A 55,818-nucleotide genomic window follows, 5' to 3' on the forward strand; every position below is an offset into this window, starting at 1 on the left:
TGTGGAATTGCGTGTCGCGGTTGTCGAGCCGCAGGTTGATGATGTTCGCCTTGTGCTGCCCGATGATCGTGGCGAGCATTCCGAGCGCGCCGGGCTGGTTGCGCACCTCGACCGAGATGCGCGCGGTCGCCCCCTCGGTGGCGTGGCCCCATTGCACGTCGATCCAGTCGGTTTCGTCCTCGCTGCGCTCCGCCAGATCGGCGAGCACGCGGCAGTCGATCGCGTGAACCTCGATCGAAGCGTCCGGGCGGCGCAAGCCGACGATGCGGTCGCCCGGCACCGGATGGCAGCAGTCGGCGAGTTCATAGGCGACGCCCGGCGCGAGCCCCTCGATCGAGATCGCGCTCGATTGCGGCGGCGCATGGGCGACATCGGCGCCCGCCGAGCCCGGCATCAGCGCCTCCATCACCTCACCGTCGGTGAACGTACGCCGCGCGATCGCCTGCATCAGCGCGGCCTCGTCGGCGAGCTTCAACCGCTTCAGCGCCTCGTCGATCGCGTGATCGGCAAGCGTCGTGGGCAGCCGCTGGACGATGTCGTCGTACAGCTTGCGGCCCAGCGCGATCGTCTGTTCGCGCTCCTCGTTGCGCAGGTGGCGGCGAATCGCGGCAAGCGCCTTGGCGGTGATCGCGACCTTCAGCCACGCCGGCTGCGGCACCTGCGCCTTGGAACGCAGCACCTGCACTTGATCGCCGTTCTCCAGCACGGTCGACAACGGTACGACGCGTCCATTGACCTTCGCACCGACCGCCTGGTCGCCGAGATCAGTGTGGACCGCATAAGCGAAGTCGATCGGCGTCGCGCCCTTCGGTAGCTGGATCAGCTCGCCTTTCGGCGTGAAGGCGAAGATGCGATCCTGATACATCGCAATACGGGTGTGTTCGAGCAGCTCCTCGGGCGTCTCGGCGGTATCGAGGATTTCGACGAGATCCTTGATCCAGTCCTGCTGCTGGTCGGGGCGGACCGGATGCGCGCCGACCGACTGCTTGTACGCCCAATGCGCTGCAAGCCCGAACTCGGCCTCGGCATGCATGTCGGGGGTGCGGATCTGGATCTCGATGCGGCGGTTCTCGGCGTGGATCACGCTGGTGTGGAGCGAGCGATAGCCGTTGCGCTTCGGCGTGGAGATATAATCCTTGAACCGTCCCGGCACCGCCGGCCAGCGGCGATGGATAAGGCCGAGCGCGCGGTAGCAATCCTCGATCGTCGGAACGATGGCGCGGAACGCCATGATGTCCGACAGTTGCTCGAAGCTGATGTGGCGCTCCTGCATCTTGCGCCAGATCGAATAGGGATGCTTCTCGCGCCCCGACACCTGCGCCTCAACCCCGCCGCGGCCGATCAGCAGCTTGAGCCCCGAGCCGATCTTGGCGATCCGGTCGCCGCCCGATCCCTCCTTGAGCTGCTCCAGCCGCTTGGTGATCGACTCATACGCCTCGGGTTCGAGCTGTGCGAAGGCGAGCGTCTGCATCTCCTTCATGAACTCGTACATGCCGATCCGCTCGGCGAGCGGGGCATAGATGTCCATCGTCTCCTTGGCGATGCGGCGGCGCTTCTCCGGCTTGGGGATGAAGTGCAGCGTACGCATGTTGTGGAGCCGGTCGGCCAGCTTCACCAGCAGCACGCGGATGTCGCCCGACATCGCCATCAGGAACTTGCGCAGGTTTTCGGCGGCGCGCTCGTTCTCGGTTTGCGCCTCGATCTTGCTCAGCTTGGTCACGCCGTCGACCAGCCGCGCGATGTTCGCGCCGAAGATCCGCTCGATCTCCTCGGAAGTCGCGACGGTATCCTCGACCGTGTCGTGAAGGATCGCAGTGGCGATCGTCTCGTCGTCGAGATGCAATTCGGTTAGGATGCCCGCCACCTCGATCGGGTGGCTGAAATAGGGATCTCCGTTGGCGCGCTTCTGGGTCCCGTGCGCATTGACCGAGAAGACATAGGCGCGGTTGAGCATCGCCTCATTGGCGTCGGGGTCGTAATCGAGGACCCGGTCGATCAGTTCATATTGTCTCAACACAGGTTGAGGATGGGGTCGATTACGGCCGCAATGCAACAATTCACTGTAGAAAAATGCCGCCACGCCGTGCGGCGTGGCGTTTGGGCATCGCTTTTCCCGTCGTCGCGGCTCAGCGCGCCGCCCAGCGGATGGCGTTGGTCAGCATCCGATGGACGTTGGCATCGTCATAGACCGCCGGCTCGTGCCCCAATGCCGAATAGAAGATCCGCCCCTTGGCGCGCGGATTGACCCACGCTACCGGGTGCGCCGCGCCCATCGCCAGCTTGCCACCGACGCGGTAGCTGCTCTCGTCGACCCGCGCGAGCACGGTCATGCCGCGCGTCGCCGGGTCGTTCGAGAAGGAATACCATTCGTCCGAAAGCGGGAAGCTGCGCGCGACGCCGGCCATCACCGGATGCTGCGGCTTGTCGACGATCACGCGCGCGGTCTGGATATGATCGTCGCCGTTGGGATGGCCGATGAAGGTCGTGCCGATGATCGTGCTGTCGTACCATGGCTCCTTATGGCTGTCGTCGCCGGCGGCGTGGAGCGCGACCACCCCGCCGCCGCGCGCCACGAAGCGCTCGAAGGCCGCCAGCTGATCGGGGCTCATGAAATTGCCGCTCGCGCTGTTGAGCACGACGACCGAGAAGTGGCCGAGGTCGCGATCGTTGAAGACCGCGGCATTTTCGGTCGCGAAGCTCTTGCGGCCTAGCTGCTTGGCGATCTCGCCGAGCACTTCGTTGGAGTGCGGAATATGCTCGAAATGCCGCCAGCCATTGGTCTTGGAGACGATCAGCACCGCGCCCTTCAACCCGGCGGGCAGCGTCGGTGCGACGGTGTCGACGACCGGCGCGGGCAGATGCGGATTGTCGGGCGCCTGCGCCGCCGCCAGCATCGCAATCATCATCAGTGATTTTAGCATCATCCGTCTCCTGCCCCGCAGCCTAGCCGGTGGCCGGGCGGAGGTGAAGCGGACTTTGGTCGTGGGTGTGGCGTTGCCTTTTGGGTGCGCGCTCAGATCGGGCTGCGCAACGACCACTGACCGTCATTGCGAGCGCAGCGAAGCAATCCAGGGCATCCTGGTCCGGCTCTGGATTGCTTCGCTGCGCTCGCAATGACGGACCCTTCGCCGGTCCGGGCGGAAGCGGGCCGGCGGTAATTTCCTCAGTCGACCAGCGTGATGTTCATCGTGATCCGCTGTTCGCCATGCGCCGGCACCTCGAACACGCCGGGCTTGTCGCGATACTCGCCATCGAAGCCCTCGGGGTCGGCAATGCCGTGCCACGGCTCGACGCACACATAGGCTGCGCCAGGCTTGGTCCAGATGCCGAGCTTGGGCGTGTCGGGGAAGGCGATGTCGAGTTGCGGTGCGCCTTCGACGCCGTAGCGGACCGACTGCGACTCGACCGGCGCCCAAACCAACGCATCGTCGGTGAACAGATCGTCGGCGAGGTGCAGGACCCGCCCGTCGAGCGGCGAGGGGCGCTCGGTCGCGGCGATCGTGCCGTCGGTGGCGATCACCTTGAGCGCGCCCGGCTCGTCCTTCTCGAAGGTGATGTGGTGCGCGGCGCGGTCCTGCCCATAGGGCAGCGGCCAGGCGAAGGCGGGATGGAAGCCGAAGCTGGCCGGCAGCGGCGCGTCCGCCGGGTTGACCACCGTAACCTCGATCGCGAGCGTCGCGTCGCGCACCTCGAACGCCACCTCCAGCCGGAACGCGAACGGATAGGCGGCACGCGTCGCCTGATCGTCGGCGAGCGCGAACACTGCACGGGTCGCGCTGGTCTCGATCACCGAGAAGACGCTGCGTCGTGCGAAGCCGTGCTTGCCGATCGGATAGGACACGCCATCGACCTTGATCGCGCCGCTGGCGGTCATGCCGACCACCGGGAACAGCAACGGCGCGCGCCCTGTCCAGAAACGCGGGTCGGCATCGGTCATCAGCTCGCGCCCGGCGGCGTCGGTCAGCGACGACAGCTCCGCGCCGAGCGGATTGATCGCGGCCGTCAGCGTGCCGTTCGAGATCCGGATCCAGTCATCAGCCACGTAGTTGCGCTCCTGCTTGGCGGCGGCCGCCACCACCTTGTCGGCGATCGCCTTCAGATCGGCATCGGTGAAGCTCTTCTCGGCGGGTTGCAGCACCACCTCGACCGCGACCGACTTCTGCCCCTCGGCCACGCCGGTGCCGGTGAACACGTCGAAGACGCGGGCACGCGTGATCGCCGTCTTGTCCGCCCCCTTTACCGCGCGCACCAGCGCCTCGCTGGAGACGTCGGCGGGGACGAGGAACGCGAAGTCGCGGCGCACCGGCTGGAGCGCGGGCGGCGCATAGGCCGGGCGCATGAAGCCCGATCCGCGCTTCGCCGGGATCGCGTCGAGATACACTTCCACCGCCGCGACCTGACCGCCCAGATCAAACGCCTTCAGCACCGCCGGATGCACCGCGCCGAACGCCGCCAGCACCGTCTTCGGTCCCAGCCGCAGCGTGCCCGAGCGACCGGGGTGGAAGGCCGCGCCCGCCTCGCCCATGACCTGCAGGTTGTCGACCGGTGCGCCCGCCGCCGCCAGCAGCGCCAGCGCCTCGGCCTTCGCGTCATAGGCGTCGAACCCGGCCGCCTTGCCCTCGCGCCAGCCGCGCGCGCGGCGGTCGCCCGCCAACACCACGCCCAACGTCGCGCGCTCACCCTCGGGCAGATAGCGCCGCCCGATCTCGAACAGCCGCACGGTCTCGACACCCTGCCGCAGGTTGCGCTCGGCGGCGGACAGCAGCCCCGGCAGCAGCGACGGACGCATCACCTTCAGCTCCTCGCTGATCGGGTTCGCCAGTCGCCACGCCGCATCGCCGAACGGCGCGACCTGCTTTTCGCTGAGGAAGCTCCACGTCACCGCCTCGTCGAGCCCACGCGCCGCGGCGGCGCGGCGGATGCGACGCTCGATGCGCTGCTCGGGCGTGGCGGTCGGACGCGCAACGCCCGGGGTGCGCGGCAGCGGCACGGGGGCGACCTTGTCGATCCCCTCGATGCGGATCACTTCCTCGACCAGATCGGCGGTGCCGTCGATATCGCGCCGCCACGTCGGGGGCGTGACGTTCCATTGGTCATCGACCCCGAAGCCGAGCGATTCGAGGATCGCACGCTGCCGCTCCGGCGCGACCGCGAGGCCGCCGAGCGTCTCCGCGCGCGCCGGGTCATAGGCATAGTGGCGCGTACCGAGCGGCGGCTCGCCCGCGCGCGTCACGCCGCTGGCCTTGCCGCCGCAATATTCGAGCACGAGGAAGGTCGCGATTGCCAGCCCATCGTCGAGGAACGCCGGGTCGACGCCACGCTCGAACCGCTGCCGCGCGTCGCTGGTCAGCGCCAGTTTCTGCCCGGTCCGCGCGATCGCCTCGGGAGTGAAGTACGCACATTCGATCACGACGTCCGTGGTCGCGTAAGACACGCCCGAATGCGCGCCGCCCATGATCCCGCCGATATCGTGGACCGCGACGTCGTCGGCGATCACCGTCATCCCTGCGGACAGCGTATAGGTCTTGCCGTTGAGCGCCTCGACCGTCTCGCCATCGCGCGCCTGACGCGCGACCAGCCCGCCCGACAGCTTCGCCTTGTCATAGACGTGCAATGGGCGGCCGAGATCGACGGTCAGGTAATTGGTGATGTCGACCAGCGCCGAGATCGGCTTCTGCCCGATCGCGCGCAGCCGCTTGGTCATCCACTCGGGCGCGGCGTCGTTGCTGAGGCTGCGCACTTCCTGCGCGAAGAACGCCGGGCAGCCCGCCGCATCCTCGATCCGCACGTCGGGGCCAGCGCCCTCGCCCGCCACCTCGGGCACGATCGGCGCGACCAAGGTGCCGAGCCCCGCCGCCGCCAGATCGCGCGCGATGCCGTGGACGCCCATGCAATCCTGCTTGTTCGGCGTCACCGACACTTCGATCACCGGATCGCCGAGCCCCGCGTAATCGGCGAACGCGGTGCCGACCGGCGCGTCCTCGGGCAGTTCGATGATCCCGTCGTGATCCTCGCCCAGCTCCAGCTCGCGGGTCGAGCACATCATGCCGTTCGACTCGACGCCGCGGATCGCGGCGACCTTCAGCACCATGCCGTTCGCCGGCACCGCCGCACCCGGCTTGCCGAACACACCGACCAGCCCGGCCCGCGCGTTGGGCGCGCCGCACACCACCTGCAACGGACCGTCGCCGGCATCCACCGACAGCACCTGCAACTTGTCGGCCTGCGGGTGGCGCTCGGCGGTCAGCACGCGCGCGACGGTGAAGCCGTCCAGCTTGGCGGCGGGGTCGGTGACGCCCTCCACCTCCAGCCCGATGTTGGTGAGCGCGACCAGGATCTCGTCGAGCGACGCGGTCGTGTCGAGATGGTCCTTGAGCCAGGAGAGGGTGAATTTCATTTTCGTTCCCGTCGCTCCTGCGCAGGCAGGAGGCTAAATATCGTTGCTGAGACGACGATCAGGCCGGCGTACCGACGCCGCCCGACAAGGTCGGCACGTCCAGCGCGCTGAATCCATAATGTTTCAGCCAGCGGATATCGCCGTCGAAGAAAGCGCGCAGGTCGTCCATGCCATATTTCAGCATCGCCAGCCGGTCGATGCCGCAGCCGAACGCGAACCCCTGCCACTCCTCGGGATCGAGCCCGCACGCTTCGATCACCTTCGGGTGGACCATGCCGCTTCCCAGCACTTCCATCCAGCCTTCCGACCCGCCGATCACGCGCTTGCCCTTGACGACCGAATAGCCGACGTCGACCTCCGCCGACGGCTCGGTGAACGGGAAATAGCTCGGGCGCAGCCGCAGCACGATATCGTCGCGCTCGAAGAACGCCTTGAGGAACGTCTCGAGCGTCCATTTCAGGTGGCCGAGCGTGATCCCCTTGTCGATCACCAGCCCCTCGACCTGATGGAACATCGGCGTGTGCGTCGCGTCGCTGTCGGAGCGATAGGTGCGCCCCGGCGCGATGATGCGGATCGGCGGCTTGTTCGCTAGCATCGTACGGATCTGCACCGGCGACGTGTGCGTGCGGAGAACACGCGGCGTCTCGCGATCGTTCGGGTCGCTGTCCTCACGCCCGGCCAGATAGAAGGTGTCGTGCATCGCGCGCGCCGGATGCGTCTCCGGGATGTTGAGCGCGCCGAAATTGTGCCAGTCGGTCTCCATCTCCGGTCCGCTCGCCACCGCGAAGCCGAGGTCCGCGAAGATTTCCGCCAATTCGTCCATCACCTGGCTGACCGGATGCACCGTCCCCGCCAGCGGCGCGTCGGCGGGCAGCGTCATGTCGAGCGCTTCGCTGGCGAGCTGCGCGTCGAGCGCGACCTGCTCGAGATGGCTCTTGCGCGCCGCGATCGCGTTCGTCACCGCCTCGCGCAGCCCGTGGATCGCGGGGCCGCGCGTCTGGCGTTCCTCCGGCGAGAGCGCGCCCATCGTCTTGAGCAGCTGCGTGACGCGCCCCTGCTTGCCCAAGGCGTCGACCCGCACCGCCTCCAGCGCATCGAGCGAAGCGGAGGCGTCGATCGCGACCAGCATGTGCGTCTGGAGGTCGTCGGTGTCGGTCATCGTGTTATCCGTCATGCGCGCTGTCCAAGCCGATGCGTGCGGCCAAGTCCAGCCATTGCGGGTTCGTTTCCTCGATCAGCCGCAGCTTCCAGTCGCGATTCCATCTCTTCCGCTGCTTTTCGCGGCGGATGGCGGCTTCCATGGTGTCGGCTGTTTCGTACCAGACGAGGCGGGTGACGTGGTAGCGGTGGGTGAAGCCCTCGAAGGTGCCGTCGCGGTGCTGGATCAGCCGCGCGAGCAGGTTCGAGGTGACGCCGACGTAGAGTGTGCCGTGCGGGCGACTGGCGAGGATGTAGACGCACGGTTGCCGCTACCCCTCGTCATTCCCGCGCAGGCGGGAATCCAGAACGCATGTCGCTGCGCTTCTATCGCCAGACCTGCGCGTCTGGATCCCCGCCTCCGCGGGGATGACGGGTCGGGTGAGGACGGTGAAGGACACCGCATGACCGTCGCGCCGCACTTCGTGACCCGCTCCCATCATTCCCGCGCAGGCGGGAATCCAGAACCCATGTCGTTGCGCTTCTATCGACAAACCTGCGCGTCTGGACCCCCGCCTCCGCGGGGATGACGGAAGTGGGTCGCTCGGCCCCCACATACGAAATAGGGCGCCGGTGTTGCCACCGACGCCCCGCATCTCGTTCTCGCGTCAGATCGCCTCAGGCGGCCTGCGGGAGAGCCGCCTTCGCCTGCGCGATGATGGCGGCGAACGCCTCACCTTCGTGCATCGCGATGTCGGCCAGGACCTTCCGGTCCAGTTCGACGCCCGCCAGCTTCAGGCCGTGCATGAACTGCGAATAGGTCAGACCCTCGGCGCGGACGCCGGCGTTGATGCGCTGGATCCACAGGCCACGGAACGTGCGCTTCTTAACCTTACGGTCGCGATAAGCGTACTGGCCGGCCTTTTCGACCGCCTGACGGGCGACGCGGATCGTGTTCTTGCGACGACCGCGATAGCCCTTGGCCTGTTCCAGGATGTTCTTGTGCTTGGCGCGAGTGGTTACGCCCCGCTTGACGCGTGCCATATCTTATTCCTTCTCGCTCAGCTGAGACCGTAGGGCGCCCAGGCCTTCACCGCGGCGGTGTCGGCCTTCGACAGCACCTTGGTGCGGCGATTCTGGCGGATGTACTTGGCGTTGTGGCTCATCAGGCGGTGGCGCTTGCCAGCGACGCCATGCTTCAGAAGGCCGGTGGCCGTCAGCTTGAAGCGCTTTTTCACGCCACTCTTGGTCTTGAGCTTGGGCATTTTCATCCTTTCTGCTGCGCGATTCGACTGAGACGGCCGCGGCAGCCCTCGTTGGCCGGGCCGTCCGTATCCGCCGATCGCTCGGAAGCGGGCCGCATAGCGACATGCCGCCCGGAAAGCAACCGCCGGGCAACGCGCCCGCAGGGAACCCGCGCCACGATCTCGCGATTGTACCGCAATGGCAACGACCGCACCCGCGCCGCAGACCAAAAAGCGTTGGCGGCGCGTCGCGCGCAACGTCGCGATCGGGCTGCTCGCGACGATCGCCGCGGTCTGGCTGGTGCTGTTCATCACCAAGGGCCGGTTCCTGAAAGGAACGTTCGAGCGCGTCGTCGGCGGCCTGACCAACCGGCAAGTGACGGTGGGCGGCGACTTCCAGCTCTATTTCGCGCCGCTCAAGATCAAATTCTATGCCGAGAAGCTGGCGATCGCCAATCCGACCTGGGCGACGCGGCCCTATCTGTTCTCCGCCGACCGGATCGATACGCGGATCGCGCCGCTGTCGCTGCTGTTCGGCAAGCGCCGGCTCTACTGGCTCGACCTGACCAACGGCGCGATCGACTTCGAATGGACGAAGGCGCACGACCACAATAGCTGGACGTTCAGCGAGAAGAAGGGCGGCAAGCCGCTCGACCTGCCGCGCATCGACCGGGCGACCGTCACCGGCACGCAGGTCCGCTATCTCGATCCGCGACTGCAATTGCTCGCCGACGTGAAGCTCGACACGATCCGTTCGACCGATGCGCGGATCGGCCAGGCGGTTGGGCTCGATGGCGGCGGTCGGCTGCGCGGGACGCCGTTCACGGTCGTCGCGCGGTTGCTGTCGCCCGACGCCACGGTCGCGCGCGGCAAGAACGAGCTGGTGATGCGCGCGCGCGCCGCCGGGAACGTCATCGACGTCGCAGGCACGCTGCCGAGCATCGCGGCGTTCGAGGACGTGCCGCTGGCAGTGCAGGCGCGCGGGCGCAATCTCGCGACGCTGCTCGACATCATCGGCGTGGCGATCCCGAACACGCGCACCTACCGGCTGCGCGCGCAACTGGTGCAGAGCGGGCCGGAGTATCGCTTCACTCATCTGCGCGGGACGTTCGGCGACAGCGACGTGCGCGGACGGCTGACGATCGCCAATTGCGAGCGGCTGCACCTCGATCTCGGAGCTGACCACGCGCCAGCTCGACATCGTCGATGCCGCGCCGTTCATCGGCTATAATCCCGACATCGTCGCAGAGAAGGGCGCGATCGCCGCCGCCGCTACGACCGGCGCCGCGCCCGCGCGAATCCTGCCCGATGCCGCGCTGCCGATCGCCACGATGCAGCGCTTCGATGCCGATCTGAAATGGCATGTCGACCGCGTCCGCTCGAAGCGGCTGCCGATCGCCGATATCGACATGGTGCTCGATCTGGAGCGCGGGCGGCTGGCGCTGTCGCCGCTGACCATGACGATGGCGCGCGGCAAGCTTGCGACCGACACCGTCTTCGACACGCGGCAGCGGCCGAGCGCGGTCAGCTATGACGTGCGGCTCGCCCCTACCCCGCTTGGGCAGTTGCTCGCGGGCTATGGCGTCGCCGAATCGGGAACGACGGGTACGATCCGCGGGCGCATCCAGCTCAAGGGCCGTGGCGATACGGTCCACGATTCGCTCTCTACCGCCAACGGGCGGATCGCCTTCGTCATCCCGAACGGCAGCCTGTGGACGCGCAACGTCCAGCTCGCGGAGATCGACCTCGGCGTCTTCATCCAGAAGATGTTCGAGCAGGAGTTGAAAGAGCCGGTGCGGATCAATTGCGGGCTGGTCGCCTTCACCGTTCGCAACGGCGTCGCCGCGACCGATCCGATCCTGATCGACACCAAGAAGAACGTGATCCTCGGCAACGGCGGCTTCAGCTTCAAGAGCGAGGCGCTCGACCTCGCCTTCCGCGCCGATGCCAAGAAGTTCAGCCTGTTCTCCGGCCAGTCGCCGGTCGGCGTCAGCGGCTATTTCGCGTCGCCGTCGCTCAACGTGATTTCGCCGCAACTGGTGGCGCGTGCCGGGGCGGGGCTGGGGCTCGCGATCGTCGCCACCCCGGTCGCCGCGTTGCTGGCGTTCGTCGATCCGGGCGACGCCAAGGCGGCGCAATGCGGCCCGGTGCTTGCCGCCAAGCCCGCCGCCGCGCAGCGCGACTCGAACGGCAAGCCGCGCAAGGATGTCGGCGACGGCAAGGTCGAAGGGCAGAAGCGCAAGAAATTCCTGGGCATCTTCTGAGGTGCACGCCTTCGCCGCCCTGCTCGACGCGCTGATCTACACCCGGTCGCGCAACGCCAAGTTGAAGCTGATCGGCGATTATCTGCGCGAGACGCCGGACCCCGACCGCGGCTGGGCGATGGCGGCGCTGACCGGCGAGTTGGACCTGCCCGGGGTCAAGCCGGCGGTGATCCGCGCATTGGTCGAGTCGCGGGTCGATCCGGTGCTGTTCCGGATGAGCCGCGACTATGTCGGCGACACGGCCGAGACGGTCTCGTTGCTGTGGCCGGAGCCCGATCACCCGCCCGAGAGCGGCGAACCGCTGACGGTCGCGAACGTCGTCGACCGGCTCGCGCATCTGTCGCGCTCCGATGCGCCCGCCGCGCTGGCGACGATGCTCGACCGCCTCGATGCCGAGGAGCGTTTCGCGCTGCTCAAGATGGCGACCGGTGGCTTGCGCGTCGGCGTGTCGTCGCGGCTGGCGAAGCAGGCGCTGGCGGATGCGTTCGGGCTCGACGTCGAGGCGGTCGAGGAAGTGTGGCATGGGCTGGAGCCCCCTACCCCACGCTCTTCGCCTGGGCGGAGGGCACCGGCGTGCAGCCCACCGCCGCCGACGTGCCGGTCTTCCGACCGTTCATGCTCGCACATCCGCTCGACGATCTGCGCGTCGACCTCGCCGATTACGCCGCGGAGTGGAAGTGGGACGGCATCCGCGTCCAGCTCGTGCATGTCGCGGGCGAAACGCGGCTCTACAGCCGCACCGGCGACGATGTGACGCGCGCCTTCCCCGATGTCGCCGCCGCCTTCGCAACGAATGGCGTGGTCGACGGCGAGTTGATGGTACGCGGCGACTTCCAGGGCGGCGAAGCCGGCAGTTTCAACGCGTTGCAACAACGGCTCGGGCGCAAGGTCGTGTCGGCGAAGATGCTGGCGGAGGCGCCCGCGTTCGTGCGGCTCTACGACATATTGTTCGACGGCACCGAGGATCTGCGCGCGCTGCCGTGGACCGAACGGCGCGTGCGGCTGGAGACGTTCGCCGCGCGGCTCGACCCCGAACGGTTCGATCTCAGCCGCGTGATCGAAGCGGAGGACTTCACCGCGCTCGAAGGCATCCGTGCCGGCGCGCGCGACGCGGCGATCGAGGGCATGATGCTCAAGCGCCGTGACGCGCCGTACGTCGCGGGGCGGCGCACCGGGCTGTGGTACAAATGGAAGCGCGATCCGCTGACCGCGGATTGCGTGATGATGTACGCGCAGCGCGGCAACGGCCGGCGATCGAGCTGGTACAGCGATTACACCTTCGGCTGCTGGACGGAAGAAGGCGAACTGCTGCCGGTCGGCAAAGCCTATCAGGGGATCACCGACCAGGAGATCGCGCAACTCGACCGCTTCGTGCGCCAGCACACGCTCAACCGGTTCGGCCCGGTCCGCGAGGTCGAGAAGACATTGGTGCTGGAGATCGCGTTCGATTCGATCCACGAATCGAAGCGGCACAAGTCCGGGCTGGCGATGCGCTTTCCGCGGATCGTGCGGATCAGGACCGACAAGCCCGCGGCGGAGGCGGATACGCTGGTGGGGCTGAAGAAGTTGGTGACCTGACACTCTCCGTCATTCCCGCGGAGGCGGGAATGACGGAGAGGAGCGCAATCTCCGAGGGACTGTCCCCCGCCCCCGCTTCTGGCAAAGCGCGCCACCATGAGCTTCAACACCTTCGGCCGCGTGTTCCGTTTCACCACCTGGGGCGAGAGCCACGGCCCGGCGCTTGGCGCGGTGGTCGACGGGTGTCCGCCGGGGATCGCGCTGACCGAGGCCGACATCCAGCCGTGGCTCGACCGCCGCCGCCCCGGCCAGTCGCGCTTCACCACGCAGCGGCAGGAGCCCGATCAGGTCCGTATCCTCTCGGGCGTATTCGAGGGGCGGACTACCGGCACGCCGATCAGCCTGATGATCGAGAATGTCGACCAGCGTTCGAAGGACTATTCCGACATCGCCCAGGCGTATCGCCCGGGTCATGCCGATTATGCCTATGACGCCAAATACGGCTTCCGCGACTATCGCGGCGGCGGGCGCTCGTCGGCGCGTGAAACCGCGGCGCGGGTCGCGGCGGGCGCGGTGGCCCGCGCGGTGGTGCCGCAGGTGCGCGTCCGTGCGTGGGTCGAGGCGATCGGCGGCGACGCGATCGACTATGCCGCGTTCGACGATGCGCAGATCGACGCCAATCCGTTCTTCTGCCCCGATGCCGGTGCCGCAGCGCGCTGGGAGGCGAAGATGGACGCCGCGCGCAAGGCCGGCTCGTCGCTGGGCGCAGTGATCGCGTGCGAGGCGAGCGGGGTCCCGGCGGGCTGGGGCGCGCCGCTCTATGCCAAGCTCGACAGCGAACTCGCCGCCGCCTGCATGTCGATCAACGCGGTCAAGGGCGTCGAGATCGGCGACGGCTTCGCGGCGGCCGCGCTGTCGGGTGAGCAGAACGCGGATCCGATGCGCCCCGGTGCGGACGGCACGCCCGACTTCCTCGCCAACCATGCCGGCGGGATCGCGGGCGGGATCGCGACCGGGCAGCCGGTGCGCGTGCGCGTCGCGTTCAAGCCGACCAGCTCGATCCTCACGCCCGTCCCCAGCATCACCCGTGACGGCACCGCGACCGAGGTGATGACCAAGGGCCGCCATGACCCGTGCGTCGGGATCCGCGGCGTGCCGGTGGTAGAGGCGATGGTCGCCTTGGTGCTGGCCGATCAGGCGTTGCTCCACCGCGCGCAATGCGGCACCCGTTAGGCAGTACGCGCCGATTGTCAGGAACGTTCGGCGTTCGCGCATCGTTGACGAACCATTCCATATAAAAGGAGAGGTTCGATGCGTACTTATATCGCGATGACCGCCGCTGCCCTGTTGCTTCCCGCCGCCGCCATGGCGCAGACGACTGGCGCCGGGGGCACGATGGGCCAGGCCGGTGGATCGATGGGCGGCACGATGCAGCCCGGCGGAACGATCGGTGGCACGCCGGGGCAGCCCGGTGGCACGATGGGCGGTTCCACGATGGGCGGCTCCACGATGGACCCGATGACCAGCACGCCGCAGACCAGCATGCCGAGCACGTCGACCGATCGTACCACGACTACGAAGCGCTCGTCGCGTCGCGCCCGCGGCACCACGACGACCGGACCGGACGCGGTGACCAACTCGCGCACCACGATGGGCCAGCCGCAGCAGGGGCAGCCGACCGAGGCGACGAACACGCCGCCGGACCAGCTGCCGCAGGGTGGTGCAGCAGGCACCGCGACCCAGCCGGGGCCGCGCAACTAAGCGTCTAGCAACCGCTATCTAATCGTCACCCCGGGCTCGACCCGGGGCCCCGTTCCTTCTCGACCGAGAAAGCGGGGCCTCGGATCAAGTCCGGGGCGACGTGTTTCAGAGTTTTATCCAGCTGGCTTGAAGCAACCCCATCTGTACCCCGGCGAAAGCCGGGGCCCAGTTGGGAGATCCTAAGAGATGAAGCGCGACGCACATCAGTACGGTCCACCAGCTGGGTCCCGGCTTTCGCCGGGGTGACGCGTCAGCTTGAATGGATCACGCCGCTCAATCCGCGAACGGATCCCGCACCAGGATCGTGTCCGCCCGTTCCGGGCTCGTCGACACCAGCGCCACCGGGCAGCGGATCAATTCCTCGACACGGCGGATGTACTTGATCGCCTGTGCGGGCAGGTCGGCCCAACTCCGCGCGCCGGCGGTCGATTCCTGCCAGCCCGGCATCGTCTCGTAAACCGGCTCGACCAGCGCCTGATCGGCGGCATGGGCCGGATAATAATCGATCACCTCGTCGCGCAGGCGATAGCCGGTGCAGATCTTCACTTCCTCGAACCCGTCGAGGACGTCGATCTTGGTGAGCGCGATGCCGGTTATCCCGCCGACCGCCGCCGATTGCCGCACCAGCACTGCGTCGAACCAGCCGCAGCGGCGCTTGCGCCCGGTGACGGTACCGAACTCATGCCCGCGCGTGCCCAGCCGCTCGCCCGTCGCGTCGTCCAGCTCGGTCGGGAACGGCCCGGAGCCGACGCGCGTGGTGTACGCCTTGGCGATTCCCAGCACGAAGCCGACCGCCGCCGGCCCCAGCCCCGAACCGCCCGCGGCACTTCCCGCGATCGTGTTCGACGAGGTGACGAACGGATAGGTGCCATGGTCGATGTCGAGCAGCACGCCCTGCGCGCCCTCGAACAGGATGCGCTTGCCGGCTTCCTTGGCGATGTTCAGGTCGCGCCACACCGGACGCGCGAATTGCAGGACGAAGCCGGCGATGTCGCGCAGTTCGGCGACCAGTGCATCGCGGTCGATCGGCGGCTCGCCGAAACCGGCGCGCAGCGCGTCATGGTGCGCGGTCAGCCGGTCGAGCTGCGGCCCGAGATCGTCGAGATGCGCCAGATCGCAGACGCGGATCGCGCGGCGACCGACCTTGTCCTCATACGCCGGGCCGATCCCGCGCCGCGTCGTGCCGATCTTGCCCGCGCCGCTGGCATCTTCGCGCAGCCCGTCGAGATCGCGGTGGAACGGCAGGATCAGCGCGCAATTGTCGGCGATGCGCAGCGTCTCGGGCGTGGCGGTGACGCCCTGCGCCGCCAACCGCTCGATCTCCGCCTTCAGCGCCCAGGGGTCGAGCACCACGCCATTGCCGATCACCGACGGCGTGCCGCGCACGATCCCCGACGGCAGCAACGACAGCTTGTACACGTTCTCGCCGACTACCAGCGTATGCCCGGCATTGTGCCCGCCCTGGAAACGGACGACCATGTCGGCGCGCTCCGCCAGCCAGTCGACGATCTTGCCCTTGCCCTCGTCGCCCCATTGCGCGCCGATGACTGCCACATTTGCCATGGATGCGATTCCTCGCCTGCCGCTGCGAACCCGCGCGCCCTTCGACAGGACTCGGCACGCGGGCGGTTCAGGAATGTCGGGGGCGCGGGTAGCGGGCGGGTGGGAGCGGGTCAACCTGCCGATTGACGCCGACGCCCGGTACGCGGCAGACCGTGCAATGGGGAGCACACATCATGATCAGGGGATACGCGACGGCATTCGCTCTCGCGCTGGCGGCGACGCCGGCGGCGGCGAAGGAGATCAAGGTCGGACAACCCGCACCGCCGGTCGAACTGACGCTGGTCGACGGCACGAAGACGACACTGGCCGACCACAAGGGTGAAGTGATCATCCTCAATTTCTGGGCGACCTGGTGCGTGCCGTGCCGGCAGGAGCTGCCGCTGCTCGATGCCTATTACCGGCGGTTGCAGGCACATGGGCTGCGCGTCTTCGCGATCACCACCGAAGGGTCGCTGCCGCTCTACAAGATGAAGCCGCTCTTCGCGGCGCTGGCGATCCCCTCGGTGCGGCACGTGAAAGGCATCCCGGTCGAGATGACCGCGGTGCCGACCAATTACATCATCGATCGTGCCGGAGTAGTCCGCTACGGGCGCGCCGGGTCGTTCGATCTGGACGATCTCAACCGCGAGCTTATCCCGCTGCTCAACGAACGCCCGGCCGGCTGACCGCGTCAGCGCACGTCGACGTCGACCACCACGCGCCGCACGCGCCCTTCGGAGGTCGCGTTCTGCAACACGACCTTGTCATGGCCGTGGAAGTCGGCTGCGGGGGTGTAGAAGGCCTGCACCCCGTCGACCTTCTGCTTGTCGCAGATGACGCGCGGGTTCGGCGCGACGAAGTTCGGATAGACCTTGTCGTACGAAATATCGACGACGCCGTGATGCGGCGTGTCGACGACCTGTGTGGTCATCGTGCCCGCGGACGAGCAATCCGGGTTGGTCAGCGTCGCGAACCACAGCCGGATCTTCTCGCCCGGCATCGCCGCCTTGGAAATATGCAGATCGGCAAAGCCCTTGGTCGGGCCGCGATCGACGCGGCGGACGACATAGGTCTGCGCGCTCGCCACCGTACCAAGTGCAAATGATGAAAGTACAATGAAAGAAATCGACGCCTTCAGGATCATGATGACGACCTCCGACATAAGTCGCCATCAAGTCTATTCGGGCCACGGCGCAGCGTAAATGTCGCTGCCCCACATTACCGACATTTCATCTTACAGCGCGCGTGCTTCCCCACGGTCGAGCACATGCGTGCATAGCTGTGCCTTGGGCGTGTCCCCCGCCTCCAGCGCGGCGACCGTCACCCAGCCCTGCGCGCGCCACCGCGCCGCGTCGGCGACAGGCGTGCCGAGCGGCACGAACAACCGGCGGCGATCATGGACCGGCGGATCGCCGAGCAGCCGGTCGGCGAACAGCGAGAAGCCGCTCGCCGCCTCCTCCGCGCCACCCTCATGCATGACCGTATAGGTGCCGCCGCGCCCGATCTCGACGCTCGATCCGCCGCCGAACAGCGAGAAGCCGAGCCAGGTCTGATATTCGAAGCCGTGGCGCTCGGTCGGGTCGAGCGTCATCGCGACGCGCCCGTCCAGCCCGGCGGCGATCGCGGTCAGCCCGTCGATCCGCGACGCCAGCACCCCGTCACGATCGAACGCTCGCAGCCGCTCGACCGCGTGCGCGAACGGCCCGGCGGCGGCGATCAGCGGCAGGTAATCGGGCGCGATCGCCGCCACCCCGGCCGCATCCTTGGCGTCGAGCCGTTGGCGCAAGTCGTCGAGCCTGTCGGCCGCTACCGGCAACGGCCCGGCGGCCAGCGTATCGACCAGATCGGGGAGCGTGAAGTCGATCGACGGGCGCGCGACCTCGGCGGCCGCAAGCGCGTCGATTGCGACGGTAACGACTTCCTGTGCGGCGGCGACCGAATCGAGCCCGAACAGTTCCGCCCCGATCTGCCGCGTCTCGCGCGCGGGCGACAATTGACTGGCGCGCAGCTTCAGCACCGATCCGGCGTAGCTGAGCCGCACTGGCCGCGGGTGATGCCCCATCCGCGTCGCCGCAATCCGTGCGACCTGCGCCGTCAGGTCGGGCCGGATCGCCAGCGTCCGCTGCGACACCGGATCGACGAAGCGCACTGCATCGTGGAGCGCTCCGGCCTTCAGCCGCGTCCCCAGCGCTTCGGCGAATTCTGCGAGCGGCGGGTCGACGCGCTCATAGCCATGCGCGTGGATCGCCGCCAGCACGCGCGATTCGATCGCGGCGGCGGCATCGGCGAACGGCGGCAGGCGGTCGCGAAGACCCTCGGGCAAAAGCGCGGTCATGATTGGTCATCCGATAGCCCTCTTCCCGGCGGGGAGAGGGTTGGGTGAGGGCCGCCGCGAGCGCAACGCTGATCTGGTGCAGAACGCCATCCATGTTCGTCATGATGTCGGCATTGGCGAAGCGGAGCACGCGGTAACCCATGTTCATCAGCGCTGTTGTACGTCGGTCGTCGCGGGATTGGTCGGTGTGGGTGTCGCCGTCAACCTCGATGATCAGCCGCGCGCTGCGGGCGCAGAGATCGGCGATGTACGGGCCGACCGGGACTTGGCGGGTGAACTTGGTGTTCTGGCAGCGGCGGCCGCGGAGAGCGAGCCAGAGGCGCGTTTCGGGCTCGGTCATCTCCCGGCGCATTCTTCGCGCGCGGTCGAGGAGAAGGGGGTCGGTTTGCATCGGCGCGCACCATCTTGAATGGCATCGTGCGCGGCAACCCCTCACCCAACCCTCTCCCCAAAGGGGGAGAGGGCTAAGAAGGTTCAAAAGCCCTCTCCCCTCTGGGGAGAGGGTTGGGTGAGGGGCCGGTGTCTCACCGAGACCGCCCCCCCCATCACATCAGAACGACAGCCCCATCGCCGTCTTCACCCCCGGCAACGCCTTGACCTTCGCCAGCAGCTCCGCGTCCACCACCTCGTCGACCGACAGCAGCAGCACCGCCTCGCCACCGGCCTCACGCCGCCCGAGGTGGAACGTCCCGATGTTGACGCCCGCCTCGCCCAGCAGCGTCCCGATGCGGCCGATGAAGCCCGGCGCATCCTCGTTGACGACATACAGCATCGCGCCCGTCAGATCGGCCTCGACCTTGATCCCGAACAGCTCGACCAGCCGCGGCGCGCTGTCGCCGAACAGCGTCCCCGCCACCGACCGCTCGCCATCGGCGGTGCGGACCGCGACGCGCAGCAGCGTGTGGTAATCGCCCTCGCGCTCGGTACGGATCTCGCGCACTTCCATGCCGCGGTCGCGCGCCAGCACCGGCGCGTTGACCATGTTCACCGTGTCGGTCTGCTGGCGCAGGAAGCCGGTCAGCACCGCGCTGGTCAATGGCTTCGGATTGAGGTCCGCCGCCGCACCCTCGCGGTGGATCGATACACGATCGATCGCACCGGTCGCGAGCTGACCGACCAGCGAGCCGAGCTTTTCGGCCAATCCCATGTACGGCCGCAGCTTCGGCGCTTCCTCGGCCGACAGGCTGGGGACGTTGAGCGCGTTGGTGACGCCGCCGGACACCAGATAGTCCGCCATCTGCTCGGCGACCTGAATCGCGACATTGACCTGCGCCTCGGTGGTCGACGCACCGAGGTGCGGGGTCGAGACGAAGTTCGGCGTGCCGAACAGCGGGCTTTCCTTGGCCGGCTCGGTCACGAACACGTCGAGCGCCGCGCCCGCGATATGACCCGAATCGAGCCCTGCTTTCAGCGCCACTTCGTCGATCAGCCCGCCGCGCGCGCAATTGACGATCCGCACGCCCTTCTTGGTCTTGGCGAGGTTCTCGGCCGACAGGATGTTGCGGGTCTGGTCGGTCAACGGCGTGTGCAGCGTGATGAAGTCGGCGCGCGCCAGCAGTTCGTCGAGCGTCACCTTGGTCACGCCCAGCTCGACCGCGCGTTCTTCGGTCAGGAACGGGTCGAACGCGACCACCTTCATCTTCAGCCCCAGCGCGCGGTCAGCGACGATCGAACCGATGTTGCCGGCGCCGATCAGGCCCAGCGTCTTGGCGGTCATCTCGACCCCCATGAAGCGGTTCTTCTCCCACTTGCCCGCCTGCGTCGAGGCATCCGCCTCCGGCAACTGGCGTGCGAGCGCGAACATCAGCGCGATGGCATGTTCGGCGGTGGTGATCGAATTGCCAAACGGGGTGTTCATCACGACCACGCCCTTGGCGCTGGCGGCGGGGATGTCGACATTGTCGACGCCGATCCCGGCGCGGCCGACCACCTTCAGGTTGGTAGCGTGTTCGAGAATATCCTTGGTGACCTTGGTCGAGCTGCGGATCGCGAGGCCGTCATACTGGCCGATGATCGCCTTCAGCTCGTCGGGGGTCTTGCCGGTGATCTCGTCTACCTCGACCCCGCGTTCGCGGAAGATCTCGGCAGCGCGCGGGTCCATCTTGTCGGAAATCAGTACCTTGGGCATGTTCATTCCCTTCCGGAAACGGCCGTCATCCCCGCGGAGGCGGGGATCCAGAACCTCTGACGTTGCGGTTCTATCGACGACCTGCGTGTTCGGATTCCCGCCTGCGCGGGAATGACGAAGTTAAGGATCAGCCCGCCTTCGCGGTCGCATAGGCCCAATCGAGCCACGGCCCGAGCGCCTCGATATCGGCGGTGTCGACGGTCGCGCCGCACCAGATGCGCAGCCCCGCCGGCGCATCGCGGTAACCCGCGACGTCATAGGCGGCATCTTCCTTCTCGAGCAGCGCGGCGAATCTCTTGATGAACGCCTCGTCAGCGCCTGCGACGGTCAGGCACACGCTGGTCTTCGACCGCGACGCCTCATCAACCGCCAGATGCCCCAGCCAGTCGCGATCCGCGACGAGCTTGTCGAGCGCAGCGGCATTGGCGTCGGAGCGCGCGATCAGTCCCCCCTTGCCCAGTCCCTTGGCCCATTGCAGCGCCCAGATCGCATCTTCGACGGCCAGCATCGACGGGGTGTTGATCGTCTCGCCCTTGAACACGCCCTCGGCGAGCTTGCCCTTGGAGACGAGGCGGAACACCTTCGGCAACGGCCAGGCCGGCGTATAGCTTTCCAGCCGCTCAACCGCGCGCGGGCCGAGGATCAGCACGCCATGCGCGCCCTCGCCGCCCAGCACCTTCTGCCAGCTGAACGTCGCGACGTCGATCTTGTCCCACGGCAGGTCGTAAGCGAACACGCCCGAGGTCGCGTCGGCGAAGCTCAGCCCCTCGCGATCGTCGGGGATGAAGTCGCCGTTGGGCACGCGCACGCCGCTGGTGGTGCCGTTCCAGGTGAACAGCACGTCGTTCGACCAGTCGATCTGCTGCAGGTCGGGCAGCTGGCCGTAATCGGCGCGGATTACGGTCGGATCGATCTTCAGCTGCTTGACCGCGTCGGTCACCCAGCCCTCGCCGAAGCTTTCCCATGCGAGCGCGGTGACGGGACGCGCGCCGAGCATCGTCCACATCGCCATCTCGAACGCGCCGGTGTCGGAGCCGGGGACGATGCCGATGCGATGGGTGTCGGGCAGGTTCAGCAATTCGCGCATCAGGTCGATGCAATATTGCAGCCGCTGTTTGCCGAGCTTCGAGCGGTGCGAACGTCCGAGAACATCGGTCGCGAGCTTGGCGGGATCATAGCCGGGAGGCTTGGCGCACGGTCCGGACGAGAAATGCGGACGCGCCGGCTTGGTGGAAGGCTTCGTCGGCGCAAGGGTGGCGTCGGCGGCAGTCGAATCAGTCATGTCTGTCTCTCCTTACAGAGAGCACGCGCGGCGTTGGGACCGCGTGGCCCGTCGACGGCCCTAGCGACGCGCCCGCGATCTGGCAACATGGATTGCTCGGATCGTCGCACCGCCGAGTCCCTTCGTCACCGCGGGCTTGTTCCGGGGTCCACCGTACCGCAAGTCAAAACGATGTGGGGCGAGCGGATGGGTGGATGCCGGAACAGGTCCGGCATGACGATCGCGGTGGCGCTCGCGCTCGCCGGCTGCGGGCGTACCGAACGCCCGGCTGCCCCCACACAACGCGCGCGGGTCGAGCTGCCCTCGGCGCGCGAGACGCGGCAGTGCTTCGCCGATCTGCGCGCGCTCGGCGTCGATTTCCAGCCGCTGCCCGACAAGGATTTTGGCGGCGGGTGCGGCCTGACCGGGACGGTCAAGCTGCTCGACATCGGGGTGCCGACCGCGAACCTCGGCGCCGTGCGCTGCGGCGCGGCGCGCGCCTATGCCGCCTGGGCACGCAACGGCGTCGCCCCCGCCGCCTATCAGATCCTCGGATCGGAATTGTCGCGCGTCGTCAGCATGGGCAGCTACGCCTGCCGCAACACCGTCGGCACCAGCGGCCCGGCGCGCCGCTCCGGCCACGCCATCGCCAATGCGATCGACATCGGCGCGTTCGAGCTGAAGGACGGGCGCCGCATCTCGATCCTGCGCGACTGGAACTCGACTGACCCGGCGGTGCGGCAATTCCTGAAGGTCGTCCACACCTCGGCGTGTCGGCGCTTCGGAACGGTGCTGTCGCCCGACTATAACGCCGTGCACCGCGATCACCTGCATCTGGAAGACGATAACGCGCGCTTCTGCCGCTGAGCTTGCGAGTGTCACAGTGGCATTCTATCTCACGATAAATGAGTGATACCCGAGTACCGAGCCGCGTCTTTCCGCGTGCCAAGCAGGATGCCGAGGTCGCCAAGACCAACGTCTCCACCCCGCAGACCGAGAGCCCGGCCTACCGCCTCGCCTTCCAGGACATGGACTTCCTGCTGCGCGAGGATCTCCGTCCGGTCCGCTTCCAGCTCGAACTGCTCAAGACGCAACTGATCTTCGAGGAAGCGCATATCGGTTCGACCTTCGTCTTCTACGGATCGGCGCGCATTCCGGAGCCGGCGAAGGCGCAGGCGCTGCTCGATCTCGCCACCGACGAGAAGAGCCGCAAGATCGCACAGCGGCTGATCGACAAGAGCAAATATTACGACATGGCACGCGAGCTGGCGCAGCTCTGCTCGAACTTCCCGCGCGACGAGGCCGGCAAGCGGCACTTCGTGGTCTGCTCGGGCGGCGGTCCGTCGATCATGGAGGCCGCCAATCGCGGCGCCGCGGACGTCCACGCCGAATCGATCGGGCTCAACATCGTCCTGCCGCATGAGCAGGCCCCCAATCCGTACGTGACTCCGGCGCTGTCGACGCAATTCCACTATTTCGCGCTGCGTAAGATGCACTTCCTGCTCCACGCGCGCGCGCTGGCGGCGTTCCCGGGCGGGTTCGGCACCTTCGACGAGCTGTTTGAGCTGTTGACCTTGATCCAGACCGGCAAGGTCGAGCCGATCCCGGTGCTGCTGTTCGGGCGCGAGTTCTGGCAGCGCGTGATCAATTTCGACGCGCTGGTCGAGGAAGGCGTCGTATCGGAGCGGGACCTCGGCATCTTCCACTATGTCGAGAGCGCGGCGGAAGGCTGGGCAGTGGTCCAGCAATTCTACCGCGATCGCCAAGCCGCGCGCGAGGCTGCGGGGAAGTAGACCGACGAAGCCGTCTGCCCGGATTTGATCCGGGCGACGCTTTCATCCGGTCGTCATTCCCGCACAGGCGGGAATCCAGAACCTCTGGCGCCTGCGCCTCCATCGACAAACCTGCGCGTTTGGATTCCCGCCTGCGCGGGAATGACAATGACGCGCACGCAGCCGCTCACCTACGCCGCCGCCGCGGGTTCGGGCACGATCTCGGCCTTCTCGCGTTGCGGGAGCGGCGGCATTCCCAGCCGGCGGATGTCGATCGCGGTCAGGCGATTGAGCACGACCGTACCCATGCGACGGTCGCGCGTTTCGATCAGCACGCCGCCATCGATCAGCCGCAGCATTGGCCAGTCCACCACGCGCGCCCGCACGCGCGCGCCGCGTACGACGATCAGCGCGAGCCGGCCGGTCGCGTCGATCGTCAGCGCGGCACGGCCATCGTCGCCGATCACGGCATCATAGGCCGCGAAGGTCGGCATCGCCTCCGCCGCGGCGGCGATCGCGTCCTCGACGGTGTGTATCGACCGCGCCGCACGTCCAAAGCCGAACAGCCCCCCCAGCCGCATCTGCGTCAGCCTGCGTGCGCCACCGCGTCCAGCGCCGGGCGCAACGCGCGCAGGTCATAGCCGGCCTGCGCCGCCTTGGCCGTCACCGCATCGGCATCGTCCCCCTGCGCGGCGCGCGCCAGCGCCCACAGGTTGCACGAGCGCGTGCCCGAACGACAATAGGCCAGCACCGGCCCGTCCGCCGCCGCCATCGCAGCCTGCATCGCATCGACCTGCGGACGCGAGAAGCCGGCTTGGGTGATCGGGATTGCGGTATAGGCGAGCCCCGCTGCCTCCGCGGCGGCGCGGATCGCGTCGCCGGCGGGCTGACCGGGTTCCTCGCCATCGGGGCGGTTGTTGACGATCGCGACATAGCCGGCAGCGGCGATCGCGGGGACATCGTCGGGGGTGATCTGCGGGGCGACCGCGATCGTCGGATCAAGAGGGCGAAGCATCGCGCTTCCGTAGCCAATCGCGCGCCCGGCGTCAGCCGGAAACGTCAGCCGGGCGCGCGCAGCGTGTCGAGGAATGCCTGACCATAAGCATCGAGCTTGCGCTGGCCGATGCCCGCGATCCGGCCGAGTGCGGCGAGCGAGGTCGGACGCAGCGCCGCCATCTCGCGCAACGCCGAATCGTGGAAGATCACATAGGGCGGCACACCGCCCTCCTTCGCCAGCTCGCGGCGCGTGACGCGTAGTGCCTCGAACAGCGGATCGTCGACCGGATTGTCCGCCGCCCCTACCCCGCGCCGCCGCCGCTCGCGCTTGGGCGGCTCGACCAGCGACAGTGTCGCCTCGCCCTTCAGCAGCGCGCGCGCGCCAGGCCCAAACTCGAGCCCGCCGTGCGCATTGGTGCGCAATGCGTCCTTCAGCAGCAACGCACGCCCGACCGGCTTGAGCATCGCGGCCTCGGCGCCATCGACGATGTTCCAGACCGACAGCGCCTCATGCCCGTTCATCAGGCTGCGCTCGCTCGACTTCCCGGTCAGCACTTCCTCGATGTAGGTCGCGCCGAACATCTGCCCGGTGCGGAACACCGCCGACAGATATTTGCGGGCCGTCTCGGTCGCGTCGATCGCGGCGGGCGGCGAGAGGCAATTGTCGCAATTGCCGCAGGTCTCGGGCGGGTGCTCACCAAAATGGCGCAACAGGATCGCACGGCGGCACCCGGCGGTCTCGACCAGTGCGCCGAGCGCCGCCAGCCGCTGCCGCTCGCCCGGCTGGCGCTGTGGCTCGACCTCGCCGATCCGCTGGCGGGCGCGCGCGAAATCCTCCGCGCCCCAGAACAGATGCGCGACCGCCGGATCGCCGTCGCGACCGGCACGACCGGTTTCCTGATAATAGGCCTCGATCGATTTCGGCAGGCCGGCATGGGCGACGAAGCGGACGTCGGGCTTGTCGATCCCCATCCCGAACGCGACCGTCGCGCACATCACCATATCCTCCGACGCGACGAAATCGGCCTGGTTCTTCGCGCGCACCGCCGGATCCAGCCCGGCGTGATAGGCGCGCACCGGGCGCCCGGTGATCTGCGTCAGTTGCGCCGCCATCTTCTCGGTCGCGGCGCGGGTCTGGACGTAGACGATGCCGGGGCCGGGCGTGTCGCGGACGACATCGGCGATCTGGCGCGTGCTGTTGTCCTTGGGCCGGATCGCATAGCGGATGTTCGGCCGGTCGAACCCCGCGACGATCATCCCCTCGTGCGGGATGCCCAGCTGTTCGAGGATGTCGGCGCGGGTGTGCGCATCGGCGGTGGCGGTCAGCGCGAGCCGCGGCACGTCCGCGAACGTGTCGAGCAATGGGCGCAACAGCCGGTAATCGGGGCGGAAGTCATGCCCCCATTCGCTGACGCAATGCGCCTCGTCGATCGCGAACAGCGCCGGGCGGCCGCGCGTCAACAGGTCGCGGAAGTCGGCGGTCGAGGCGCGCTCGGGCGCGACGTACAGCAGGTCCAGCTCGCCATCGAGGTAGCGCCCGCGCGTCTCGGCCTTGTTCTCGTCGACGCTGGTCAATGTCGCGGCGCGCAGGCCGACCGCGGTCGCCGCGCGCAGCTGGTCGTGCATCAACGCGATCAACGGACTGACGACGACGCACGTCCCCTCCAGCATCGCCGAGGGCAGTTGATAGCAGAGCGACTTGCCGGCGCCGGTCGGCATCACCGCCAGCGTCCGCTCGCCCGCGAGCACGCGCGTGACCACCTGCTCCTGCACGCCGCGGAACGCAGGGAAGCCGAAGATGCGGTGAAGGTCGGGAAGCGGATCGCGCGCCATGTGCACGGGCAGCACCTAGGCGTGCAGAACCGCTTCCGCAACAGCGGCGGGAACGGCCGGCGGCGCTGGCGCGTAGTGCGCGGGGTCACTGACCTGCCGAAAGACCGCGATGCGCGTACGCCCCAATCTTGCCCTGTTCACCTTCGCGGCGGCCACCGCGCTATCGGCGTGCGAACGGCGCGCGTCCGATACCGAGCGGCAAGCCGACAAGCCGCGCCCGATCGCCCCCGCGGCCAAGGGTGTCGACGCCCCACCCGAGCTACCGGCTGCCGCGCGATGACCGTCGAGCGCGTGAAGGATCATCGCTCCGAACAGGAGTTCACCCTGGCGGTCGGCGACCACCGCGCGGTCGCGGCCTATCAGCTCGAAGGCGGGACGATCGTGTTCACGCACACCGTCGTGCCGCCCGAGATCGAAGGGCGCGGCGTCGGCACCAAGCTGATCCGCGGCGCGCTCGATATCGTCCGCGACCGCGGATGGAAAGTGGTGCCGCAATGCCCGTTCGTGCGGGCGTATATCGAGAAGCATCCCGCGATGCGGGATCTGTTGGCGTAGGCGCAGCGTCGCTGGATTACGTAGTCGTCATTGCGAGCGTAGCGAAGCAATCCAGGGCGTCCTGATCCGGCCCTGGATTGCTTCGCTACGCTCGCAATGACGATGCGGTGGGCGCCACCTCTTTCATCGCGCCCTCCCGACTGGACCCCGGCTTTCGCCGGGGAACAGACCTACTCCGCCGCCACGCGGCTCCCGTCCGCATTCAGCCCCAGATCGTGGAGCAGCGGCCCCACCTCCGGGTCCTTGCCGTTGAAGGCGCGGAACATCGGCGCGTAATCCTCGGTATGACCCTTCGAAAGGATCATGTCGCGGAAACGCTGACCGTTGGCGCGCGTCAGCCCGCCGTGATTCTCGAACCATGCATAGGCATTCGCGTCGAGCATCTTGGTCCACTGATACGCGTAATAGCCGGCCGAATAGCCGTTCCCCCAGATGTGGAGGAAATAGCTCGACCGATAGCGTGGCGGCACGTCGGCGGTGTCGAGCCCGGTCGAGGTGAGCGCCTTCTGCTCGAAGGTGTCGACATCCTGCCGCCCGGCGGTGGCGGGCAGCGAATGCCAGCTCATGTCCAGCTCCGCCGCCGCGAGCGCCTGTCCGAAGCTGCTGCCGGTGTTGAAGGTCGCCGCCCGCTTGATCTTGGCGACCAGTGCAGGCGGGATCACTTGACCCTGGCGGTTGACTGCATAATGCGGCAGCACCTTGGGATCGAGCGCCCAATGCTCGTTGAACTGCGACGGGAATTCGACGAAGTCGCGCGCGGTATTGGTGCCCGACACCGACGGATAGGTCTGGTTCGCGAAAAGCCCGTGCAGCGCATGGCCGAACTCGTGGAACATCGTCGTCACGTCGTCGAAGGTGATTAGCGCGGGCTGCCCCGCCGCCGGCTTCGTGAAATTGCCGACATTGTAGATCACCGGCTTGGTGCCGAGCAGCTTCGACTGGTTGACGAAGTTCGACATCCACGCGCCGCCGTTCTTGTTGTCGCGCTTCCAGTAATCGAAATACATCAGCCCGATCGGCGTGCCATTCTCCTCCGACACCTCATAGACCATCACGTCGGGTTGATAGACGGGCAGGTCGGTGCGGCGCTTGAAGGTGATGCCGTACAGCTGGTTGGCGGCGTAGAACACGCCGTCGGTCAGCACCTTGTTGATCTCGAAATACGGCTTCAGCTCGTCCTGGTTCAGGTCGTACTTCGCCTTGCGCAGCTTCTCCGAATAGAGATCCCAGTCCCACGGCTTGAGCTGGAAATTGCCGCCCTCGGCCTTGATCTGCTGCTGCAACTCGGCGGCTTCGCGGCGCTGCTCGGCGCCGACCGGCTTGCCGAGCTGCTGCATGAAGCCGAGCGCCGTGGTCGGGTTCTTCGCCATCTGGTCGGACAGCACGTAATCGGCCCAGGTCGCAAAGCCGAGCAGCTTCGCCTTCTGCGCGCGCAGTTCGGCGAGCTGGCTGATCGTCGCGCGCGTGTCGTTGGCGTCGCCCTTTTCAGCGCGCGTCCAGCTCGCGTTGAACAGCGCCTCGCGCGTCGCGCGGTCGGTCAGCGACGCGAGCGCCGGCTGCTCGGTGGTGTTCTGGAGCGTCAGGACGTACTTGCCCGTGAGCCCACGGTCCTTGGCGGCATCCGCCGCAGCGGCGATCTCCGCCTCCGAAAGCCCCGCCAGCTTGGCGCGATCGTCGACGACCAGCGCGCCGGCCTTGGCGGCGGCGAGCAGCTTCTGCTGGAAGGCGGTCTCCAGTGTCGAAAGCTGCGCGTTCAGCGCGCTCAGCTTGGTCTTGTCGGCGGGTGACAGCTTGGCACCGGCGCGGACCATATTCTCATAGGTCAGCGTCAGCACCTGCAGTTGCTCGGGCGTCAGCTTGAGGGTCTGGCGCGCATCGTACAGCGTGCGGACGCGCGCGAAGAGCTGCGGGTTGAGCTGGATCGCGTCCTGATGCGCCGCGAACTTGGGCGCGAGCACTTCCTGCGTCTTCTGGAGCACGTCATTGGTATTCGCGCCGTTGACGCCGTAGAAAGCGAGCGCGGCGCGCTCCAGCAACCGGCCCGAGCGCTCCAGCGCAGCGATCGTGTTGTCGAACGTCGGCATCGAGCGAACGCGGACAATGTTGTTCACCTCGGCGAGCTGCTCGGCCATCCCGGCCTCGAGCGCTGGCTGATAATCGGTGTCCTTGATGCGGTCGAACGGTGGCGCCTCGAACGGCAGCGTGCTCGGCTTCGCGAAAGGATTGGTGGCGGGAAGCGGCGCGGCGGATTGCGCGGCGGCGCCGATCGGCACGGCGGCAGAGGTCGTCATCGCGGTCAACAGGACGGCGGCGAAGGGCAAACGCATCGGAACTCCTCGGGATCGAACCTGCGCGCGGTGATGCACCCGCGCGCAGGTTGGGGCAAGGTGGCTGCCCTGTTTCCCAGGTTATCAGTCGATCGCGTCCTTCACCTTCTTGCCGGCCACGATCCCCAGCACGAGGAAGATCAGGAACAGCGCGAGCGCGATGAAGAACAGGATCTTGGCGATGCCCATGAAGGCGCCGCCGATCCCGCCGAAGCCGAGCGCGCCGAGCACGAGCCCGGCGATGAGGAAGATGACGGCGAGTTTCAACATGACATGGCTCCAGATCGATCGTGGACGGGCATCAACCCTTGCGGCTGGCTTCGAACAGGAACCAGGCGCGCTCCTCGGCCTGATCGGTCCATTCGTCGACGATCCCGCTGGTGGCATTGTCGCCGGCATCCTCGGACGCCTGCTTCACGTCGCGGAAACGCTCGACCAGCGTCAAATTGTCGTCGCGCAGTTCGGCGAGCATGTCGTCGGCAGAGACGAAGTCGCGGTCATTGTCCTTGATCGATTGCCGGCGCGAGATGTCGCCGATCGAGCGCAGCGTGGTGCCGCCCGTCTTGCGGACGCGCTCGGCGATCGCATCGGTGACGCCCAGGATCTGCGCCGCCTGATCGTCGAGCAGCAGGTGATAGTCGCGGAAGTGCGGGCCGCTGACGTGCCAGTGAAAGTTCTTGGTCTTCAGATACAGCGCATAGCTGTCCGCCAGCGCCGCGTTGAGCGCGTCGGCGACCGTGCGCGTGTCGTTACGCGCCAGATCGGTGGGGGTTTCGAGGGCAGGATTGGTGTCGGTCACGTGTCGCTCCGTACGATCAAGGTGTCGCAGGCGAAACGATCTGACGTGGGTTTGGCTCCCGTCAAGCGGGTGCGCTCAGGCTGCGCGGCGCGACGGCTCCGCCTGGTCGGTGGCGACCGCCTGTCCCAACAATTGCAGCCAGCGATGCACCGGCACGCCACGTTCCCCGCGCGCGAGCGCAAGTCGCAGCTGATTCGCGACATCGACCGCGCCGGGCATATGATGATGCTGCGCCAGTTCATGGATACGCGCGATGTCCGGCGCGAGTCGCGACGGCCCGGCGCGCCATTCGATCGCAGCGATTCGCGCGGTCAGCTCTGCACGGGCGGTGATGACATCGTTGTTGCTCATGGCGGCAAGCTCCTCTGATGCACACCTTAAAGCGGCGTCCGTTACCGGGTGCTTAACCGTGCCGATGCTTGACTTCGTCGGCGACATGCGCCAAGCGCCCTCGCCTGACGCGGCGGAGAAGCCTTCGCCGCATTTTTTGTTTTCATTCGCTAGGAACTGGTCATGGCAAAGCCGACCACCGTCAAGATCAAGCTCGTCAGCTCGGCCGACACCGGCTTCTTCTACGTCACGAAGAAGAACCCGCGCACCAAGACCGAGAAGCTGAGCTTCAACAAATACGATCCCGTGGTGCGCAAGCACGTCGAGTTCAAGGAAGCCAAGATCAAGTAACCCGGCGAGTCGCGGAAGCGACCGGCGGGTTATCCCGGCGAAGGCCGGGATCCAGAACCGCACGGGATCAGTCCGGTTCTCGCTTCTTGAAAGCCGCCCGCGCCACGCGCCGGCGGCTTTTCTGCGTGGCGCGTCAGGTCAGCTCGGTCACCGCGGCCATGAACCGCGCCAGCGTGATCGGCTTCGACACATAAGCGTCCGCGCCGGCGGCGCGCAGCCGTTCCTCGTCCTCGCGCCCGGCATAGGCGGTCACGGCCATCACCGGAATGGCACGCAGCGCCGCGTCGGCCTTCAGTTGCAGGATCAGCTCGTAGCCGGTGACGTGCGGCATCTGGATGTCCATCACGACCAGGTCGGGCGCGAACGCCCGCGCGCGCTCCACCGCCTCGCGGCCGTCGCGCACCGGCTCCACGACGAAGCCGTGCGCCCGCAGCAGGTCGCTGAACAGCTTCAGATTGAGTTCGTTGTCCTCGACAACGAGCACCCTTTGCCACGCGGCGAACACTCCCAACAGGGCGACGACAGATAGTGATGCGCAATGACACGAAACCGGACGATGCCGTGGCACGCGCACTCGATGCCTTGACCTTTGTCCTTAACGATCCGTTACGCGCCGAGCGTTTTCTCGGCACGACGGGCCTTACGCCAGACAACTTGCGAGAATACCTTACAGATCCTTCGACGCTCGCCGCAACGCTCTCTTTCCTCGAGGCACATGAACCCGACCTGATCGCCTGTGCGGAATCAACCGGGCACAGCCCTGAATCGCTCGTCGCGGCGCGGCAGGTGCTGGAGCAGCGGGCATGACGCGGCCGCTGCTGATCTCCGACTGCGATGAAGTGCTGCTGCACATGGTCCGCCACTTCGCCGACTGGCTGGGCTCCGAGCACGAGGTCGATTTCACGATCGGCACGTGGGAACTCGCCAAGAACATGAAGCGGCGCGGCAGCGACGTGCCGATGACCCGCGAGGAAATGTTCGGCTATCTCGGCGGCTTCTTCCCCGACGAGATGCACCGCCAGACGCTGGTGCCCGGTGCCGGCGAAGCGCTGGCGATGCTCGCGCAGCGCGCCGATGTCGTGATCCTCACCAATCTGGAGGATCACTGCCGGACGCACCGTATCGACCAGCTCGCCGGACACGGGATCGCGCACCGCGTCGAATGCAACCAGGGCGGCAAGGGCGCACCGGTCGCACGGCTGGTCGCCGAATATGGCGCACCGGTCGCGGTGTTCGTCGACGATCTGCCGCATCACCACGAATCGGTCGCGGAACACGCGCCAGGGGTGTGGCGATTGCACATGGTCTCCGAGCCGCAACTCGCCCCCGGCGTCCCGCCCTCGCCGCACGCCCATGCGCGGATCGACGACTGGGCGACCGCGCAGGACTGGATCGCCGCGCGCTTCGACGCCGGGGTGCCCGCGGAGGCTTGACCGCGGCGGGGCGCAAGCGGCAAGCAGCGCGACATGACCGACCGCATCGATCGCGCTCTCGAAGAGCTTGGCCTCACGCTGCCGCAGGCGGCCGCCCCCGTCGCCGCCTACGTCCCCGTCGTCGAGGCGGGCGGGCTGCTCCACATCTCGGGCCAATTGCCGTTCAAGGACGGCGCGGTCGTGACCGGGCGGCTCGGCGATGGCGTCTCGCTGGAGGACGGACAGGACGCCGCGCAGCGCTGCGCGCTGATGGTGATCGCGCAGATCAAGGCGCATTGCGGCAACCTCCAGCGCGTGACGCGGATCGTGAAGCTGGGCGTGTTCGTCAATTCGGCTGCCGACTTCACCGACCAGCCCAAGGTGGCGAACGGCGCGTCGGACCTGATGGTCAAGCTGTTCGGGGACAATGGCAAGCACGCCCGCGCCGCCGTCGGCGTCGCGGCGCTACCGCTCGGCGCGATGGTCGAGGTGGATGCGATCGTGGAAGTCGCCTCCGCCCTTTGATAGCGGGCTTCGCGATCCTATCTCGCGCGCGATGACCTCGATTACCGCGCGCCTGGTGCCCGGCGTGTCCGCCATCCCTGCCGAGCAATGGGATGCGTGCGCCGGCACTGCCAACCCGTTCGTCGGCCACGCTTTCCTGGCCGCGCTCGAGGAATCGGGCAGCGTCGGTGGGCGCAGCGGCTGGCAACCGGTGCCGATCGTCGTCGATGGCGCGGATGGCGCGCCGATCGCGATCGCGCCGGCCTATGCCAAGGGCCACAGCCAGGGCGAATATGTCTTCGACCACGGCTGGGCCGATGCGTGGGAGCGCGCGGGTGGCCGCTATTATCCGAAGCTACAGGTCGCCGCGCCCTTCACGCCCGTTCCCGGCCCGCGCCTGCTGCTGCGCGACCCGCACGCCGCACCCGCGCTGATCGGCGCGATCGAGGCGGTGGTGGCGCAGCACGAGCTGTCCTCCGCGCACGTGACCTTCGTTACCCCCAGCAACTGCCGCTATTCGCCGCTGCGGGGTGGCTGGTGCGCGAGGGGACGCAATTCCACTGGCAGAACAATGGCTATGCGACCTTCGACGACTTCCTCGCCGCGCTCGCCAGCCGCAAGCGCAAGGCGATCCGCAAGGAGCGCGCCGCCGCGATCGAGGGCCTGACGATCCGCCACCTGACCGGTGCGGCGATCGGCGCGCGCGAGTGGGACGCCTTCTGGCGCTTCTACCAGGACACCGGCAGCCGAAAATGGGGACAGCCCTATCTGACGCGCAGCTTCTTCCCGCTGCTGGGGAAGGCGCTCGGCGAGCGCGTGCTGCTGATCCTTGCCGAGCGCGACGGGGTGCCGATCGCGGGGGCGCTCAACCTGATCGGCGAGGATGCGCTCTACGGCCGCTATTGGGGCGCGACCGAGGAGGTGCCATTCCTCCATTTCGAGCTATGCTATTATCAGGCGATCGATGCCGCGATCGCGCGCGGACTGGCGCGGGTCGAGGCCGGCGCGCAGGGCGAGCACAAGCTGGCGCGCGGCTATGCGCCGGTGTCCACCTGGTCGGCGCATTACATCCCCGATCCGAACTTCCGCCGCGCGGTGGCCGACTTCCTCGAACAGGAGCGCGTCGCGGTGGAAGGGGAACAGGCGTTTCTGGGTGAGCTGACGCCGTTCCGGCGGGGGTAGTTCGCCCCTATCGCTCAACCTGGCGCGCGCGGTCACTATCCCCACCGTTCGCCCTGAGCCTGTCGAAGGGCGTGCCACGGAGCACGTGCTTCGACAGGCTCAGCACGAACGGATCGGGTGGTACGCGTCACCCAGAAGGGTTACCGCGCCTGCTCCACCCGCAACCGCTCCAGCCGCTCTTCCTCGCGCTCGCGGCGTTCCCGCAGCGCCTCCAGCCGCTCGCGCCGCCGCTTGATCCGCTCGATCAGCCAGCGCGGTACACCCAGTTCCTCGTCGCTCGCCTCCGGTACGACCGCGTCGTGGTCGATGCGGAACAGCGTCGAATTGCTGGTCGGCGAGCGCCAGATCGGCACCAGCCCGACCGTGAAGCGCGGATTGTAGACCGGCGGGCGGATCAGCCACACATAATCGAACGCCTCGCGCGGGAAGCGGGCGAGCGCGTAATTGGCCGGCCGCCACCATTCCGCCGGGCATTTCACCGAGGTCACGATCTGCGTCGGATCGTGCGCATAGGGCCCGGCGGCGGTGTAGCGCGAGGTCAGCAATTGCGCGCCGGCCATTGACCATTGATCGTCGGTATACGCCAACCGCCGCACCAGCGCGATCGCCGGCAGATGCTCCAGCCGCGACATTCGCCACGCATTGTGGCAATTGTGCCCGACGAAGCTGATCAGCCGCGCGCCGACCGGCACATGCGGCAGCGCCGCCAGTTCCTCGTCGTAATCGCGGTCGAATTCCAGATAGCTGATCGTCGTCCCCGCCAGCCGCACGACGAAGAAGGTCAGCCCCAGCGCCGCCAGCACCGCGGCGTGGCGGAAGGTCGTGCCCGGCTTCGGCCGAATCGCGATCACCGCGACCGCGATCATGTACGGCGCCATCCGCATGTCGGCATAGGCGGAGCCGAACACGATCCGCGGCAGCACGATATAGACCGCCAGCATGAGCAGCGCCGACAAGCCCAGATGCCGCGAATAGCCGATCCGCGGATCGCGCAGCGCCTTGAACAGCACGAGGTAGATCACCGCCATGCTGCCGATATCGAACCACAGCCATCGGTCGCGCAGCGCCATCACGATCCATGCGATCTTGGTGCGCCAGTAGAAGAAGTCGGCGGTCTGCCCGGTGACGTCCGCGCCCGATCGCCACGCGATCATCAGCAGCATCGGCAGTGCGAGCGGCACGCAGCCGAGCCCGGCGCGAATCAGGCTTTCGAACCAATGCCCGCTGCCTGCGTCCTTGCGCCGGTCATGCTGGCGGATCAGCTCGCTGGAAAAGGCCAACACGCCCAGCACGCCCCAGCCGAAGGTGTGCACCACCCACAAGATGCACGACAGCGGCACGAACACCGCGACGCGCAGCCAGATCCGCCCGAGTCGCGCCAGCCGCAGCCACAGCGCGAACAGACACAGCGCCAACCCCATCGACAATGCGAAGTTCACGAACCCGAACTGCACCGGATAGCCGTAAGCGAGCGGCAGCGCGAACAGCGCGGTGGCGGGGATGCGCCCATGTACCTCGCGGGCGATCCACAACAGCCCGGCGACCGTCAGCACCGGAATCGCGATGACGATCAGCTTGACCGCCGCCTCCAGTCCAACCAGCGGCGCGAGCGGCTCGATCAACAGGTCGACGCCGAGATTGCCGATCAGCGCCCATTTGAACGAATACCAGTCCGCGAGCCACGGATGCGCGCCCCGGTCGAGCTGGACGCGGTAACGCCCCATATGTCCGGGCAGATCGACGATCGGCGGGATATCGGGCCATAGCAGCGGGATCGCCGCCGCCAGCACCGCCGCGATCACGAACCATCGCGTCTGCCACCAGTGAAGCCGGTCGTGCTGCATCGCCGCGCTTTACGGGGCCGACCCGCCTTCCCGCAAGGGGTGGATGACGCGCCAGACCAGCGCGGGGCCGCGAACGGGGATCGGACGCAACCAGTCGAACCGCTCGCCGCGCTCGAGCCGCGCCCACAAACCGTCGGGCGCGCGGTCGCGATTGGCGGTCATTTCCTGCATCCCCGGACAGACCGCGAGATAGTCGGCGTGGGTCGCGAGGATCGCGGCGCGCGCGGTCGCCGGATCGGCGGTGAAGCCCGTAATGACGCGCGCGATCGCCGCGGCGCCGCGATGATAGCCGCCCGCGACCGCGCGATGGGGCGTGTCGAGCAGCAGCGCCGGGGTGAGATCGATCGGCGCGAAGACGATGCCGGGCGGCAAGGCGCCGAGCACGCGCATGTCGCGCGTGTCGCGGCAGGGCGGACGATGGCTGAGCTGGACCTTCGCCGCCTCGCGATGCGGCACGGCGTTGAACGCAGCGGCGGCGAGCGTTCCCGGCGCGGCGAGCGCCAGCGTCGCGAGTGTCGCCGCAACCCGTGGCACCGGCCCGGATATCGCACGAGCGCGCGCCAGCAGGTGCGCGAGCCACACCGCTGCGGCCGGCGCGGCAAGCGCATTGGCGGTCGCTCCCGCACGGCTGACTGCCGCTGCCGTCACGGTCGCGGCGAGCAGCAACAATGCGAACATCGTCCAGCGCGCCCGCGCTTCGCCCGTTGCCGTGTGCCACGCGCGCGCCGCTCCGATCAGTCCCGCGATCGGCAGCGCCATCGTCGCCGCCGCCCAGACCGGTGGCTGTTCCCAGACCGGCCGCCCCTCCAGCACCGGCAGATACCAGAGCCGGTAGACGAGTGGCGGCAACGTGCCGAACGGCCCGGCAAGGCACACCGGCGCGAGCAGCACGAGTGTCGCCGCCGCCGCTGCCGCGGTCACCCCCAGCGCGATCAATCGCGCGATCATGCCGAAGCGCTCGATCGCCGCCGCGCCGATGATGCCGATCGTCGCGACGCCGAGCACCGCCAGCCACGCCGGCGCGACCGCGTCGCAGGCGGGCAGCCAGAACCCTGGCCCACGCGTCGCCGCATGGAGCAGGATCGCTCCCCCCGTCAGCGCGAGCATCGCACTGCGCAGCATGGTCCCGCGCGTCGACGCCACGATCCACGCCAGCGCCGCGACCCCGGTGATCCCGGCGGCGATCGGCAGCCCCTCCAGGGAAATCGTCAACAACGTCGCAAGTGCCGCGCCGGTCAGCAATCCGCTCCGCACGCCCGGCGTCGCGAGCAATCCGCGCGTCGCCGCGAGCGCCAGCACGATCTGCCAGCCATGATGGTCGATGCGCAGCGGTGACATCTGGAAGGTGAGCGGCACCGACAGCGCCGCCATCAAGAACGCCGGCAACACCAGCGTGTCGCCCCCCAGTCGCCGCGCGATCGACGCGATCAGCGCCAATGCCGCGAGCAAGGTGAGCAGCGGCACGACCACCACCGCAACATGCTCGGCAAGGGGCGTTCCCAGCAGCGGTCGCAGCGCCACGATCACGCCCGCCAGCGGCAGATCGACCAGCCGCGACCAATGCATCGGAAAGGCGCCGCCGTTCAGGCGATGCTGCGCAACATCGAACCAGCTTTGCCCGGCCAGCCAGTCGCGCACTTCGAGCAAGCGCATCGAATCATCGGCATCGGGCAGCACGCGCGCGACGATCGCGCCCCACCCCGCGATCAGCAGCACCAGCGAGGCGAGCGCCCAGCCGCCGATCACCATCGCGGCCTGACGGCGATCGGGTGACAGCTTACGCCGCCTTCAGCGCGGTCGGCACCTGCCGCAGGCTGGCGAGCGCCGCCGCCTCCCCCTCGTTGCCGCTCTCGTGATATTCGGCGTCCTCGTTGACCGCCCATACGTCGTAGACGCGCGCGCCGGCCTGGATGTTGCGGACCGTCAGCATCGCGGTCATCATCGCATGATCCTGATTGTTGTAGCGATGCATCCCGTTACGCCCGACGCAGTGCAGCGTCGCATAGCGGCCCTCGATCTCGCGGCGGAGCATGTCGACGTTCTGCGCATAATCCTCGTCATAGACGGGATAGGCCTTCTCCTGCCGCACGACGACGCCGCCCGTCACCTGCGCGGGATCGCACAGGCCCAGCGTCGCCATCTCGGCGGTCGCCAGTGCGATCAATTGCTGGTCGCTCGACGTCCACAATCCGTCGCCCTCGAAGCAGAAATATTCGAGCCCGACGCAGGCGATCGCGGGATCGGGCACCATTTCTGGCGACCACGAGCGGAAGTTCTGGATGCGACCGACCTTCACCTTCGGATCGTGGATGTAGATCCAATTGTCCGGGAACAGCTCGGGCGAACGGATCATCAGCGCGACGGTCAGGAAGTCGCGATATTTCAGGTTCGATGCCTCGGGCAGCGAGGCGGGCAGCGGGTGGATGCGGCTCGCCAGCTCGCGCATCGGCGCCGAGGAAATGACATGCGCGGCATTGAGCGAGACCAGACCGTCGGCACCATTGGCGGTGACCGTCCAGCGCCCGGTCGCCTCGCTCAGCCGCAGTTGGTGGAGCGCATGGCCCATCAGCACCTGCCCGCCACGCTCGACGATCCGGTCGCGCGCCGCATCCCACATCATCCCCGGTCCGAGCCGCGGATAGCGGAAATTCTCCAGCAGCGTCTTGGCCTGGCCGACGCCGTCGTTCGGCCGGCGGCTGACGCCCAGCGAGCGCTTCAGCCCGTCGACCACCGCACCCCACAGCGACAGCCCCTTGATCCGCTGCGCCGCCCAATCCGCGCTCATCCGGTCGCACGGCATTCCCCACACCTTTTCGGTGTAGGTCTTGAAGAAGATCGAATAGAGCTTCCGCCCGAAGGCGTTGACGGTCCAGTCCTCGAAGCTCTTCACTTCCCGCTTCGGGAACAGCTTGGCCTTGGCGAAGCTCGCCATGCACAATGCTGAGCGCACCACGCCGAGGTTGTCGAGCGCCTCGAATGCGCGCAGCGGATAGCTGTAGAATTTGCCCTCGTAATAAATGCGGCTCATCCGCGGCCGCTCGATGAAATCGTGCGGAAGCAGCTCGTTCCAGAGGTCGACGACCTCCTTCGAGCGCGAGAAGAAGCGATGCCCGCCGATATCGAAGCGGAACCCCTCATGCTCGACGGTGCGGCTGATCCCGCCCACGTACACGGCGTCCTTTTCGAGGATCGCGACCGAATAACCCGCCTTGGTCAACAGATAGCCGGCGGTCAGCCCCGCCGGCCCCGCGCCGATGATCGCTACGTCGACCATAGTGCCTGACTTCGCCATCACGCCCGTTCCGCTTGCAGTGGATGAGGAGGCAATGAAGGAAAGTGGTTGAGGCGGAGTTAACGCCGGACGGTGGCACAGCCCGGCGCTCCTGTTCTATAGCCCGCCGGATGCGCGCTTTTCTTCCTCCCGTGCTGGCCCTCGCGGCCGCGGTCTCGTTGACGTTGCCCGAGGCGGCGACGGCGCAGAGCACCACCTTCGATCTGTCCGGCCCGACGCTGACGATGCGGGTGACGCGCGGGGGCGTCACGCTGCCCGCCGGGCAGGTGCCGGGCATCCGCGCCGGCGACAAGCTGGAGGTGCGCGCCGACATGCCCGCCGATCAGTCGGCGCATTACGTCCTGGTGGTCGCCTTCCTGCGCGGCGCCACCAACCCGCCGCCCAAGGACTGGTTCTTCAAGGCCGAGACCTGGGACAAGAATCCCAAGAAGTCGGGGCTGAGCATCACCGTGCCGGAAGGCACCGGACAGGCGATCGCGTTCATGGCGCCGGAAACCGGCGGCGGATACAACGCCTTGGTCAAGGCGGTGCGCGGGCGCCCGGGCGTGTTCGTCCGCGCCGCGCAGGACCTGTTCCAGGCGTCGCTCGATCGCGCGCGGCTGGAGACGTTCGTGAACGGCGTCGCGCGTATCGAGGAAAGCGCGCCCGAACGACTGGTGCCCGTCTCGACCGCGCTCGCCGGCACGCTGGCGATCAAGCTCAACGCCGATTGTCTGTCGCGCGCGCGCTCCTTGCAGGCGTCGTGCCTGACGCAGAACCGCGACGGCATGGTGCTCCAGACCGGCGGCGGGACGACGCTGGCCGAGGTGCTGGGCGGCACGACCACGCAATTCGCCTATAGCCTCGCCGCCACCAAGGAGGGCGGCGCGGGGATCTACAGCCCGTACATTTCGCTGGCGCGCGACTTCGCGCGGCTGTTCGGTGTGTTCCGCAGCGCGAGCTACCAATATGCACCCGCGCTGGCGGTCGGATCGGGCGAGCGGCTGCGGTTGCAGCTCAACAGTCCGCCGTCGTTCCAGAACCCGCAGACCGTGCTGGTCGCGCCGCTGCCGCCGATCGGCAATGCCGCGCCGCCGCCGTTGCGCGCCGCCGCCAAGGACGCGGTCTGCCTCGCGCAGCCGGGCCTCGTGCTGCGGCTCGACGATGCGCCGTTGCTGTTCGCCACCGATTTCGCGCGCGACCTGCGGCTGAGGCTGGGGTTGCAGGACGGGCGCAGCGTCGAGCTGCCCGTCACCACCGATGCCGAGCGTGGCGGGCTGGTCGTCGCCGACGCCCAGAAGATCGGGCAGGTCGGCGTCAGCGAGGCGGCGCTGGTCGGTCGCTGGGGCTTCGACACTTTCACCGGCCCGCGCTTCCCGGTCCAGAACGGCGCACCGACCGCGTGGCAGCCCAAGCCGGACGATGCGGTGGTGATCGGCCGTGACGCCCCGCTGACCTTGCAGGGCGGCGCCTCGTCGTGCGTCGAGCAGGTCGCGTTGCGCGACCGTGGCGGCGCGACCAGGCCGGTCGAATGGAAGGCGAGCGCAGGGGACGAGATCACCGCGACGCTGCCGCTCGCGCGCACCCGCCCCGGCGAACTGACCTTGCTGATCGCGCAATATGGCGGCGCGCAGCCCGCGCAGCTGACCCTCAAGGGACAGACCGAGGCGAGCCGGCTGGAGGGCTTCACGCTCTACACCGGCGACAAGGAAGGCCGGCTGATCGGCGCGCGCCTCGATCAGGTCGCCAGGCTCGAGGTCGCCGGGGTGACGTTCGTCGCGGGAGCGCTGACCCGCGATCCGGGCGGCGGCGACCGCCTGGCGCTGTCCACCGGCGCTAATACCGAGACGCTGGCCCAGGGGGCGAGCGACGCGAAGGTGACGCTGAAGGACGGTCGCACCACGACGGTCCGCGCGACGATCACGCCACCACGCCCGCGGCTGGAGCTGGTCGGCAGCCATGTCGACGCCCCCGCCACCGCGGCGAAGGTGCAGCTGACGCTTCCCGCCGGGTTGCTCGCGCCCGACGCGACGCTGACCTTCTCGGTGCGCGCGATCGGCACGCGGCTCACCAACGACGACGCGATCGAGGTCGCGACCGCGGACGACGATGCGACGACCAGGCTGACCGTCGCCTCCGGCAAGCTGCAATCCCTGGGGGGCGACGTCGCGGTCGGCACGTTCGCGCCGCGGCAGGCCCTGGGCGCGGCAGCAGTCGGCGCGCTCAAGATGCGGCTGGTGCAGGGCGAAACGCTCGGCGAATGGCAGCCGCTGGCGCGCGTCGTCCGCCTGCCCGCACTGACCAAGGTGACGTGCGGCGACAAGGAGTGCACGATCGAGGGCGAGGGCCTGTTCCTGATCGCATCGGTCGCAGGCACCGCGGACGGCGCGGGAGCGCAGACGGTGCCGGCCGGCTTTGTTGGCACGACGTTGACGATACCGAAGCCCGCGGGAGAGCGGTTGTTCCTGAAGTTGCTCGATGCGCCGGAGGATGTGGTCACGGTGCCGGTCGGCAAGCCCTTGTCATAGCGGCGATGTTGGCGCGGATGTTGGCAAAGGTCACGCGCATCGGGGGTGACGATGCGCGCGACATCTGCGGCGCTACCGTCAGTCGCCGGTAACGCGGCCCTCGTCGTCCTTCAGCTTCGACTTCACCCGTCGTGCGCGCGCTGCATCGATAATGTCGATGAGTTCGTGGATCAGCATGATGCCCTCCATCGTCTTGGGATCGTCCTCGTCGGCGGCCTCCAAAAACAACGCCTTCATGTGCGCCGCAATGTCGATCGCCTTGGCGTATTGCTCCTCGCCGATCTTGTCGCGGACCCTGCCGAAGCCTTCGATCAAACCATAGAATTCGGTGTCGATGCTCCGGTCGGGGAGGTAGCTGCTTTCATCCTTGAAGAACGGGGCATTGCCCATCATCGGCACGACATAATCATCGAGTTCACTCAATGTCTCAGGCACGTAGGGATCGGGATCGTGGTTCGAACTTACGATAGGGCCAGTCATTTACCTGCCTCCGATCGAGTAACAAAGTAACTGCCATCGTGGCGAAAAAGCTTAGGCTTTATCCGACCGGTAACGGGCAGCGCCAAAAAGATACGCGCGGATTCAAGGGCATGGTCCAAGGTCGGCGCATCAAACGTCGCTGCCACGCTCCTTACGTCAGTCGCCGGTAACCCGGCCCTCGTCGTCCTTCAGCTTCGACTTCACCCGCCGCGCGCGCGCTGCATCGATAATGTCGATGAGTTCGTGGATCAGCAGGATGCCCTCCATCGTCTTCGGATCGTCCTCGTCGGCGGCCTCCAGAAATAGCGCCTTCATGCGCGCCGCGATGTCGAGCGCCTTGGCATATTGGTCTTTGCCAATCTTGTCGCGCACGTTGCCGAAACCCTCGGTCAGCGCGCGAAACTCCGTGTCGATGTTTCTCTCCGGAAAGTAGCCGGACTCATACTTGAAATTAGGCGCGTCTCCCATCATGGGAACAACTTGATCCATGAGCTCGCTCAACGTCTCAGGAATGTACGGCTCAAAACCAATCATTTGCCTGCCTCCGGTCTATTGACGATGTACCTGCCATCATGACCAAATTTCTGCCTGGTGCGACCGGGGCTAGGCAGCGCCAAACGATGCGCGCGGGTTAGACGGCATGGTCCGACGTCGCTGCCACGCTCCTTACGTCAGTCGCCGGTGACCCGGCCTTCGTCGTCCTTCAGCTTCGACTTCACCCGCCCCGCGCGCGCCGCATCGATGATGTCGATGAGTTCGTGGATCAGCAGGATGCCCTCCAGCGTCTTGGGATCGTCCTCGTCGGCGGCCTCCAGAAACAACGCCTTCATGCGCGCCGCTATGTCGATCGCCTTGGTGTATTGATCTTCGCCGATCTTGTCGCGCACGTTGCCGAAGCCCTCGATCAGCGCGCGAAACTCTGTGTCGATATTCTGCTCTGGGAAATACCCAGAATCGTCGGCAAATTTTGGTGCATCTCCCATCATTGGAACGACCTGATCCATTAGCTCACTCAAGGTCTCAGGAATGTACGGCTCGTAACCAATCACTTGCCTACCTCCGGCTTATTGATGATATAACTGCTTCCCGATCCCAACTGACGAGGGCGAATAATAACCACAAGCTGCGGACGGAAATCGGCGTTGAAAAAACCGCGTATTTGAGGATCCTTTACGGTCTTGCGCGAGAGTGTCACATCGTAGGCGACGTCCCCTACCCTAGCATCGGGCAGCCTATAAGAGGCTTCGGGCTTCGAGGTGTCATATTCTCGACGGTTCACTCGTACCTGATTCGCATCCATTTTAGCCTGATAGTTTTTATACCTCTTCCTCAGATTTCGACGAACCTCATTATCAACGTATCGACCGATAACCTGCTCTTTTGAAAGACCGTCCTTCAGGCCCCCGCTTTGATAAAGCCGGACCGCTTTCTCATAAGCGCGATCCGTCAGACGTTGCATTTCACGCATCGTTTCAACCTGAAGTGGTCGCAAGTCACCCTTCACCCGGGCAAACGCTGCGGCCCGCTGTAGGCGCAAATCATCCAACTGGTTCTGCACACCCTCCCACGTTGTTGGGGAGCCAAGTGACTGGAATTTCCACTTAGGATCGATCGCGCTGATCTGCTCTACGAGCACCGCGGTCCGCTCCTCGTCATCGCGGCCATCAGTTCGTTCGACGGGCCGGTAAGGTCGAAGACATTATCCAGCAGCAAGATGACCGCGCCGCCGGGGGCGTCGCGCAAACCGGGAAAGGTCTGCTCGAGCGTCATCGGATCCTCGAACGCGCGGCTGTTGCTGCCTCGCGGCAGCCGGGGCGGTCTAAACTGGACGTTCTGGAACGATCCCGAGTCGCCATCCGGGCGATAGACCGCATTGATGATGCCGCCGCGCTCCGGCACCTTGTCGACCGGCGCGGCCGGCGGTTTTCGCCAGATGCTTGCCCTAGCGCGTTCCAGCGCCGCCTTGGGACGGCGGTGGGAGATGACGACTCGCGCCAGCGACCTCGAACCGCTCGGCGCAAAGGTGAACTGCCCGTTATGCGGATCGTGATAGGGGTTGAACTTCAACTCGATACCGTCAGCCGTTCGCGTCGGCGGTCGTCCGGTACGCAGCCAGATCGAAAAGTCGCGTCGTCTGTCGATGTCAGGAATGTGATTCATCTCACCTCGCCCTTCAAAACGACAAGAACATTTGAAGAACATATGGCTAGATGTCAAGAAAAAGCCGGCCCTCCGCGAACGGGGGGCCGGCCAGTTATTTAAGCGGAGACGAAATCATCTCCGGATCACAAGACGTTACCGATCGCGCCGCCCCAGCAACCGCAGCCGCAACGCGTTGAGCTTGATGAAGCCTGCCGCATCGCGCTGATCGTAGGCGCCCTGATCGTCCTCGAACGTCACGACCTTTTCCGAATACAGTGAGTTCGGCGACTTGCGCCCGGTCACATGGCACGCGCCCTTGTACAGCTTCAGCCGCACGGTGCCCGCGACCTTCTCCTGCGAATGATCGACCGCCGCCTGGAGCATCTCGCGCTCGGGCGAGAACCAGAAGCCGTTGTAGACCAGTTCGGCGTAACGCGGCGCCAGTTCGTCCTTGAGGTGCGCGGCGCCGCGATCCAGCGTCAGCTGCTCGATCGCGCGGTGCGCCAGCGCGTAGATCGTCCCGCCCGGCGTTTCGTACATGCCGCGGCTCTTCATGCCGACGAAGCGGTTCTCGACCAGATCGAGCCGCCCGATGCCGTGCTTGCGCCCCAGCTCGTTGAGCTTGGCGAGCAGCGACGCGGGGCTCAGCGCCTCGCCGTTGACCGCGACGCCATCGCCACGCTCGAAATCGATCGTGATCGTCTCGGCCTGATCGGGGGCATCCTCCGGGCTGACGGTGCGCGAGAAGACGTATTCGGGCACCTCGTCCCATGGGTCCTCCAGCACCTTGCCCTCCGACGAGGTGTGCAACAGGTTCGCGTCGGTCGAGAACGGCGCCTCGCCGCGCTTGTCCTTGCTCACCGGGATCTGGTGCGCCTCGGCGAACTCGATCAGCCGGGTACGGCTGGTCAGATCCCATTCGCGCCACGGCGCGATCACCTTGATATCGGGGTTGAGCGCGTAATAGCCCAGCTCGAAGCGGACCTGATCGTTGCCCTTGCCGGTCGCGCCGTGGCTGACCGCATCGGCGTTGACCAATTTGGCGATCTCGATCTGGCGCTTGGCGATCAGCGGGCGCGCGATCGAGGTGCCGAGCAGGTACAGCCCCTCGTACAGCGCATTGGCGCGCATCATCGGGAAGACGTAGTCGCGGACGAACTCCTCGCGCAGGTCGTCGATGAAGATATGCTCGGGCTTGATCCCCATCAGCTCGGCCTTGGCGCGCGCCGGCTCCAGCTCTTCGCCCTGACCCAGATCGGCGGTGAAGGTGACGACCTCGCAGCCATATTCGGTCTGGAGCCACTTCAGGATCACGCTGGTATCCAGCCCTCCCGAATAGGCGAGAACGACCCGGTTGATCCCGGCTTCGCCGGCTGGACGCTTGATCTGATCGGTCATGGGCAAGGCTCCTTCTTGCGCGGGCCGCTACGCGCTCGCGCCCGCGAGGGCAACCGTCTTGCCGCCCGTCCGCCGCCACTCGCCGACCCGTTCAGCGCGCGTCAACGCGGGGGCCGGCAAGGGCGCGAGCATGAAGCATCATGCCACCCCCTCCCTACCCTCGCCGCCGCGCTCGTCGCGTTCCTGTCGCTGCCGGCGCTGACCGCCACCGTGCTGGCGCAGGAAACGCGCGCCAGCGCCACCGCCAAGCTCGACAAGGAATTCGCCGCGTCGGACGCGAACAAGGACGGCTTCCTCTCGCCCGCCGAGATCGAGGCGCGGATGCGCAAGATGAAGGTCGGTTCGGGCAAGACGCTGGACGCGACACATGCCAAGCGCGTCGCGGCGCTGTTCCTGGCGCGCGCGGATACCAACAAGGACGGCAAGGTCAGCAAGCGCGAATCGGACGCGCTGATGGGCGCGGTGTTCAACGCCTATGACACGAACAAGGACGGCAAGGTCGACGCGACCGAAGCAGCGCGCGCACGCGCGGCGGCGGGCGGCGCGGCGCAGGGAAAGGCGACGCCGAAGCGGTAGCCCTCCCGTCATTCCCGCAAAGGCGGGAATCCAGAACCTCCGACGTTGCGGCTCTATCGAGAAGCCTGTGCGTCTGGATCCCCGCCTTCGCGGGGATGACGGCGGCGTGGTCGGGCGGTCACCCCTCTTGCAAGCGCCGCTCTTCGTCGAACATGTAATCGCGCGTCAGCGGCAGCGCGAGGCGGTCGCGGCTGAACTGGATCTGGTAATTCACCAGCGGCCCGTTGGTGAACGACACGATCGCGCCGGCGATATAATAGGTCCACATCCGGAAGAAGCGCTCGTCGTACAATGCGACGATCTGGTCGTGCGCCGCCACCGTCCGCTGATACCAATCGCGCAGCGTCATCGCATAATGCATCCGCAGCACCTCGATATCGGTGACGAACCAGCGAATATATTCGTTGGCCTTGAGCACCTCCGACAGCGCCGGGATATAGCCGCCGGGGAAGATGTATTTGTCGGTGAACTTGTCGGTGAAGTTCGGCCCGTCGCTGCGTCCGATCGTGTGGAGCAGCATCACGCCCTGGGGGGTCAACAGGTCGCGGCACTTGTTCAGGTAGGTGCGGAAGTTGCGCAGGCCGACATGCTCGAACATCCCGACCGACACGATCCGGTCGAACGGCTCTTCCAGCGCGCGATAGTCGATCAGCTCGAAGCGCACCTTGTCGGCGACCCCCGCCTCCTCGGCGCGGCGCTTCGCGACCTTCAGCTGCTCTTCCGACAGGGTGATCCCCAGCACCTCGGCGCCGGTCTTGGCGTGGATATACAGCGCCATCCCGCCCCAGCCGCAGCCGATGTCGAGTACGCGCATCCCCGGCTCGATCGCGAGCTTGGCGACGATATGCGCCTTCTTGTCGGCCTGCGCCTGTTCCAGCGGGTTGGCCGGATCGGTGTAGTAAGCGCAGCTGTACTGCTTATCGACGTCGAGGAAGAGGTCGTAGAGCCGATCCGACAGGTCGTAATGGTGCGCGACGTTACGTTTCGACGCGAGCGCCTTGTTCGCGGTCAGGAACCGGTGGCGGATCTGCCCGCCGAGTCGCCGCAGCGGGCTGGCGGCGAGCTTGTTGCTGCCGTTCTCCCAGCGGCTGTTGCTGGTGGCGAGCATCAGCAGGTCGAGGATATCGCCTTCCTCGACGATCAGCCGGCCGTCCATGAACGCCTCGGCGACGCCCAGCGCGGGATCGGCGGCGATCTCGCGATAGACCTTGGTGTCGGTGATCCGGAACGACACCGGCTTCAGCGCAGGATCGTCCTTCCCGAAGGTCGAGACCGATCCATCGGGCTTGGTGAGGGTAAGGCGACCGCGCTGGATGGCGCGGCGGAGGAAGACGTCGATCAATGCCATGACCGCCTGCTAAACCCAGCCTTGGGCGATACGCAACCGGCGAGGCATTGCGTGCGCTTGCCGTGGCATCTAGGCAGCACGCCCATGCGCTACGTCAGCACCCGCGGGAACGCGCCCGCGCTCGATTTCGCGGGCGTCACGCTCGCCGGCCTCGCCTCCGACGGCGGGCTGTACGTGCCCGAAACCTGGCCGACCCTGTCGCCCGACGCGATCGGCGCGCTGCGCGGGCTGTCCTATGTCGACACCGCGGTGGCGGTGATGGCGCCGTTCGTCGAGGGCCCGCTGACCCGCGAGGAACTGCGCGGGCTGTGCGAAGCGGCGTACGGCGCGTTCAGCCATGATGCGGTGACCCCGCTGGTGCAGCTCGATCACGACCAATGGCTGCTCGAGCTGTTCCACGGCCCGACGCTGGCGTTCAAGGACGTCGCGCTGCAATTGCTGGGGCATTTGTTCGAGCGGTTCCTGCAGGGCACCGACCAGCATCTGACGATCGTCGGCGCGACCAGCGGCGACACCGGCTCGGCGGCGATCGATGCGGTGGCGGGGCGGAGCGGCGTCGACATCTTCATGCTCCACCCCGAAGGCCGGGTGAGCGAGGTGCAGCGCCGGCAGATGACCACCGTCGGTGCGCCCAACGTCCACAACATCGCGATCCGCGGCGACTTCGATACCGCGCAGGCGCTGGTGAAGGCGATGTTCAACGACACGTCCTTCGCCGGTCGCTTCCGCTTGTCGGCGGTTAATTCGATCAACTGGGCGCGGTTGATGGCGCAGGTGGTCTATTATTTCTACGCCGCGGTCCGGCTGGGCGCGCCCGCGAAGCCGGTCGCGTTCAGCGTGCCGACCGGCAATTTCGGCGACGTCTTCGCGGGCTATGTCGCGGCGAAGATGGGGCTGCCGATCGCCAGGCTGGTGGTCGCGACCAACGTCAACGACATCCTCGCGCGCGCGCTGAGCAACGGCGATTATTCCAGCCGCACCGTCGTGCCGACCCCGACCCCGTCGATGGACATCCAGGTGTCGAGCAACTTCGAGCGGCTGCTGTTCGATCTCGGCGGCCGCGACGGTGCGGCGCTGGCCGAGCAGATGCGCAGCTTTGAGGATGCGCGCAGCATTCGGCTGACCAACGCGCAGACACAGGGCGCGAGCCCGCTGTTCGTCGGTGAGCGCGTCGACACCGACGACATGGCGCTCGCGATGCGCCACGCGCACGAGCGTAGCGGCCAGATCGTCGACCCGCATACCGCGATCGCGCTGGCGGCGGCGCAGCGACATGCGGCCGAGGGCGTGCCGATGGTGACGCTGGCGACCGCGCATCCGGCGAAGTTCGGCGACGCGGTCGAGCGCGCCACCGGCGTGCGCCCGCCGCTGCCGCCGCGTGTCGGCGACCTGTTCGAGCGCGAGGAACGGTTCGTCACGCTCGACGCCACCTATGAGGCGGTCAGCGGATATGTGGCGCAACACGCGGTGCCGCGCGGCTGATGGACCTGTCGTCTCTCATCGGCGAACCGTGGGCCGATTACGGGCTGATCGACTCCGGTCATGGCCGCAAGCTCGAACGCTACGGCCGCTTCCGCTTCATCCGCCCCGAGCCACAGGCACTCTGGGCGCCCGCCAAGCCCGACTGGCGCGCGCACGGTGAGTTCGTGCCCGGCAGCGACGAGGACGGGGGCGGGCAATGGCATTTCGCCGAGCCGGTCCCGCGCGACGGCTGGCCGCTCGCGTGGAGCGAGGATGACGCGCGCGTCCGCTTCACCGCGCAGACCACGCCGTTCCGCCACCTCGGCTTCTTCCCCGACATGGCGCCGGTCTGGTCGTGGATGCGCGGGCGCATCGCCGGCATGGCCGAGCCGGAGTGCCTGAATCTGTTCGGCTACACTGGCGTCGGCACGCTGGCGCTGTCGGCGATCGGCGCGAAGATGGTGCACGTCGACGCCTCGAAAAAATCGGTCGAGGCGGCGCGCGGCAATGCGGCGCTCTCCGGGATGGCCGACGCCCCGGTCCGCTGGATCATCGACGACGCCGCCAAGTTCGTCGCGCGCGAAGTGCGGCGCGGGCGTCGCTATGACGGCATCCTGCTCGATCCGCCCAAATACGGGCGCGGGCCGGACGGTGAGGTGTGGCGGCTGGAGGAGCATCTGCCCGCGCTGATCGCGGATTGCCGGCGGTTGCTCGATGCCGAGTCGCGCTATCTGTTCCTGACCGTCTATGCGGTGCGGATGTCGGCGCTGGCGATCGGCGAAATGCTGCGACAGGCGTTCGCTGACCTGCCCGGCACCGTCGAGGCGGGCGAATTGGCGGTGCGCGAGGAAGCACGCGGGCTGGCGCTGCCGACCGCAATCTGGGCGCGCTGGTCGCGGTAAGCGGGTGCCGCGCGCTTCCCGCGGCGACAGCCCTTTTCCTCTCCGTTCGTGCTGAGCCTGTCGAAGCACGTGCCGCGAACACGCCCTTCGACAAGCTCAGGACGAACGGGGGAGATGCGGAAAGCGTTCGCGGCAAGTGGGTGCTCCTGCGCACGCAGGAGCCCAGAGCCAGAAGCGCCACCTCCCGTGCTCCTGCCTTCGCAGGAGCACGCAAGCCTATTCCGCGCGCATCGCCGCGCCCGCCACCACCGGAGCGCCGGCCACCAGCACCAGGCTCACCGCCGCCAGCAGCTTCAACCCGCTCGACCCACCCTCGATCGCCCCGGCGCCGAAGATCAGCAGCGGCACCGCGAGCGGCAGCATCACCAGTCCCGCGACCGCCCCCGCCCCGCGCAACCCCGCGACCAGCGCCCCGGTCGCGATCGCCAGCGCGGCGAGGCCCGGCGTCCCCAGCAGAAGCCCCGCTTCGACCAACAACAACCGCTCCGCCGACAAATCGAGCAACCCCGCCGCGATCACCGCCGCCAGCATCAACGGCGGCGCAAAGGCGCACCAATGCGCCGCGATCTTGACCGCCGCGACCATCGCCGGCGACACGCCACGCACCATCAATTGATCGAGCACCCCGGCCTCGAGGTCGGGCTGTACCAGCCGTTCGACCGGCAGCAGCGCGGCGAGCAGCGCCGCCGCCCAGATCACTCCGCCGCCGATCCGCGCGAGCAACGCCGCATCCGGCCCGATCGCGAACGGAAACAGCACCGCCACCAGCAGGAAGAACGCGATCACCAACGTCGCGCCACCGCCGGCATAGCCACGCCGCACGTCGCGCCAGAACAGCGCGATCACAACAGCACCGTCGTCGCATCGGGCAGTGCGAGCGGCTGATGCGTGGTCACGATCACCGCACCGCCGCCGCCGCGATGCCCGTCGATCAGCATTTCCAGCCGCGTAACCGCCGCCGCGTCCAGCCCGCTGGCGGGTTCGTCGAGCAGCCACAGGTCTGCGCCCGCCGCGACGACCCGCGCCAGCGCGGCGCGACGCCGCTGCCCGGTCGACAACAGCCGCACCGGGACATCGTCCAGCTCCTCCAGCCCGACCGCCCCCAGCGCCGCCGACACGCGCAGCGCCGCGCCCGCCGCGCGGTCCAGCGTCGCCCAGAAGCGCAGCGCCTCGCCCAGCCGCCGCTCGCCGTCGAGCGCCGTCGCTTCACCCATCCACGCCAACGAACCCTCGCGCGTCACCGCGCCTGCGACAGGCGGCAGCAACCCGGCAAGCACACGCAACAGGCTCGACTTGCCCGCGCCGTTCGGCCCCTGCACCAGCAATGCGCCACCGCGCGACACTGCCAGATCCAGGTCCTCGATCAGCAACCGCCCGCCACGCGCGACCGTCAGCCCCTGCGCACTCAGCACGCGCCGTCCGCCACCGCCTCTTCCAGCGTATGCATGTCGTCGTCCGACAGCCCGAAATGGTGGCCGATCTCGTGGATCGTGACATGGGCGACCAGATCGTCGAGTCGCACGTCGGTCTCGCACCATTCGGCGAGGATCGCCTGCCGGTACAAATGGATGCGATCGGGCAGCGCCCCACTGTCGAACGCGCTTTTCGCGCCGATCGGCTGCCCGTGATACAGGCCGGTCAGTTCGAGCGGATGCTCCAGCCCGAGCGCGGCGAGCGTCTCCGCATCCGCCTCCTCTTCGACCAGCAGCACCACATCGCCGAGATGCGCCCGAAATTCGGCGGGCAGCCGCGCGATCACGCCCCGCGCATGCGCCTCGATCGCGTCCGCGGTGGGCGCGATGCCCATTACCTCTTGCCCGTCCATCCCGCCGGCCATACCGCCCGGGGCGAAGTAGCGGAAGGGAGCGGATGCATGGCCGAGACGATCGAACCGTTGAGCGAGGCCGAGCGGGCCGACGCGCTCGATGCGCTGCCCGATTGGGATTATGACGAGGGCCGCGATGCGATCACGCGCTCGATCGTCTTCACCGACTTTGCCGAAGCATTCGGATTCATGACGCAAGTTGCGCTGCTCGCCGAGCGTGCGGACCATCATCCCGAATGGACCAACGTCTGGAACCGCGTCGAAATCCTGCTGACGACGCATGATGCCGGTGGACTTTCCGGTCGGGATATCGAGTTGGCGACGGCGATCGACGCGATCCTGGGCGGGTGAAGCCGTTTCGGCATTGATCGCCGTCAGTATGAATCTTTGGAACGTTCGCCGGCTCTTGTCCGTCTACCTGCCCTATGCCGGCACCTGATACACCGATGTTCCGCTGGACGCATCATGCGCAGGCGGAACTGGAATCCCTCCTTCACGATCATGTCGCCGAACGCGCCTTTCCGTGCGTCGGCGCCAAGGCCGCGCTGGCACGCGGGACGCTCAGCGTTCTGGCCTGCACCAACATCGACAGCGCATGGGACGACCTGCGCATCCACGACGGACTGGTGAAGTTCGCCGCCGCCTATCGCGAGGATCCGGCATTGTTTCGCAGCTTCGCGGTGGTGTTCGACGGGCCGGACGGTCTCGACGAACCCGCGTTCGAGAAGGCGCTGTGGCGCCGCATCCAGTCGCTCTCCGACAAGGACGTCTGGCGCGGTCAGTCCTATGACACGCGCGTCAGCCACGACCCGGCCGACTCGCATTTCTCGCTAAGCTTCGGCGGCGAGGCGTTCTTCGTCGTGGGGCTCCATCCAAACGCATCGCGCCCGGCACGACGCTTCGCGCGGCCGACGTTGGTGTTCAACCTTCACGACCAGTTCGAGACGCTGCGCGCCGACGGTCGCTACGAGCCGATGCGCGAGGCGATCATGGTCCGCGACGAGGCGATCGCCGGTTCGCGCAACCCGATGCTCTCCCGCCACGGCGAAACCAGCGAGGCGCGGCAATATAGCGGGCGGGTCGTCGACGAGGCATGGCGCTGCCCATTCCACTATACGGGCGAAAAGCACGCATGACCGGCACCGTTCACGAGATCGCACCGCGCAGCGGGGCGGGCTTCACGCTGTCCGCAGGGCAGACGCTGACCGTCATCGATCCGCGCGGCGTGCAGGTCGCCGATCTGCTCGCCTATAACAGCGCCGACGTGCGCGAGGTGCTGTCGTCGGGGCGGACGCTCGATTACGCAGAGACGATCCGGCTGACGACGGGGCACAAGCTCTACTCCAACCGCTCGAACGTGATGCTGGAGATCGTCGAGGACACGGTCGGGCGGCACGACTTCCTGCTGACGCCGTGTTCCTACGCGACGTTCGACCATTTCTACCCCGACCTGCCCCGGCATCGCGGCTGCTTCGGCAACCTCGCCGAGGCGCTGGCGCCGTGGGGCATCACCGAGGACATGATCCCGGTCGCGTTCAACTGCTTCATGAACGTGCCCGTCGACGGTCCTACCGGCCGGCTGGAGGTGCTGCCACCGGTCAGCAAGGCCGGCGACCGCATCGTGCTGCGCGCGGAAATGGGTCTGGTGATCGGGTTGACGGCCTGCTCGGCTCCCGCGTCGAACGGGGGCAGCTTCAAGCCGATCCACTATCGCGTCTACTAGGGCGACGCAGGGAAGAGGGTCGCGCGACGCTCGGCCTCCTCGGCCCGCTCCGCATAGCGCGCCGCGAGATCGAGATGCAGCCGGCGGATCGCTTCCTCGCACGCGGCGCGCGCGCGCTGCTTTTCTTCGAGAATGCGTCGACGGAAATAGGCGACATCGCCGGTGGCGGACATGACCGATGCTCCCGAATCGAGGAATGACGGTACGCGCTCAACTGCGTGCGAATGTGCGGCAGCCCGGCGGCGCTTTCATTCATCTCGATCAAGTCGGCGCTGGTGAAATTCGACGAACGCGATGATGTGGCTGAATGACGATCACGCAGAGCTTCGACCGCGTCACCCCCGACTCGCCCGCCGCGCCGCACGAACGCGCGGTGATCGAGGAAGCGCCGGTGGCGATCGAGGTCAACGGCATTGGCTATGCGGTGATGATGGCGACTCCGCAGCATATCGCCGACTTCGCGACCGGCTTCGCGCTCGCCGAGCGGATCGTCACCGCGGCTGACGAAATCGAGTCGCTGGACATCCACGACACGCCGCAGGGCACGATCGTCCGCCTCGCGGTGCCGCCGGCCCGCGCCGCCGCAATGCTCGACCGGGTGCGGCGGCGGACCAGCGACAGTTCGTGCGGGCTGTGCGGGATGGACAATCTCGACGCCGTCCACCGCGCGCTGCCGCGCGTCCCCGAGGCGACCGCCGCGCCCGCGGCGATCTTCGCCGCGCTGGCCGCGATGCGCACGCACCAGCCGCTCAACCGCGCCACCGGCGCCGCGCACGCCGCGCTGCTGTGCACGCACGACGGCACGATCCGCCTCGCACGCGAGGATGTCGGGCGGCACAATGCGTTCGACAAACTGATCGGCGCGATGGCGCGGCAGGGCTTCGGCTGGGACGACGGCTTCGCTTTGCTGTCGTCGCGCTGCTCCTACGAGCTGGTGGAGAAGGCCGCGCTGGCGGGGTGTCCGATGCTGGTCACGGTGTCGGCGGCGACCAGCCTCGCGCTCGACCGCGCGCGCGCCGCCGGGCTGACGCTGGTGTCGCTCGCGCGCGACGACGCGGTGCTTTTCTCGCGCCCTGTGCGTTAGCGCGTGCATGACCGAGCAGCACGACGATCGCCCCGATTTCACCCCGTATGAAGGACCGGCCGGCGGCTGGGGGTCGATGCGCTCGCTCGCCGACATCATCCCGCGCGAGAAGAACATCGCGCAGACGTCGGCCGAGCTGCTCCGCCAGAACAAGCACGACGGCTTCGCCTGCGTCAGCTGCGCCTGGTCGAAGCCCTACCCGCCCGGACCGGTCGAATTCTGCGAGAATGGCGCGAAGGCGACCGCATGGGAGATTACCAGCCAGCGCGTCACCCCCGACTTCTTCCGCCAGCACACGCTAACCGAGCTGCGCGGCTGGACCGACTACCGGTTGGAGGAAGCCGGGCGGCTGACGCATCCGATGAAATACGACCCGGCGACTGACAAATATGTCGTCGCGCCGTGGGAGGAGGCGTTCAAGGCGATCGGCACACGGTTGAAGGCGCTGCCGCCGAAGTCGGTCGTCTTCTACGCCTCGGGCCGCGCCAGCCTCGAGACCTCGTTCATGTGGCAGTTGCTGGCGCGGCTCTATGGCAACCAGAACCTGCCCGACAGTTCGAACATGTGCCACGAATCGACCTCGGTCGGGCTCAAGACCTCGATCGGCGTGCCGGTCGGCACGACGAAGCTCGAGGACTTCGACACCACCGACTGCATCCTCCACTTCGGGCAGAATGTCGCGACCAACAGCCCGCGGATGCTCCACCAACTGCGCGCCGTCCACAAGCGCGGCGCGGACATCATCGTCTTCAACCCGCTCAAGGAACGCGGGCTGGAGCGGTTCACCGATCCGCAGAATCCGGTCGAGATGGCGACGGCCAAGGAAACGCCGATTGCCACCCAATATCATCAGGTGAAGGCCGGCGGCGACATTGCGGTGATGATGGGCATCGCCAAATGGCTGCTCGCCAACGACGCGATCGACCATGACTTCATCGCCGAACACACCCATGATTTCGCGCCCTTCGCCGCCAAGGTGCAGGCGACCACATGGGATGAGATCGAGCATGAGTCGGGGCTGATCCGCGCCGCGATCGAGCGCGCCGCCGCCGCTTATGGCCGCGCCAAGGCCGCGATGGCGATCTACGGCATGGGGCTGACCCAGCATGTGAAGGGCGTCGACAACGTCCGGATGCTCGTCAACCTGATGCTGATGCGCGGCAACATCGGCAGGCCCGGCGCGGGACTGTGCCCGGTGCGCGGCCACAGCAACGTCCAGGGGCAGCGCACCGTCGGCATCACCGAGAAGACCGAACTCGCGCCGGTCGAGAAGCTCAAGGAACGCTACGGCTTCTCGCCGCCGACCGAAAAGGGGCTCGATACGGTGGCGGCGTGCCGCGGGATCATCGACGGCACGGTCAAGGCGTTCCTCTCGCTCGGCGGCAATTTCGCACGCGCCGTGCCCGAGACCGAACTGGTCGAGGAAGGCTGGGCGCGGATGGACCTGTCGGTGCAGATCGCCACCAAGCTCAACCGCAGCCACCTGATCCCCGCAGCGGGCGACACCTGGCTGCTGCCGTGCCTCGGCCGCATCGAGCGCGACCTGCAGGCAACCGGCCCGCAGCGCGTGACCGTCGAGGATTCGACC

General features: G+C 67.4%; 55 protein-coding genes and 4 pseudogenes (2 of these 59 cut by a window edge). 23 read left to right on the forward strand and 36 right to left on the reverse strand.

Going from position 1 to position 55,818, the window contains the following annotated elements:
* The 8 genes and pseudogenes from QP166_RS16585 to rpmI all read right to left on the reverse strand — a co-directional run.
* Positions 1-2,017 carry the 5' portion of a RelA/SpoT family protein gene (locus QP166_RS16585; RefSeq protein ID WP_333916909.1) on the reverse strand. Its footprint begins 101 nt before the window's first position, so the window shows 2,017 of its 2,118 coding nt (coding positions 1-2,017); the start codon lies at positions 2,015-2,017; its stop codon lies beyond the left edge, outside the window.
* Between the two features lie 109 nt (positions 2,018-2,126).
* A complete protein-coding gene (locus QP166_RS16590; RefSeq protein WP_333916910.1) occupies positions 2,127-2,921 on the reverse strand; it encodes a ThuA domain-containing protein in 795 nt (264 codons plus the stop codon).
* A gap of 242 nt (positions 2,922-3,163) precedes the next feature.
* Complete coding sequence (locus tag QP166_RS16595; RefSeq protein WP_333916911.1) at positions 3,164-4,042, reverse strand: aldose 1-epimerase family protein; 879 nt, start codon at positions 4,040-4,042, stop codon at positions 3,164-3,166.
* Positions 4,035-6,397: pseudogene (pheT, locus tag QP166_RS16600) on the reverse strand (phenylalanine--tRNA ligase subunit beta). The gene QP166_RS16595 and the pseudogene pheT overlap by 8 nt, the downstream one beginning before the upstream one ends.
* A gap of 58 nt (positions 6,398-6,455) precedes the next feature.
* On the reverse strand, positions 6,456-7,556 hold the full coding sequence (gene pheS, locus QP166_RS16605; RefSeq protein WP_333916912.1) for a phenylalanine--tRNA ligase subunit alpha: 1,101 nt from the start codon (positions 7,554-7,556) through the stop codon (positions 6,456-6,458).
* Positions 7,557-7,560: 4 nt separating this feature from the next.
* Positions 7,561-7,848 carry a GIY-YIG nuclease family protein gene (locus tag QP166_RS16610; protein WP_333917369.1) on the reverse strand — a complete coding sequence of 96 codons (288 nt, stop codon included), beginning with the start codon at positions 7,846-7,848 and terminating at the stop codon, positions 7,561-7,563.
* A 364-nt stretch (positions 7,849-8,212) separates the two neighbouring features.
* The gene (gene rplT, locus QP166_RS16615; RefSeq protein WP_159753934.1) at positions 8,213-8,578 is read right to left on the reverse strand and encodes a 50S ribosomal protein L20; all 366 of its coding nucleotides are present in this window, start codon (positions 8,576-8,578) and stop codon (positions 8,213-8,215) included.
* A 17-nt stretch (positions 8,579-8,595) separates the two neighbouring features.
* Complete coding sequence (gene rpmI / locus QP166_RS16620) at positions 8,596-8,799, reverse strand: 50S ribosomal protein L35 (RefSeq protein ID WP_028967242.1); 204 nt, start codon at positions 8,797-8,799, stop codon at positions 8,596-8,598.
* Between the two features lie 178 nt (positions 8,800-8,977).
* On the opposite strand from rpmI, the pseudogene QP166_RS19065 reads away from it, so the two are divergent.
* The 4 genes and pseudogenes from QP166_RS19065 (at position 8,978) to QP166_RS16645 (ending at position 14,321) form a co-directional block, all read left to right on the forward strand.
* Positions 8,978-11,042: pseudogene (locus QP166_RS19065) on the forward strand (AsmA family protein).
* A 1-nt stretch (position 11,043) separates the two neighbouring features.
* A pseudogene (locus QP166_RS16635) lies at positions 11,044-12,620 on the forward strand (cisplatin damage response ATP-dependent DNA ligase).
* A gap of 96 nt (positions 12,621-12,716) precedes the next feature.
* The gene (gene aroC / locus QP166_RS16640; protein WP_333916914.1) at positions 12,717-13,793 is read left to right on the forward strand and encodes a chorismate synthase; all 1,077 of its coding nucleotides are present in this window, start codon (positions 12,717-12,719) and stop codon (positions 13,791-13,793) included.
* A gap of 78 nt (positions 13,794-13,871) precedes the next feature.
* A complete protein-coding gene (locus QP166_RS16645) occupies positions 13,872-14,321 on the forward strand; it encodes a hypothetical protein (protein WP_333916915.1) in 450 nt (149 codons plus the stop codon).
* 273 nt (positions 14,322-14,594) lie between these two features.
* Here the strand turns inward: QP166_RS16645 and QP166_RS16650 are convergent, their stop codons facing one another.
* Positions 14,595-15,884, reverse strand: a complete 1,290-nt coding sequence (locus QP166_RS16650) for an adenylosuccinate synthase (protein ID WP_333916916.1) — start codon at positions 15,882-15,884, stop codon at positions 14,595-14,597.
* 173 nt (positions 15,885-16,057) lie between these two features.
* Between QP166_RS16650 and QP166_RS16655 the strand changes: the two genes are divergently transcribed.
* A complete protein-coding gene (locus QP166_RS16655; RefSeq protein ID WP_333916917.1) occupies positions 16,058-16,549 on the forward strand; it encodes a TlpA family protein disulfide reductase in 492 nt (163 codons plus the stop codon).
* 5 nt (positions 16,550-16,554) lie between these two features.
* Here the strand turns inward: QP166_RS16655 and QP166_RS16660 are convergent, their stop codons facing one another.
* The 5 genes from QP166_RS16660 to QP166_RS16680 form a co-directional block, all read right to left on the reverse strand.
* Positions 16,555-16,950, reverse strand: a complete 396-nt coding sequence (locus tag QP166_RS16660) for a hypothetical protein (RefSeq protein ID WP_333916918.1) — start codon at positions 16,948-16,950, stop codon at positions 16,555-16,557.
* Positions 16,951-17,097: 147 nt separating this feature from the next.
* Complete coding sequence (locus QP166_RS16665; protein WP_333916919.1) at positions 17,098-18,198, reverse strand: ATP phosphoribosyltransferase regulatory subunit; 1,101 nt, start codon at positions 18,196-18,198, stop codon at positions 17,098-17,100.
* Positions 18,089-18,589 (reverse strand): endonuclease domain-containing protein, encoded by a 501-nt coding sequence (locus QP166_RS16670; protein ID WP_333916920.1) that lies wholly within the window; start codon positions 18,587-18,589, stop codon positions 18,089-18,091. The genes QP166_RS16665 and QP166_RS16670 overlap by 110 nt, the downstream gene beginning before the upstream one ends.
* Before the next feature lie 159 nt (positions 18,590-18,748).
* Complete coding sequence (gene serA, locus QP166_RS16675) at positions 18,749-20,326, reverse strand: phosphoglycerate dehydrogenase (RefSeq protein ID WP_333916921.1); 1,578 nt, start codon at positions 20,324-20,326, stop codon at positions 18,749-18,751.
* Positions 20,327-20,453: 127 nt separating this feature from the next.
* Positions 20,454-21,608, reverse strand: coding sequence for a phosphoserine transaminase (locus QP166_RS16680; RefSeq protein ID WP_333916922.1), 1,155 nt, complete (start codon positions 21,606-21,608; stop codon positions 20,454-20,456).
* Between the two features lie 213 nt (positions 21,609-21,821).
* Between QP166_RS16680 and QP166_RS16685 the strand changes: the two genes are divergently transcribed.
* Both QP166_RS16685 and QP166_RS16690 read left to right on the forward strand, forming a co-directional pair.
* Positions 21,822-22,454, forward strand: coding sequence for an extensin family protein (locus tag QP166_RS16685; RefSeq protein ID WP_333916923.1), 633 nt, complete (start codon positions 21,822-21,824; stop codon positions 22,452-22,454).
* A gap of 38 nt (positions 22,455-22,492) precedes the next feature.
* The gene (locus tag QP166_RS16690) at positions 22,493-23,380 is read left to right on the forward strand and encodes an LOG family protein (protein WP_333916924.1); all 888 of its coding nucleotides are present in this window, start codon (positions 22,493-22,495) and stop codon (positions 23,378-23,380) included.
* Between the two features lie 170 nt (positions 23,381-23,550).
* Here QP166_RS16690 and QP166_RS16695 read toward each other — a convergent pair whose 3' ends face one another.
* Genes QP166_RS16695 through recQ form a run of 3 tightly spaced genes read right to left on the reverse strand, consistent with a single transcriptional unit; the run spans position 23,551 to position 26,188 of the window.
* Positions 23,551-23,940, reverse strand: a complete 390-nt coding sequence (locus QP166_RS16695; protein ID WP_333916925.1) for a hypothetical protein — start codon at positions 23,938-23,940, stop codon at positions 23,551-23,553.
* 5 nt (positions 23,941-23,945) lie between these two features.
* The gene (locus tag QP166_RS16700; protein ID WP_333916926.1) at positions 23,946-24,374 is read right to left on the reverse strand and encodes a TIGR01244 family sulfur transferase; all 429 of its coding nucleotides are present in this window, start codon (positions 24,372-24,374) and stop codon (positions 23,946-23,948) included.
* A gap of 44 nt (positions 24,375-24,418) precedes the next feature.
* Complete coding sequence (gene recQ, locus QP166_RS16705) at positions 24,419-26,188, reverse strand: DNA helicase RecQ (RefSeq protein ID WP_333916927.1); 1,770 nt, start codon at positions 26,186-26,188, stop codon at positions 24,419-24,421.
* Positions 26,189-26,297: 109 nt separating this feature from the next.
* On the opposite strand from recQ, the gene QP166_RS16710 reads away from it, so the two are divergent.
* Positions 26,298-26,468, forward strand: coding sequence for a hypothetical protein (locus QP166_RS16710; RefSeq protein WP_333916928.1), 171 nt, complete (start codon positions 26,298-26,300; stop codon positions 26,466-26,468).
* Positions 26,465-26,743 carry a GNAT family N-acetyltransferase gene (locus tag QP166_RS16715; protein WP_333916929.1) on the forward strand — a complete coding sequence of 93 codons (279 nt, stop codon included), beginning with the start codon at positions 26,465-26,467 and terminating at the stop codon, positions 26,741-26,743. Before QP166_RS16710 ends, QP166_RS16715 begins: the two co-directional genes overlap by 4 nt.
* Positions 26,744-26,913: 170 nt before the next feature.
* Here the strand turns inward: QP166_RS16715 and QP166_RS16720 are convergent, their stop codons facing one another.
* The 4 genes from QP166_RS16720 to QP166_RS16735 all read right to left on the reverse strand — a co-directional run bounded on the left by QP166_RS16720 (position 26,914) and on the right by QP166_RS16735 (position 30,220).
* Positions 26,914-29,070 (reverse strand): M3 family metallopeptidase, encoded by a 2,157-nt coding sequence (locus QP166_RS16720; protein ID WP_333916930.1) that lies wholly within the window; start codon positions 29,068-29,070, stop codon positions 26,914-26,916.
* An 84-nt stretch (positions 29,071-29,154) separates the two neighbouring features.
* Positions 29,155-29,340, reverse strand: a complete 186-nt coding sequence (locus QP166_RS16725) for a DUF1328 family protein (protein WP_333916931.1) — start codon at positions 29,338-29,340, stop codon at positions 29,155-29,157.
* 31 nt (positions 29,341-29,371) lie between these two features.
* Entirely contained in the window at positions 29,372-29,869 is a 498-nt protein-coding gene (locus QP166_RS16730) for a Dps family protein (protein WP_333916932.1), read from the reverse strand.
* 75 nt (positions 29,870-29,944) lie between these two features.
* A complete protein-coding gene (locus QP166_RS16735; RefSeq protein WP_333916933.1) occupies positions 29,945-30,220 on the reverse strand; it encodes a hypothetical protein in 276 nt (91 codons plus the stop codon).
* 162 nt (positions 30,221-30,382) lie between these two features.
* On the opposite strand from QP166_RS16735, the gene rpmG reads away from it, so the two are divergent.
* On the forward strand, positions 30,383-30,550 hold the full coding sequence (gene rpmG / locus QP166_RS16740) for a 50S ribosomal protein L33 (RefSeq protein WP_007407030.1): 168 nt from the start codon (positions 30,383-30,385) through the stop codon (positions 30,548-30,550).
* 133 nt (positions 30,551-30,683) lie between these two features.
* Here rpmG and QP166_RS16745 read toward each other — a convergent pair whose 3' ends face one another.
* Entirely contained in the window at positions 30,684-31,034 is a 351-nt protein-coding gene (locus tag QP166_RS16745; RefSeq protein WP_333916934.1) for a response regulator, read from the reverse strand.
* A 47-nt stretch (positions 31,035-31,081) separates the two neighbouring features.
* Here QP166_RS16745 and QP166_RS16750 point away from each other — a divergent pair, with 47 nt between their 5' ends.
* The 4 genes and pseudogenes from QP166_RS16750 to QP166_RS16765 all read left to right on the forward strand — a co-directional run bounded on the left by QP166_RS16750 (position 31,082) and on the right by QP166_RS16765 (position 33,648).
* Entirely contained in the window at positions 31,082-31,357 is a 276-nt protein-coding gene (locus QP166_RS16750) for a DUF3572 domain-containing protein (protein WP_333916935.1), read from the forward strand.
* Entirely contained in the window at positions 31,354-31,983 is a 630-nt protein-coding gene (locus QP166_RS16755) for an HAD family hydrolase (protein ID WP_333916936.1), read from the forward strand. The genes QP166_RS16750 and QP166_RS16755 overlap by 4 nt, the downstream gene beginning before the upstream one ends.
* 33 nt (positions 31,984-32,016) lie before the next feature.
* Positions 32,017-32,487, forward strand: a complete 471-nt coding sequence (locus QP166_RS16760) for a RidA family protein (protein WP_333916937.1) — start codon at positions 32,017-32,019, stop codon at positions 32,485-32,487.
* Between the two features lie 31 nt (positions 32,488-32,518).
* Positions 32,519-33,648, forward strand: a pseudogene (locus QP166_RS16765) (GNAT family N-acetyltransferase).
* A 140-nt stretch (positions 33,649-33,788) separates the two neighbouring features.
* On the opposite strand, the gene QP166_RS16770 reads toward QP166_RS16765, so the two are convergent.
* Genes QP166_RS16770 through QP166_RS16780 form a run of 3 tightly spaced genes read right to left on the reverse strand, consistent with a single transcriptional unit; the run spans position 33,789 to position 38,784 of the window.
* Positions 33,789-35,492, reverse strand: a complete 1,704-nt coding sequence (locus tag QP166_RS16770) for a hypothetical protein (protein ID WP_333916938.1) — start codon at positions 35,490-35,492, stop codon at positions 33,789-33,791.
* 9 nt (positions 35,493-35,501) lie between these two features.
* Complete coding sequence (locus QP166_RS16775; protein ID WP_333916939.1) at positions 35,502-37,241, reverse strand: hypothetical protein; 1,740 nt, start codon at positions 37,239-37,241, stop codon at positions 35,502-35,504.
* Positions 37,242-37,269: 28 nt separating this feature from the next.
* A complete protein-coding gene (locus QP166_RS16780) occupies positions 37,270-38,784 on the reverse strand; it encodes an NAD(P)/FAD-dependent oxidoreductase (RefSeq protein ID WP_333916940.1) in 1,515 nt (504 codons plus the stop codon).
* Positions 38,785-38,894: 110 nt separating this feature from the next.
* On the opposite strand from QP166_RS16780, the gene QP166_RS16785 reads away from it, so the two are divergent.
* Positions 38,895-41,291 (forward strand): hypothetical protein, encoded by a 2,397-nt coding sequence (locus QP166_RS16785; protein WP_333916941.1) that lies wholly within the window; start codon positions 38,895-38,897, stop codon positions 41,289-41,291.
* Between the two features lie 78 nt (positions 41,292-41,369).
* Here the strand turns inward: QP166_RS16785 and QP166_RS16790 are convergent, their stop codons facing one another.
* From QP166_RS16790 to QP166_RS16815, 6 genes are all read right to left on the reverse strand, one after another.
* Entirely contained in the window at positions 41,370-41,771 is a 402-nt protein-coding gene (locus QP166_RS16790) for a hypothetical protein (RefSeq protein WP_333916942.1), read from the reverse strand.
* Between the two features lie 156 nt (positions 41,772-41,927).
* On the reverse strand, positions 41,928-42,305 hold the full coding sequence (locus QP166_RS16795) for a hypothetical protein (protein WP_333916943.1): 378 nt from the start codon (positions 42,303-42,305) through the stop codon (positions 41,928-41,930).
* Between the two features lie 137 nt (positions 42,306-42,442).
* On the reverse strand, positions 42,443-42,820 hold the full coding sequence (locus QP166_RS16800; RefSeq protein WP_333916944.1) for a hypothetical protein: 378 nt from the start codon (positions 42,818-42,820) through the stop codon (positions 42,443-42,445).
* Entirely contained in the window at positions 42,817-43,407 is a 591-nt protein-coding gene (locus QP166_RS16805) for a hypothetical protein (RefSeq protein ID WP_333916945.1), read from the reverse strand. The genes QP166_RS16800 and QP166_RS16805 overlap by 4 nt, the downstream gene beginning before the upstream one ends.
* Positions 43,398-43,931: a hypothetical protein gene (locus tag QP166_RS16810; RefSeq protein WP_333916946.1), complete on the reverse strand. Its 534-nt coding sequence runs from the start codon at positions 43,929-43,931 to the stop codon at positions 43,398-43,400. The genes QP166_RS16805 and QP166_RS16810 overlap by 10 nt, the downstream gene beginning before the upstream one ends.
* A gap of 135 nt (positions 43,932-44,066) precedes the next feature.
* On the reverse strand, positions 44,067-45,311 hold the full coding sequence (locus tag QP166_RS16815) for an argininosuccinate synthase (RefSeq protein ID WP_333916947.1): 1,245 nt from the start codon (positions 45,309-45,311) through the stop codon (positions 44,067-44,069).
* A 15-nt stretch (positions 45,312-45,326) separates the two neighbouring features.
* On the opposite strand from QP166_RS16815, the gene QP166_RS16820 reads away from it, so the two are divergent.
* Entirely contained in the window at positions 45,327-45,887 is a 561-nt protein-coding gene (locus QP166_RS16820) for an EF-hand domain-containing protein (protein WP_333916948.1), read from the forward strand.
* A gap of 118 nt (positions 45,888-46,005) precedes the next feature.
* Here QP166_RS16820 and QP166_RS16825 read toward each other — a convergent pair whose 3' ends face one another.
* Positions 46,006-47,235: a cyclopropane-fatty-acyl-phospholipid synthase family protein gene (locus tag QP166_RS16825; RefSeq protein ID WP_333916949.1), complete on the reverse strand. Its 1,230-nt coding sequence runs from the start codon at positions 47,233-47,235 to the stop codon at positions 46,006-46,008.
* A gap of 84 nt (positions 47,236-47,319) precedes the next feature.
* Here QP166_RS16825 and thrC point away from each other — a divergent pair, with 84 nt between their 5' ends.
* Positions 47,320-48,717 carry a threonine synthase gene (gene thrC, locus QP166_RS16830; RefSeq protein WP_333916950.1) on the forward strand — a complete coding sequence of 466 codons (1,398 nt, stop codon included), beginning with the start codon at positions 47,320-47,322 and terminating at the stop codon, positions 48,715-48,717.
* Positions 48,717-49,598 carry a class I SAM-dependent methyltransferase gene (locus tag QP166_RS16835; RefSeq protein ID WP_333916951.1) on the forward strand — a complete coding sequence of 294 codons (882 nt, stop codon included), beginning with the start codon at positions 48,717-48,719 and terminating at the stop codon, positions 49,596-49,598. Before thrC ends, QP166_RS16835 begins: the two co-directional genes overlap by 1 nt.
* Before the next feature lie 216 nt (positions 49,599-49,814).
* Here the strand turns inward: QP166_RS16835 and QP166_RS16840 are convergent, their stop codons facing one another.
* From QP166_RS16840 to QP166_RS16850, 3 genes are read right to left on the reverse strand one after another with little or no spacing between them, the layout of a single operon-like run.
* Positions 49,815-50,444 (reverse strand): heme exporter protein CcmB, encoded by a 630-nt coding sequence (locus QP166_RS16840; RefSeq protein ID WP_333916952.1) that lies wholly within the window; start codon positions 50,442-50,444, stop codon positions 49,815-49,817.
* Positions 50,441-51,010, reverse strand: coding sequence for a heme ABC exporter ATP-binding protein CcmA (gene ccmA / locus QP166_RS16845; RefSeq protein WP_333916953.1), 570 nt, complete (start codon positions 51,008-51,010; stop codon positions 50,441-50,443). Before ccmA ends, QP166_RS16840 begins: the two co-directional genes overlap by 4 nt.
* Positions 51,004-51,405 carry a metallopeptidase family protein gene (locus tag QP166_RS16850; protein WP_333916954.1) on the reverse strand — a complete coding sequence of 134 codons (402 nt, stop codon included), beginning with the start codon at positions 51,403-51,405 and terminating at the stop codon, positions 51,004-51,006. The genes ccmA and QP166_RS16850 overlap by 7 nt, the downstream gene beginning before the upstream one ends.
* A gap of 66 nt (positions 51,406-51,471) precedes the next feature.
* Here QP166_RS16850 and QP166_RS16855 point away from each other — a divergent pair, with 66 nt between their 5' ends.
* From QP166_RS16855 to QP166_RS16865, 3 genes are all read left to right on the forward strand, one after another.
* Positions 51,472-51,774, forward strand: a complete 303-nt coding sequence (locus QP166_RS16855) for a 4a-hydroxytetrahydrobiopterin dehydratase (RefSeq protein ID WP_333916955.1) — start codon at positions 51,472-51,474, stop codon at positions 51,772-51,774.
* Positions 51,775-51,848: 74 nt separating this feature from the next.
* On the forward strand, positions 51,849-52,559 hold the full coding sequence (gene gntA, locus QP166_RS16860; RefSeq protein WP_443027224.1) for a guanitoxin biosynthesis heme-dependent pre-guanitoxin N-hydroxylase GntA: 711 nt from the start codon (positions 51,849-51,851) through the stop codon (positions 52,557-52,559).
* Positions 52,556-53,146 (forward strand): urea carboxylase-associated family protein, encoded by a 591-nt coding sequence (locus QP166_RS16865; protein WP_333916957.1) that lies wholly within the window; start codon positions 52,556-52,558, stop codon positions 53,144-53,146. The genes gntA and QP166_RS16865 overlap by 4 nt, the downstream gene beginning before the upstream one ends.
* Here QP166_RS16865 and QP166_RS16870 read toward each other — a convergent pair.
* Positions 53,143-53,319 (reverse strand): hypothetical protein, encoded by a 177-nt coding sequence (locus QP166_RS16870; RefSeq protein WP_333916958.1) that lies wholly within the window; start codon positions 53,317-53,319, stop codon positions 53,143-53,145. The two genes, QP166_RS16865 and QP166_RS16870, sit on opposite strands and share 4 nt — an antisense overlap.
* A 134-nt stretch (positions 53,320-53,453) precedes the next feature.
* Here QP166_RS16870 and fdhD point away from each other — a divergent pair, with 134 nt between their 5' ends.
* The gene (fdhD, locus tag QP166_RS16875; protein WP_333916959.1) at positions 53,454-54,230 is read left to right on the forward strand and encodes a formate dehydrogenase accessory sulfurtransferase FdhD; all 777 of its coding nucleotides are present in this window, start codon (positions 53,454-53,456) and stop codon (positions 54,228-54,230) included.
* Positions 54,231-54,237: 7 nt separating this feature from the next.
* On the forward strand, positions 54,238-55,818 hold the 5' portion of the coding sequence (locus tag QP166_RS16880; RefSeq protein ID WP_333916960.1) for an FdhF/YdeP family oxidoreductase. Its footprint extends 684 nt past the window's final position; 1,581 of the gene's 2,265 nt are visible here — the first part of the coding sequence; the start codon lies at positions 54,238-54,240; the stop codon falls past the right edge of the window.

This window comes from Sphingomonas sp. LR60, assembly GCF_036855935.1.
GTDB lineage: Bacteria > Pseudomonadota > Alphaproteobacteria > Sphingomonadales > Sphingomonadaceae > Sphingomonas.

Bases quoted from the DNA above. Each gene is read 5' to 3' on its own strand.
- QP166_RS16835 (WP_333916951.1), top strand. From the start codon at position 48,717: ATGGACCTGTCGTCTCTCATCGGCGAACCGTGGGCCGATTACGGGCTG.
- QP166_RS16810 (WP_333916946.1), bottom strand. From the start codon at position 43,931: ATGAATCACATTCCTGACATCGACAGACGACGCGACTTTTCGATCTGG.
- QP166_RS16695 (WP_333916925.1), bottom strand. From the start codon at position 23,940: ATGCGGCTGGGGGGGCTGTTCGGCTTTGGACGTGCGGCGCGGTCGATA.
- QP166_RS16645 (WP_333916915.1), top strand. From the start codon at position 13,872: ATGCGTACTTATATCGCGATGACCGCCGCTGCCCTGTTGCTTCCCGCC.
- QP166_RS16665 (WP_333916919.1), bottom strand. From the start codon at position 18,198: ATGACCGCGCTTTTGCCCGAGGGTCTTCGCGACCGCCTGCCGCCGTTC.
- recQ (WP_333916927.1), bottom strand. From the start codon at position 26,188: ATGGCGCGCGATCCGCTTCCCGACCTTCACCGCATCTTCGGCTTCCCT.
- QP166_RS16735 (WP_333916933.1), bottom strand. From the start codon at position 30,220: ATGAGCAACAACGATGTCATCACCGCCCGTGCAGAGCTGACCGCGCGA.
- pheS (WP_333916912.1), bottom strand. From the start codon at position 7,556: ATGACCGACACCGACGACCTCCAGACGCACATGCTGGTCGCGATCGAC.
- QP166_RS16865 (WP_333916957.1), top strand. From the start codon at position 52,556: ATGACCGGCACCGTTCACGAGATCGCACCGCGCAGCGGGGCGGGCTTC.
- QP166_RS16850 (WP_333916954.1), bottom strand. From the start codon at position 51,405: ATGGGCATCGCGCCCACCGCGGACGCGATCGAGGCGCATGCGCGGGGC.
- QP166_RS16870 (WP_333916958.1), bottom strand. From the start codon at position 53,319: ATGTCCGCCACCGGCGATGTCGCCTATTTCCGTCGACGCATTCTCGAA.
- QP166_RS16795 (WP_333916943.1), bottom strand. From the start codon at position 42,305: ATGATTGGTTTTGAGCCGTACATTCCTGAGACGTTGAGCGAGCTCATG.
- QP166_RS16670 (WP_333916920.1), bottom strand. From the start codon at position 18,589: ATGCAAACCGACCCCCTTCTCCTCGACCGCGCGCGAAGAATGCGCCGG.
- QP166_RS16755 (WP_333916936.1), top strand. From the start codon at position 31,354: ATGACGCGGCCGCTGCTGATCTCCGACTGCGATGAAGTGCTGCTGCAC.
- aroC (WP_333916914.1), top strand. From the start codon at position 12,717: ATGAGCTTCAACACCTTCGGCCGCGTGTTCCGTTTCACCACCTGGGGC.
- QP166_RS16680 (WP_333916922.1), bottom strand. From the start codon at position 21,608: ATGACTGATTCGACTGCCGCCGACGCCACCCTTGCGCCGACGAAGCCT.
- QP166_RS16790 (WP_333916942.1), bottom strand. From the start codon at position 41,771: ATGACTGGCCCTATCGTAAGTTCGAACCACGATCCCGATCCCTACGTG.
- QP166_RS16770 (WP_333916938.1), bottom strand. From the start codon at position 35,492: ATGCAGCACGACCGGCTTCACTGGTGGCAGACGCGATGGTTCGTGATC.
- QP166_RS16780 (WP_333916940.1), bottom strand. From the start codon at position 38,784: ATGGCGAAGTCAGGCACTATGGTCGACGTAGCGATCATCGGCGCGGGG.
- gntA (WP_443027224.1), top strand. From the start codon at position 51,849: ATGCCGGCACCTGATACACCGATGTTCCGCTGGACGCATCATGCGCAG.
- rpmI (WP_028967242.1), bottom strand. From the start codon at position 8,799: ATGCCCAAGCTCAAGACCAAGAGTGGCGTGAAAAAGCGCTTCAAGCTG.
- thrC (WP_333916950.1), top strand. From the start codon at position 47,320: ATGCGCTACGTCAGCACCCGCGGGAACGCGCCCGCGCTCGATTTCGCG.
- QP166_RS16815 (WP_333916947.1), bottom strand. From the start codon at position 45,311: ATGACCGATCAGATCAAGCGTCCAGCCGGCGAAGCCGGGATCAACCGG.
- QP166_RS16825 (WP_333916949.1), bottom strand. From the start codon at position 47,235: ATGGCATTGATCGACGTCTTCCTCCGCCGCGCCATCCAGCGCGGTCGC.
- QP166_RS16775 (WP_333916939.1), bottom strand. From the start codon at position 37,241: ATGGTGATCGGCGGCTGGGCGCTCGCCTCGCTGGTGCTGCTGATCGCG.
- QP166_RS16590 (WP_333916910.1), bottom strand. From the start codon at position 2,921: ATGCTAAAATCACTGATGATGATTGCGATGCTGGCGGCGGCGCAGGCG.
- QP166_RS16785 (WP_333916941.1), top strand. From the start codon at position 38,895: ATGCGCGCTTTTCTTCCTCCCGTGCTGGCCCTCGCGGCCGCGGTCTCG.
- QP166_RS16725 (WP_333916931.1), bottom strand. From the start codon at position 29,340: ATGTTGAAACTCGCCGTCATCTTCCTCATCGCCGGGCTCGTGCTCGGC.
- QP166_RS16690 (WP_333916924.1), top strand. From the start codon at position 22,493: ATGAGTGATACCCGAGTACCGAGCCGCGTCTTTCCGCGTGCCAAGCAG.
- QP166_RS16715 (WP_333916929.1), top strand. From the start codon at position 26,465: ATGACCGTCGAGCGCGTGAAGGATCATCGCTCCGAACAGGAGTTCACC.
- QP166_RS16655 (WP_333916917.1), top strand. From the start codon at position 16,058: ATGATCAGGGGATACGCGACGGCATTCGCTCTCGCGCTGGCGGCGACG.
- fdhD (WP_333916959.1), top strand. From the start codon at position 53,454: ATGACGATCACGCAGAGCTTCGACCGCGTCACCCCCGACTCGCCCGCC.
- QP166_RS16700 (WP_333916926.1), bottom strand. From the start codon at position 24,374: ATGCTTCGCCCTCTTGATCCGACGATCGCGGTCGCCCCGCAGATCACC.
- QP166_RS16720 (WP_333916930.1), bottom strand. From the start codon at position 29,070: ATGCGTTTGCCCTTCGCCGCCGTCCTGTTGACCGCGATGACGACCTCT.
- QP166_RS16710 (WP_333916928.1), top strand. From the start codon at position 26,298: ATGCGCGTACGCCCCAATCTTGCCCTGTTCACCTTCGCGGCGGCCACC.
- rplT (WP_159753934.1), bottom strand. From the start codon at position 8,578: ATGGCACGCGTCAAGCGGGGCGTAACCACTCGCGCCAAGCACAAGAAC.
- QP166_RS16855 (WP_333916955.1), top strand. From the start codon at position 51,472: ATGGCCGAGACGATCGAACCGTTGAGCGAGGCCGAGCGGGCCGACGCG.
- rpmG (WP_007407030.1), top strand. From the start codon at position 30,383: ATGGCAAAGCCGACCACCGTCAAGATCAAGCTCGTCAGCTCGGCCGAC.
- serA (WP_333916921.1), bottom strand. From the start codon at position 20,326: ATGCCCAAGGTACTGATTTCCGACAAGATGGACCCGCGCGCTGCCGAG.
- QP166_RS16685 (WP_333916923.1), top strand. From the start codon at position 21,822: ATGACGATCGCGGTGGCGCTCGCGCTCGCCGGCTGCGGGCGTACCGAA.
- QP166_RS16750 (WP_333916935.1), top strand. From the start codon at position 31,082: ATGCGCAATGACACGAAACCGGACGATGCCGTGGCACGCGCACTCGAT.
- QP166_RS16650 (WP_333916916.1), bottom strand. From the start codon at position 15,884: ATGGCAAATGTGGCAGTCATCGGCGCGCAATGGGGCGACGAGGGCAAG.
- QP166_RS16760 (WP_333916937.1), top strand. From the start codon at position 32,017: ATGACCGACCGCATCGATCGCGCTCTCGAAGAGCTTGGCCTCACGCTG.